Below are 57,671 nucleotides of genomic sequence, written 5' to 3'. Positions count from 1 at the left end.
GCCGCGGTCGTAGGGCTCGGTGCTCTGCGAGAGGACCTCGACAAGGATGCACGGGTTCGTGAGGACATCGCTCGTGCCAGGTTCCGTGTCCATGGGGCCGCACACCACGACCGAGTCCGCATAGACGTAGCGCTGCCCTTGCTCGGCCGAGATCCGCTGATCGGACGTCAGCACGTGGCCCCCCTTGCCGCGAACGGCCGCTCGAAGCTCCGCGATCATGGCGCCTGACAGCAAGTTATGCCGAGGGCTGCCACCCGCCATCGCGAACACGTCGCCGAGATGGTACTCGTGCTTCGCAGGCTGGCTCCGCTCCCACGCCAGGTACTCCGCGGCGCTCATGTTCCGCATCGTGGCGGGATCACCCATGGCGCCGAGCCTAGCGCGACCCCGCATGGGGAACCAGCCCGGGGAGGCTCGCATCACCCTGGGTCGCTGAGCTCATCGGCTCGGGCGAGGACGCGCGCGCGATGGCTGCACTCGCCCTGGTCACGAGAGCACGGCGCGTGGGCAGGGAGGACCGATGTCGGGACGGCCCCGCCCTACGGGACCACCTCGATCCACTCCGACGCTCGCACGGCGGTGTCGGACGTCGGATCCATCCAGAGAAGGCTCGCTCCGAGGACACCGGTCCGGCGGTTCCGGGCGAAGGTCACGGGCGGCGCCGGGCCTGCGTCGAAGTCTCGCAGCCGCTCGAGCGCCGCGATCAGCCCCTCCCGCGTCGCGTGGGCGCCGGCGCGCTTCAGCGCCTCGATCGCGATCTGCGCCGCGACGTAGGCGCTCGCCTGGATCCCGAGCGGCCCCTGCGCCACGCCGGCCCGGCGCAGGAAGGCCCGCAGCGCTTCCTCCGAGGCCCGCTCCCGCTCGCCCAGGGAGCCCGGGTACAGGAACAGCACGCGGCCGGCGAGGTCGCGGGACAGCGCCCCGGCGTGGCCGGCGATCGATCCCGCCGAGGCGTAGATCGGCACGGCCGATCCGGCGGCGTCCAGCGCGGCCCGAGCGCTCGCGAGCTCCGCGCCGGGGCCCCAGAAGAGCACCGCCTTCGCTCCATGCGCGCGCGCCGCATCGGCGACGTCGCGCGGCGAGAGGCGGCCTGGCTCGAAGGGCAGCGTCGAGAGCTGCGAGAGCTCGCGGTGGGCGGCCTCCTCGCGCGCGCCCGACGCCCAGGCCTCGCCAGCGCGGTCGCGCGTGTGCACGACCAGCGCGGCCGCAGCCGCGTTCGCCGGAGCACCGGCGAGGTGCTTGACCGCCACGCGGGCCAGCACGTCCGGCCCCGGCAGCACCTGGAACACCATGTCGTCGGCCCCTGCCGCGACATCCCGCGCGCGGCCAGGAGCGCCGCCGGCCAACCCGGGTGCGCCTGCCCCGCCTGCCCCGCTGGCCAACCCGGGTGCGCCCGTCAGCGCCAAGGGCCCCACGAGCGGCGCCCGCTCCTCCGAGAGGCGCGCCCGCAGCGCCGGATCCCCGCCGAAGGCGCTCCCCACCAGCGCCAGCACGCCGCGGTCCAGGAGGCGCGCCGTCGCCCCGGCCTCGCCCGCCGGCCCGGAGCTGTCCTCCACGCGCAGCTCGAGCCTCCGCCGGTAGAGGCCGCCTCGCGCGTTCACCTCGGCGAACGCCGCCGTCAGCACGTCGCGCGCGGCCGCGCCCACCGGCGCCTCCGGCCCGGTCAGCGGCAGCGCGGCGCCCAGCGCCACCGAGCCCGCCGTGACGCCAGGATCCAGATCCCGGCCGACACAACCCAGATAGTCAACAAGATCCGATAGATCCGCGTCCGCCAGGCGGTACCGCGGCATCACCGGGCTCAGCCGCTGCCCCGCGGGCCCTCGCCCCTCGCGGATCGCCGCCGCCAGCGCGGCGGCGGTCATCGCCCCGTCGCCTGTCCCCCTGCCCTGCCCTGCTCCCCCACCCCGCTCGCCGCTGGCCGCCAGGCGCCGCTCGGCCGCGAGCGGCGGCGCCGTGACGCCCCCCTCGGTCGTCCCCTCCCCGCTGGGGCCGTGGCAGCCCGCGCAGGCGGCCTCACGGCCGGAGAGCGCCGCGGCGCCGCCGGCGATCGCGCCCTCGACGGCCCGGCCGTCCTCGGTCGCGCCGCGCTGGTAGATGCGCTTGCCGCGCCGGGCGGCCGGCGAGAGCTCCTCGCACGACGCCGCCTCGCCCGCCGCAGGCGCGTGCGCCCGGGGCGCATGCTCGTCGCGGCCGAGCGCCCACGCCGCGAACGCGCAGATCCCCACCGGCACGGCGGCCAGGAGGCCGAGCCGCGCCATGCCAAGGCGACGGGCCCTCGGCCTAGCCACCGCCCGCGCTCCGCGCCGCTGCCCCTCGCGGCGGAAGGAACGCCCGGACCTCGTCCGCGAGGCGCCCCGGCGGCGCGATGCCCTCGACCCGCGTCCAGCGGCCCTCCGCCTCGCGCCCGATGAGCGTGATCGGCGTGTGCCGCTCCTTGATCGGCGCGCGCCCTCCGAGCGCGTCCAGCACGCGGTTCACGCGCTCGCGCCGCCCCGTCAGGAACGACCAGCCCTTCCGCCGGCCGAACTTCTCGGCGTACGCGTTCAGCCGCTCCGGCGTGTCCATCGCGGGGTCCAGCGAGATCGAGACGAGCCGCACGTCCCGGTCCAGCGCGTCGCCGAGCTGGGCCTGGAGCCGGCCGAAGATGGCCGTCATCGGCGAGCAGATCGTCGTGCAGGTCGTGAAGATGAAATTGACGGCGAGCACCCGGTCCTTCGCGAGCTCGCGGAGACGGACGGGCCGGCCGTCCTGATCCACGAGCTCCTCGTCCAGGACCTCGACGCCCGTCGCCGGCGAGGCGCGCACCTCCGCCGCGCCGTCCGCGGAGAGCCCAGGCGGCCCCGCGGCGGCGGCGGCGTTCGGAGGGTGCCCAGGCGGCCCCGCGGCAGCGGGGGCGGCGTGCTCGCCGGGAGGCGCGCCCCCGCGGCCGCACGAGGCCGCGGCGAGCGCGCCGGCCAGGACCAGCGCTTTCAATGAACCGAGCGACAGGAAACGCATTGTAGGCCTCACCGTGGGTCGTTGAGGTGCTGGACGGCGTGCGCGAGCGCCTCGGGCGCCTCGGTGGCGAACGCCTTCAACCACATGCCGGTCGACGTGTCGCCGACGAGCAGCGTCATCGTGTGCTCGTCGGGCCGCTTCACCTGGCCGCCGAGGCGCTTCAGCACCGTGGCGACGTTCTCGGGCGTGCCGGTCAGGAAGTACCAGCCCTCGCCCGCCTTGAACTTCGCGGCGTACTCCTTCAGCGCGGCCGGCGTGTCGTTCTCCGGGTCGACCGTGATCGTCAGCATCGTCACCGCCTGCCCGCGCGCCCGCAGCAGCGCCTGCACGCGCGCGAGGTTCGCCGTCATCGTGGGGCAGACGCCCTTGCACGAGGTGAAGGCGAAGTTGATGAGCACCTTCCGGCCCCGCAGCAGCCCGTCGTAGAAGCGGTGCGCGCGGCCGTGCTGGTCGACGAGCTCGGTGTTGGTGAAGTACCGCGCCGCGGCGGCGTCGTCCTCCCGGGAGACGCCGCCGATCTTCATCCGCTCCACGCGCGGCGCCTTGCCCTCCGCGGGCGTGAAGCGCGCTGCCGAGCAGATCGCGAGCGCGAGGGCCGCCGCGGCGAGCGCCGCCCCGGGCCTCATCGCGCACCTCCGCCCTGCGCGCCGGCGCCGCGCGGGGAGACCCGCAGCGGGACGGACGGGAGCGCGCCGACAGGCGCCCCGCGCCCCGGGACGGCGGCGAGGAAGCGGTACTGGCCCGGCGTGGGCGGGGTGAACGCGACGGAGAACGTGCCGTCCCCCTCGGCCCGCGGCGCGCCGCGGAAGCGGTACCCGGCCGGGAACCGGACGACCATCACCTCGATGTCTTCAGCGTCGAGCGGAGGGCCCCCTTCGCCGGCGGTCGCGCGGAAGCGCAGCGTCGCGGGCTCGCCCGCCGCGAGCCGCAGATCGGGCTCGAAGAGCGGCGCTATCGCGATGTCCTTCACGGGATCGCCCCCGCAGCCGGACGCGTCGGCCTCGCCGTCGCCCGGGGCGCAGCGCGCGGGCGCCACGGTCGCCTCGAGGCACACCCCCGTCCGCGGGCGGTCGAGGAGGAGCTCGACGTCGTAGAGCCCCCCCTCGCCGAGCCGCACCGTGGTCGCGTACACGCCCGGACGCACCTCCTTGAGCGACCTGTCCTCGACGAGGATCGATCGCGGCTCGCGGCCGTAGCTCGGCAAGGTGCCGATCGGGGCCATCATGCCCTCCACGTAGACGTAGAGCGCTTTGTCGGCCGGGCTCGCGACGAGGGCGCCGTTGCCCTCGGGCAGGGGCGCGATGGGCGTCGCGAGCGCGGCCGGCCCTGGCCGCGCCGCGGCGGCGAGAGGCGGGCCCTGGCCGACCGCGATGTCGACGAGCGGCGGGGCCGCGGGGCCGCCGAGGGCCGCCCTGTCGACGAGCGAGACCCGCGCGGCGCCCCGGTTGCGGATGTAGGCGAAGGCCCCGGTGAAGGTGACCGCGTCCGGCGCGGCCAGCCCGGTGAGCGTGTGCGCCACCGCGCCCGTCGCGCCGTCGAGGACGGCGACCTCGTTCGCGGCCGGGTTCAGCGCGAACGAGAACCGCCCGCGCGGGTCGAACTGGAGCGCGCCGAGCCCGGGCTTCAGGGCGACGCGCCCGGCGACGGCGCGCCGCGCGGCATCGAGGACGACGACCTCGCCGCGCGCGGCGTTCGCCGCGTGGACCACGCCCGCTTCATCGCTCGCCGCGATGGAGACGACCCCCTCGCCCACCGCGATCTCGCCGAGCGGCTCGAGCGTCTCGCCGTCCACCACGGCCACCGACTCGCCCTGCTGGCTCGTGATCCACGCGGCGCGGCCGCCGCCGGTGAAGGCGATCTCGTGGTGACCCGGGCCCACCGGGAGCGTCCTTAGGACGTCCGTCGAGCGGGCGTCGATCACGCTCACCGTCCCGTCGCCGTCGTTGCCCACCCAGACCGTGCGCCCGTCGGGGGCGACAACGACGCGCGACGGATCCTGGCCGACGGGGACGTTCGTCCGGACGAGCCCCCGCCGCGTGTCGACAACGGCGAGGCCCTGCCCGCCCCGGAGCGTGACGTAGAGGCTCTCCCGGTCGGGGTGCAGGACGAACGAGACGCCGCGGCCCGCGAGGCTGACCACGCTCCGGAGCTGCGTCCTGGCGAGGGCGACCTGCGGGTTGATGGCCGAGAGGGTGTTGTCCTGGTTCAGCGTCCAGAGGAGGTAGGCGTTCATGTCGACCTCGGGGCGCACGGACAGGAGGCCCGCGGTGAAGCTCTTGATCTTCCCCCGGCACGCCGCCTCGTCCGGCGCGGCGTCGACCGCGCCGCTGGCGAGGCTCGCCGCGGGCGCGCCGCCGGGGAAGCTCGCCGCGGCGGCGCCGTCCGCCCCGGCGCGGCGCGACATCCAGCCGAGCGGCGTGAGGCCACGGACCGGCGCGCCCGTGGACGCGTCGGTGATCGTGAACTCGGCCACGACGTCGGAGCCCGCCGCCGCCGCGGCCCGCGCCGCCCCGAGGCCGCTCCCCCCGCCCTGCTGGCCGCGGTCCAGCGGCCGCAGGGCGAACGCGATGGAGAGCCCATCGCGCTCGACCCGGCTCTCCTGCAGGGGAGCCGCCGGCTCCTCGGGCTGCGCCGGCGGCGCGAGCTGCGCCGGCTGCGCCGGCCGCTCGGCCCCCGGGTCCCCCGGGGCGGGGAGTGCCTCTCTCCGGCCGCAGCCGAGCGCCGTCGAGGCGCCGAGCCAGGCCAGCGAGAGCCAGAGTCCGCGCGCGCCCATCGAGGCGCCGTCCATCGAGATCCGTCGCATCACAGGCCCCTCCTCCCGCTCACGGCGTGACCCGCCAGATGCCCCAGAGTCCGCCGGTGAGCATGGCGTTCGACTGGTCCATGTAGAGGCGATCGCCGGGGACCTCGAACATGCCGCCCGACCTGAAGTAGGGAGTCACCGTCCACGCGGTCATGGGGCCGATGCCGCCGTGCGCGCTCACGGCGAAGCTCTTGCTGTTCCGGCCCTGGTACCGGGATCCCGAGCCCTCCGCCCACGGGTTGTACGCCCACTCCGTGTTCGAGAGCCCGAACGAGTGCTGGCGCCGGTGCCCCGAGGCCTGCAGCACGCGGAAGCGCACGCGGTCATAGCGCCCCGCCGTGAAGACGGGCGTCGCCGGATCGCCGCGCCCCGCCGAGCTGAAGACGCCGCTGACGTCGAGGCCCGGGCGGGTGCCGAGAGGCGCGTCCGGCCCCACGCCGAGCCGCGCCCAGATGGGCTCGGCGCGGTAGTTGAACGCCTTGTGGCCGGTGAAGTCGGGATCGGGAGGGCCAGAGACGTTCGCGAGGGTGGCGCCGCAGCCCAGGGCCGGGTTGAGGCAGCGGAAAGCCGCCTGATCCGACTGCAAGGGCACCTCGTCCTGGTAGAGGAGCACGAACTCGCGGAACCAGATCTCGGAGCCGTTCTCGTCCCGGTACTTCACCTGAGCGGCCGCGCGCGAGTCCCGGCTCGGGTACCAGACGGCGCCCTCCGGCTCGACGATCAGCGCGCCGATCCCGCCATGCATCGGGTGGTTCACCACGTCCGCCATGTCCTTGAGGTTCACGGGACCGAGCTCGACGGGCTGCCAGCGGACGTCGCCCCGCGCCGTCACGGAGATGTCGCCGGCATACCAGGTGTACGTCCGCTGCTCCCCGCGCTCGACCGTCTGATCGGGGTTCTGACCCACGTTCGCGCCGTCGCTCGCCGTCACGTCGTACCCCACGAGCTGCGCGTGCAGCGAGACGCGGTTCGACGGCTTCACCTGGTTGACGTTGAACCCGTCGACGATGGGAGCGTTGTAGTTCCAGTGAGGCGACTTCGGCAGCTCCTCGGGCAGGTCGTTGACGAGCGTGACCTCGACGCACTCGCCGGCCGCCGCGCGCAGGACGAGCGGCTCGGGCGGGCGCGCGCCCGAGCGCAGGGCGGCCAGATCCTCCTCGAGGACGAACAGGATGGCGTTGGGATCGTTGAGGCCGTAGGTCGGGTTGTACGTGAGGCGATCGCCCGGCAGGTTGCCCTGCGCGGTGATCGCGTGGACGACATACGCCCTCTTCGGCGCCTCGGGCGGGCACACCTCGACCTCCCGGCGCCTGCCCGTCGGCAGCGGCGCGCCCGAGAGCGGCAGGAGATCCGTCTGCCGCTCGCCGTGGACGCGCAGGATGCCCCACCGCCCCTCCCAGAGATCGTCCGTCGGCGCGCCCGCATAGAGGTAGTCCGCGCCGCCCGCCGCGTTCTTCCGGAAGAGGGGCGCCGCGTCGAGCGCGAGGTCGGCCTGCTCCGAGACGCCGATGGCCTGCCCGTTGGCGTAGCCGCTGTCGGGATCGGTCGGCTCGTTCAGCCACTTCTTCCCGTGCACGGTGAACACGTGCTGCTCCGCCTGGGCGCCCTGGGTGAGGCGGATCAGCGTGCGATCGCCCTCGTACGCGCGGAGCAGCGGCGTCGCGGGATCGCCGTGGACGCGCGAGCTGAAGACGTTGTGCATGGCGCCGGCGTCGCCGCTCTTCTGGACGACCGCGCGCGTGCTGCAGTTGCGCTCGGCGATCCGGAGCGGGATCGGCTCGTTCCTGTAATTGATGAGCCCGACGCCCGAGTCACGCCACGAGATCGCGTCGGGGGTGGAGGGCCCATGGGTGATGGCCACCGGCAGCGGCGCCGGCGCCTGCGACGACGGGTTCACCGGCCGGCCGCACTCGTCGTAGACGGGGCCGTAATCGGCGATGCTCAGGTTGAACTCGCGGAACGGGCTGCGGTGGTCGCCCGGGGGAAACAGGATGTCGGCGCGGTAGCTCGTCGGCCCGCCGTCGCTGCGATCGCCGAAGAGCGCTCCGGTCTCCGGATCGCGCCAGATCGAGCCGGCCGGCTCGACGATGAGGCCGCCGTAGAGCCCGTGCTGCTGGTGCGACGAGGCGGCGAAGTGATCGTGGGTGAAGGCCGTGCTCAGCGCGCGGTCCTGGCCGGCCTCGCTCAGGATCGGATCGGCAAACCAGCGCTGTGTCGTGGTCTGCGCCCCGAGCGACGGGGTGGTCATGCGCGGGTGGCGTGTCGGGTCCTCGAGCCGCACGCGCGCCCCGGGCTCGCCGCTCCTGACGCCGGCGGCGAGGGCCCCGCCGGCCGCGTTGGCCGCCTGGATGCGCGCCGCCACCTCCTCCATCGCGAGGGCCCCGTCCTCGTAGTTGAAGCCGTTCGCCCCGCCGTCCGAGGAGGTGACGTCGAACTTCACGAGGTGGATGTGCTGGCCGATGACGTCGGTGGGCGCGGCGGCCTGGAAGTCGTCCTCCGCGAGCACCGCCGGGATGAGGTTCGTCGCGTGGAACACGACGCACTCGCCGGACTGCGCGCGGATGAACAGCGGCTCCGGCGCCCTCGTGCCGTCGAGGGTGGCCTCGACGTCCTTCTCGAGGACGATCATGCGCGCCTGCGCGTCGTGCCAGCCGGCCCGGTTCACCGGGGCGTTGGTCTGGACGTAGGCCGCGCGGTAGGTGCGCACCGGCGCGCCTGGCGGACACGGGTCCGCGAAGGGGGCGCCCGCGGCCGGCGGCTGGCCGTTCACGAGGAAGAGCGCCGGCTCGCCGGCCGCCGTGAAGGCGGGGTAGCCCTTGACGGGGAAGCCGTAGCGCTCCGGCGCGCGCACGGCGCCCGGGAACGCGCCCGCGTGGAAGTTGGCGGCCGCCACCTCCGACGGGGTGCCGTCCTTCGGCAAGAGCTGCACGTCGGCCTTGGAGAGCTGCACGTCGAAGAAGCCGCGGCCGCCGGCCACCGCGCCCCCCGGCGGGACGTTCGCGATGTAGTGGCGCGGGAGCCCGCCGTCGTGCTCCATGTCGCGGGGCGGCTGCGACGGCCGGTGTCCCGCGACCGCGGCGACGTAGAACGGATAACCCGGAAAGGGGTCGCGCTCCTCGGTCTTCCCGTCGGCCATCCTGACCGACGTCCGCTCGTAGGTCGGCATCGGCGCCAGCGCGACGCCGGGGATCGGCACGACCGCGGGCGTGGGCGTCCCCGCCGCGAGCTCGCCGTCCGGGAGCGAGCGGTCCGGCGTGCCCGCCTCGAAGACGTCGTGTGTGCGCCAGAGCCCCCACATGCCCTGCGCGAAATGGGCATACAGGTGGCAGTGGAGGATGGCGTCTCCCACGGAGAGGTTGCGGTTGCCGCCTCCGCCATAGGTGATGTCATACGTGTAGGCGGCCCTCGGGCCGATGGTCTGCGAGTCGATGTACGCGCTCTTCTCGTTGCCCGGCGACCGCAGCCACTGGTGGCCGTGGAGGTGGAAGACGTGCGTCTCGCTGGGCCCGGCGTGGAGGTTCCTGACGCGGACGGGATCCCCGAGGTAACCGTGGGATACGTTCGAGGGGTCGTCCGGATAGAGCGCCTCCGTCGCGTTGCCGGCGTCGTCCCGATCGATGTTCAGCGCCGGGTCCCCGTTGACCCACGAGCTCAGGAAGAACTCCTCGAACTTGCACTCCTCGCAGCGCTTGCTCGGGCCGATCCTCTGCTTGTTGGCGAAGACGGCGCTGCCCAGGCTGGCGGCGCCGTAGTTGATGCCGAAGCCGGTGCGCACGCCGTTGTAGCGCGGGTCCGCCTGGTACTCCGCGATGGGCTGCACGACGCTCAGGATGTCGTGGAAGAGCACCGTGAACTCGCGGAAATAGCCCATGTTCTCGGAGGCGGGGGAGCCGGCCTCCGTCTCGTCGAAGCCCGCGATGACGGCGTTGACGTCGCCGTGCACGATCTCGCCGGCGTCGTCGATCATCTTCAGGATCGGCCGACCGGACGCGTCGACCGCGTCGTAGTCGATGCGCGGCGTGCCGTCCGGGTTCGAGGGGTTCAGGGAGGCGGCCGAGAGCTCGGCGGCCGTCACCTGCGAGCGGTACGCGACCGCGCCCGGCGGCTCGACGGTGACGGCGCCGTACAGCGTCTGGGAGATCCGCCGCCCCGGCCCGGGCTCCGAGCCGACCATGGCGCCGCCGCTGTGCATGAGGAACGTGCCCTCGCGGCCGGCGAAGAGCTCGTACTTGCGCGTCTCGCCCGGCGCGGCCAGCGAGCTCTCGTTGTTCCCGACGTCGCCCGCGAGCGCGTCGATGTTCCGGATCTGGAGCCCGACCACCTGGATCGAGGCGTCACGCGTCGACGCGGAGGTGCTCGGCAGCGGGCCTGTCGCGGGCGTTAGCCAGTTGGTGAACGAGATGGAGAGCCTGTCGCCGGCGTTGACCCGGAGGACGAGGGGCCTCGGGCGCTTGCCCGGCCGCAGCGTCGCGTTGCCAGGGCCGACGGGCTCCGACGGATCGGCGGCCACCACGTCCCGGCGGAGCGCGTACACCATGCCCCCGGGGTTGAACGCGCCGAGGCGGTCGTAGACGAACATCTGATCGATGGCCACGACGTCCGCGAACACCGTCCTTCCAGACGCGGGTGCATGGAAGTCGTAGCGCACCTCATCTTGACTCTCCAAGACGCTCTCCTCCTCCGGAGGAGGAGGCGCCTCGGAGCCAGAGCACCCAAGGACAGCCACACTCACCATGGCCCATCCGGACCGCCAGCGAAGCCTCATCAGCACGGGGATCTCCTTGCTCCGGGTGGAGCCGAGCAGGAGCGCTCGCGTCGAACGCTTTTCATATGAACGCCAGGCACGAGCACGCCGACGGATGCGCGCGACGCGCGGCCACCCGCCGACCGAAGCCTGGCAGTTGTAATAAAACTCTGTCTCCCAGCCCACCGCCGGTCAAGAATCTTCGCGATCAGGCGCCCGCCGAGGCGAGAGAACAGGCGCTGTTCCGAACAGACACGCGCGGGACATGCGCTGTCCCCGCGGCGGGCGAAGCGCTGCCTTCAGCAGCGGTTCCAGGCGTCAGAAGCCGACGCAGACGGGCTCGTCGATACGCAGCACGGATTCCTGGTTGAAGCGAACCTTGTATTCCTTGCGGATCGCGTCGATGGCGTCCGAGGCGACCTGGCCGCCGTCGTGGAGGAGCATGATCAGCCGGCTGTCCTCGCGGACGAGCTTCCCCGTCGTCGCGAGGTACTGGCCGTCGACATCGAACTGGGTGAGCCCGTCCTTGAAGCGCGGGGTGACCGCCGTGTCGACGAACTGCTGCCACTCCGCCTGCGTCACGGGGGGCAGCGCGAACCGGTCCAGGCCGAAGAAGAGCTCGGTCCGCGTCATCGGATCGCCGCGCCCGCAGGCGGCGCCGGCCCGGCCGGGCGAGGGGTGCGCGGCGTCCTGGCGGCCGCCGTGGCACGCAGTCGTCGCGAGAGGCGTCGCGAGAGGCGTCGCGAGGGGCGTCGCGAGGAGCACGGCGAGCAAGGCACGCGGGGGCGTTCGGCGGCGCATGGCGGCGGTCTCCGGGGTGAGGGCGTTCGGGCGCGAGGCGCGCGCCACCGTACCACGGCGCCACGCCGAGGGCGGGCGGACCGGCAGGCCGGTCCGGCGGTCCGACGTCGCGCCGCGGAGGCCGGCCGGAGGCCTAGGTGATGTTGTACGCGAGCAGCGCGATCCCCGCCGCGATCAGGACGATGCCGCCGATCTGAAGCGCCGTCAGCGTCTCGCGCAGGAAGTAGACGGAGAAGACCGAGATGAGCAGAAAGCCGCCCGACGACATGATCGGATAGGCGATCGACAGGTTGATGCGCTTGAGCGCCAGGACGTAGAACAGGATGTTCGACGCGAAGAGCACGAGCCCCAGCACGAGGTGGTAGTTCGTGACGAGCGCGAGGCACTTCTCGACGAGGGATAACCCCTCCATCGAGGGGACGCGCCGCGACGCCAGCTTCATCAGGATGTTCGCTGTCGCGTTGAAGACGAGGGCGATGATCAGGAAGAGGTAACCTTGAGCCATGACTGACGTGCGGCGAGCGCGCTCCGCGGGGGAGCTCGCCGTGCCCGGGGGGCACCTTCGCGGCGGGCAGCAGTAGCAGATCCGGGAGGATGGCGGGAACGACAAAGGGTGGGGCGAGGCCCTCGCGGCGCGGCCCCCCGGCGGCTCAGGCGGGCGGGGCGCCGCTCTCGTCGCCGAGGAAGGCCATCACGGAGGCCACGTCGTACGCGTTCTCCCAGTGCTCCGTGATCAGGCCCCCGCGGAAGCGCCAGACCCCGCAGAACGGCATCGCCAGGCTCGCGCCGCCGAGGTGGGCGCGCAGCACGCCGAACGCGGCGCCGAAGTGATCGTTGGCGAAGATGTGCTGCACGTCCATCAGCAGGGTGCCGCCGGTCATGCGGATCAGCTCGCGCTCGTGGGTGGCGGCGGCCGCCTTGCCGACGACGCGGCCGGCGGCCCTGTCGCGGCAGAGCTCCCGGTGCGCGGTGTGCAGGACCATGTCGTCGGCGACGAACTCCCCGATGCGCGACAGATCGGCGTAGAGGGCGCGCAGCTTCTGGACGTTCGGGTGGGCGGCGCCGGCTTGCTGCTGGGTGCTCACGGCGTCTCCTCCGTGTGGGCGGACCCCGATTCCGACGCCGATGGACGCCACGTCTTCGCGGCGGCGGCGGCGTCCTCGATGGTGGCCAGCTCGCCCTCGTCGAGCTTCATGTCCGCCGCGCGACAGTTCTCTTCCAGGTGCTTGATGGACGAGGTGCCGGGGATGGCGAGGATGGACGGCGACCTGTGCAGCAGCCAGGCGAGGGCCAGCTGGGCGGGCGTCGCGCCGCGCTCCTTGGCGAGCCCGGAGAGGACGCTGCCGGGCTTGGCGAGGTCGCCGTGTCCCATGGGGAACCACGGGATGAACGCCATGCCGTGCTGCTCGGCGTACCGCAGGGCCTTCTCCCCGGAGCGGTCCGCGACGTTGTACAGGTTCTCCACGGCGGCGATCTCGGTGATCTCGCGCGCCTTGGCGAGCTGCTCCACGGTGACCTCGGGCTGCCCGGAGAGGCCGATATGGTGGATCTTGCCCTGCTCCCGGAGCCGCGCGAGCTCGCCGAGCTGATCGGCCAGCGGTACGGCCGGGTCGATGCGGTGGAGCTGATAGAGCTCGATGCGCTCGAGCCCGAGGTTTCGCAGGCTCATCTCCACCTGCTGGCGGAGGTACGCCGGACGCCCGCACGGGACGATGTACGGGCGCCCCTGCACCGTCCAGTCCTCCGGTCCGGAGCGCAGCAGCCCGCCCTTGGTGGTGATCACGAGCCCCGCCGGGTACGGATGGAGGGCGCGGCGGATGATCTGCTCGTTGGTGTCCGGGCCGTAGGCGTCGGCGGTGTCGATGAAGTTGACCCCGAGGTCGACGGCGCGCCGCAGGAGCCGGACGGCCGCGTCCGGGTCGGCCGGCGGCCCCCAGTAGCCCGGGCCGGTCAGGTACATGGCGCCATAGCCCATGCGGCAGACGGGACGGTCGCCGCCGAGCATGAACTTCAGCGACGGAGTCTTGAGCGATGCGTTGGTCATCAGCCTTCCCTTCCTCTTCTCACACGATTTTCATGGCAGGAGCGACAGGGCCGCTGTCACGCGGCGGCGGACGAGCCCGCTCCGCCCCCGCTCTGGCCGTGATCGTTCACCCAGGAACCGACGGCCATCTCCGCCGTGATCCCCGGGCCGAACCCCGCGATCACGCCGCGCGCGCCGTCGGGCATCGGCCTGTCCGCGAACAGGCGTCCCAGAGAGTCGAGCACCACCGCGCTCGCGATGTTGCCGTATTCCGTCAGCGTGGCCCTGCTGTACCGGAACGACTCCTGGGGCACCTCCAGGTACCTGCACAGATCGTTGAGGATGCGCGGACCGCCCGCGTGGACGATGTAGAAGTCGAGGTTGCCCACGTCCCAGCCGTGGCTCGAGACGAGCCGGCGCATCACGGGGGCGAGGGGCTTCATCGTCCCGGGGACCCGCTTGTCGAGCCGGAAGTGAAACCCGGTGTCCTTGACGGCGTACGAGATCCACTCCTCGGTGTCCGGGATGAGATAAGCCTCGTTCCGCTCCAGCCGGATGCCGGTGCCTCCGCTGCCCCGGACGACGACCGCGCCCACCGCGTCCCCGAAGAGGCCGTCGGACAGGAGCGATCCGACGTCATCGTCCGTCGGCTGGTAACAGAGGGAGCAGAACTCGCAGGCCACGATGAGCACGTTGGCCTTCGCGTGCGCAGCGCAGAAGTCGTGCGCGCGGCTGATGGCCGCCGCCCCGGCCGCGCAGCCGAGCTGCGCCATGGGGATCTGCCGCGTGTCGTGGCGGAAGCCCATGGCGTTGATCAGATAGGCCGTCATCGACGGCATCATGAAGCCGGTGCACGAGACGAAGATGATGGCGTCGATGTCCCGCGCGGTGAGCTCGGCGTTCTCCAGCGCCTGCCGTATCACCGGCGGCACCCGGCGCTTGGCCTCCCGTTCGTAAATTCTATTTCGGATCTCGAAACCAGGGTGAGCGAGCGCCTGCTCCAGAGGCTGCACGATGTGGCGCTTCTGCACACCGGTGCCGTTGATGAGCCGCAGCACGAGCCTCAGCTGCGGGTTTCTCGCGTGCAGCCGCTCCGCCAGCTTCAGCGTGTCTTCCCGCGTGACGATGAACTCCGGAACCGCGACCTCCGGCCTGCACAGTGTGGCCATACTTCCCCCCTACACATGATGAACTCGGAACGTCCGGCGTCGGCCGAGCCGCAGCGAACGGCGCCATGGAGCGGCACACGGAAGCAAGGACGTCGCGTCGACTTACCGCGCCGGCGGCTCTACAAGCCCGGAATCCCCTCCGGACGCCCATGGCGCCGCAGCGTCGGGCCGCCAACGATTCCTTCGAGTACCGCAGGGATCATACATCGTCAATGGAAGGCGTGCGATTCCTAACAAGCCGTGTCCAACCAGCGAACATCCGACTCGCCATCCGTGCTCGACGTCGATTGTTCCTCATCCGCGCACGCGTGCGTCCGGGCTCCCCGGCGGAGCGCAGCGCGGGCGGCGGCGCCCCGTGCCCCGCGCTGCGAGCGCGCCAGACGCACTTGGGTCTGCCCCGGGCAAGCCATCTCTCGCGCTCGCTGCGGACGGCGCCCCCTGCGGGCGGAGCATTGGCGCGCACGTTCAGAGTTGCAGTCTCGCGGGAGCGCCCCCCCGGCGTCGACCGGCGGCGCGCGCGAACATGGGTGTTCGCGCGCGAACAACCGATGACGTGATGCCCTTCATCGGAGCCCTGCTATCGTGGGGTCAGGGGCCGATGTGGACCGCCTCCACACTCCCCCGGCAGGTGCCATTCCTGCTTTTGCCGTCAACTTCGTCCCGCGACGTAAATCCACCGATGCCCGCCGCGGCGACGAGCGGCGTGAGCTCGCGATGAACAGCGCCTCTCGCGCGGGAACGAAGGACGAAGGCGAGAAAACCGTTAAACGACGACGGGGATCCACCGTGAGCGCGCACAACACGACATCGCTGCATACGGACAGCACGACGAGCACGACGACGCCCGCATCGGCCGAAAACCACGAAAGCCACGCGATCGATAGGCCATCGCTCCGGAGCGCGGCGCCTCCGGAGCGCGAGCCGACGCTGCGCCGAGCGCCCGAGGACGGCCAGGGGCGAGGCCCCGACCCCCGGATGACCGCGAGCCTCTTCTCGACGTCGACATCGAAGACGCCGGGAGAGATCGACTCGGCCATGAAGATCCTGGCCAAGTCGGTCGCGCGGGAGCTGAGCAAGCATGGATATGGCCCTCGGGAGGCGATCGTCCTCTCGACGGAGCTCGTGCGGCTCATCTCTGCCGAGCTCGAGCACCGCAGGAAAATGCACCAGGCCCCGCCGCCGAGCGGCGCCGGCCACGAGCGCCTGTCGTAGGCGGGCCCACCCGCACCGCGAGCGAGCGCGGGACCGCGCGCGGGCGGATCGATCCCGGAGCGGGTCGATCCCTCGGCCCGGTCCCCTGCCGAGGTCTCCGAGGCCGGGGCGCGCCCCGGCCCGCCCGCGCCTTGTGGGATCACGGGCGCTCGGATAGGCTCCCGCCCGCTCAGCGCTCCGGCGCGAGGAGGATGGATCCGGATGATCCGGCGAGAAGGAGCCTGCCAAGTGCAATTGCCTGTTTCGGGTGTCGCAGAGATGAGCGCGAAGGGGCGCGCCGAGGTCCCCCGTCCCCGCGCTGTCCGGGCCGCTCTCGCCGGGCGCGGCCTGGCCGCGCTGGTCGCGTCTGCGCTCCTCGCCGGGTGCGGCTACACCGAGTTCGAATGGCAAGCTCAGCTCGACCGGTCCGAGCGCCTCCAGCGCGAGCTCGTGGCCAGCCAGGCGCGGGTCCGCCAGCTGGAGGAGCAGGGCCCGCGCGGCGGCGCCGCGGCCGAGGCAGGCTGGGCGAACGATCCGATCTCGGGCCTCGACGTCGGGCTGGGCGCGACGCCACCGCGCGGCGAGCCGGCCGGGGCCCGCCCGGCGCCAGAGCGCGACAGCGACGTCCTAAGGGCGTTCCTGCCGGTGGCCGCCGGAGACGTCACGGTCGCGCCGCGCGACGGCCGCGTGGTCATCTCGATCCCGAGCCGGGTCCTGTTCAAGGGGAACCGCGACGCGCTCTCCCCGGCGGGGGAGAAGGTGCTGAGGGACATCGCCGCGATCATCCGCGGCAACGAGCCGCTCAAGGGCCTCGGCTACCAGGTCGTCGGCCACACGGCGAGCGGCACGCCGGGCGTGGCGTGGCGCAACGGCTGGGACGTGACGGTCGCCCAGGCGCGCGCCGTGCTGCTCTTCCTCGCGCAGCCCAAGGAGGCCGGCGTGCCCCTCGCGCGGCTCAGCCTGGCGAGCTTCGCCGATCTGCCGCCTGCCGACGCGGGCGGCGGCGCCCCGGCGCAACCGCAGGAGCCGCGCGTGGAGATCGTGATCGAGGGGACAGCGAAGCTCCCGGAGGGCCCTGCTCGCCCGGCTGGCGCGGCACCGGCGGCACCGGCTGGCGCGGCACCGGCTGGCGCGGCACCGGCTGCACCGGCTGGCGCAGCACCGGCTGCACCGGCTGGTGCGGCCCCGGCTGGCGCGGCGCGCCCGGGAGCCGGCACGAAGGGCGGGGACGATACGTATCCGTGAACGCGGCGCGAGGGCTGCCGCGGCCATCCGGCCGCGGCGAGCTCGTCATGCGCCGCGCAGCGCGTCGATCCTTCTCCTGAGCGCCCCGGCATCGCCGAGCTCGCCCAGCAGCGCGCGCGCCGCCTCCGGCGCGGCGGCCGCCACGGCGTCGCGGACCTGCGCCCGCAGCCGCCGGCCGCTCGCGACGAGGTAGGCCGCCGCGAGCGCCGCGGCCACCTCCCCGTCGGCGCCTCCGCGCTGGAGGAGCGACGCGGCCAGCGCGCAGAGCGCCTCGACCGCCTTGGCGACCTGGGCGCCGTAGATGGGGTGGGCCGAGTCGACGCCCTGGTCGTGGCACGCCGCGAGGCACAGGGCCGTGCTGGAGAGCCGGCCGAGATCGGTCGAGTCGCCGCGCTCCCAGAGCCCGGACGCGAGTTGCTCCTCGAAGAGGCGTCCCAGGCCAGCTCCCTGGGGCTCGGTCCGACCGGGAGCGGCGCTCGGCGCGGGCGCAGGGGGCGCCCCCGGTCCAGCCCCGTGCTGCGGCCCCGCGGGTCCGCCGCCCCGCGCCGTGGCGCCCGCGCGCGCCGCGGCGCGCTCCGAGCCAGCCGCGGCGCTCGGCTGGAAGAGCTGCTTGGCGTGCGACTGCAGGCCGGGGGCGGCCGGCGCCGCGCTGCGCTCGCCGTCGGCCGCCCTCGGAACGTGCGCCAAGCCCCTGGCCATGTTCATGATCGGATTGTCCGTGAGCCGACCGCTCCCGCGCAACGACATCGCGGCAAACGCGGCGGCCGGCGCCACCGGGACGCGGCGGCTGGACATCCCCCACCCCGCCGGGGCGCTCACCGGCACGGGCCGCGCCTCGGGCTGCCCGTGAGCCCGCCGGTCGCCCGTCCGCCGCTCGATGACCACGAACGACGCGTGCTTCGAGGCGACCCGATGCCGGACCGCGAGGTCCACGATGCGCTTGCGCATCGCCTCGGCGCGCCTGATGGACAGCCCTCGCTGCGACTCCTCGAGGTCGCGTACGCGCGCGCCCGCCCACAGCGCCTCGAGCCCTGGCCGCGACGCCTCCGCCACGAGCTCGACCGGCACCTCGAGAAGGAAGCGCTCTCCGCGCAGGGTCCCGCGGAGCGAGAGGCGCCCCGTCCCCGGCTGCGCGTAGCGGCCGTAGAGCACCCACGGCTCCCCGTCGACGAGCGCGGGGCGCTCGGCCGGCGCGAGCTCGCCGACGTCGACCCCCTCGAAGCGCGCCTCGAGCCCCGTGACCCGGACGGCCGTCGCCCGCGCGAACTGCGCCGTCACCTTCTCGTCGATGCGCTCCCCCGGGTGGATGAACTCCGCGGTTCCCTGCGTTCTGCGCGCGAGATCGTTCACCAGCACATCGCTCACGTTCGTGCCGATGCCGAACGTGTAGATCCGCACCCCCTTGCCCAGCTCGACGACGCGATCGACGATCTGCGCCTCGTTGGCTACCTGACCGTCGGTCAGCATCACGACCACGCGGTCCCGCTCCGCGTCGCCGAGCATGCGCACGGCTGCGAGCAGCGGCTCCAGCATCACCGTGCCGCCGGACGCGACGAGGCTGTCGACGAACGCGTCCGCTACCTCGAGGGTCCTCTGCGTGAACGGGGCGAGCGACGGCTCGAGCGCCCGGAAATCGCTGGAGAACGCGATCACGCCGAACCGATCCCCCTCGGCGAGGTGGCGGAGGCACAGCCGGAGCGCGCGCTTCGCCTGGTCGAGCGACTCGCCCTGCATCGATCCCGACACGTCGACGACGAACACGACGTCGCGCCGGGAGGACGCCCGCTTCGCGTGGGCATGCGTGTCGAAGAGGTCCGGCACCACGGTGAGGGCGAAGGTCCCCTCCTGGCCTTGGGCCCTGTCGCACACAACGCCTGCCTGCACGCCCGGCGCGCCCGCCGCGAGCAGCACGATGTCCCGATCGAGCGCGGCCTTGTCGTTCCGGAGCGAGACCCGCTGGCGATACCCCTCCTCGCGGCGCACCGAGAGCGCGTGCGACGGGCTCTCGATCGCGACGTCGCGCCCGAGGTCGAAGACGATATCGACGGTGATCCCGTAGTCGACCCGCGCGATCCCGGGGGAGATGCGGTCGGCGTCGGGCACGTCGCCCGTGGGCTCGTGGACGCCGTGCGCGGTCCGGTCGCCCCCGGTCGCGCCGGGGATGTAGCGGGGCGCGACGAGGGTCGGGATCATGAGCCGCAGCGCCCCCTCGTCGGCGGTGAGCGCCTGCACGAACGTGACCTCGACGACCGTCTCCTCCCCGGGAAGGAGGTTGCCGACGCTCGCCGTGAACACGTTGCGGCGCTCCTCGTCGAGCAGCGCCGCGCCGTGGCCGGTGGCGATGGCCTCGTCGTAGGCCTGGAACGCCGCTTCGCGCTCCTTGACCTCCCCCTCGAGCCTGCGGCCGGCGCACTCCATGGCGAAGCCGGCGATGCTCGCCTCGCCCGGGAGCGGGAAGGTGTAGATCGCCTCGATCGGCCGGCGCTCCTCGTTCCGGTAGCGCTGCCGCACGACGAGCCGCGCCGCGCCGCCGAGGACCTCGCCCGAGAGGGAGACGCCGAGCAGCGGGACCGGGTGGCCTTCGGAGGTGCGAAGGCACGACATCGGCGACGGGTGCGAAGGATCGTGGGAGGGGTTCATCGCGAGCCTTTCGGGGCAAGGGTTGTGTAACGAGACTCGATATCGAGGGCGATGCGCCGCGAGCGCTCCGGGGCGTCGGTCCGCACGTGGAGCTCCACCCCGTCGGCGAGCTCGACCCGCTCCCAGCGCGCGCCGCGCGGCGCGGCGGCGGGCGGGGTCGAGGCGGGCGGCGCCGCGGCCTCCTCCGGGGCGGCGCAGCGCGCCTCCGGAGCGCGCGGCGGCGCCCCCGCGGCGATGCGCTCGATCTCGTCGAGGCCCGCGCCCGCGAGGCGCGCCTGGATCTCCTCGAGCGGCAAGTGCGCCTGCTGGAGGACCTTGATGGCGCGGAGCCGCGCCAGGTGCTCTCGCCCGTAGGAGGTGTCCTTCCCGCGGAACTCCGGCGCCGGCAGGAGGCCGCGCTGCACGTAGTACCGCACCGTGCGCGGCGCCACCCCCGCCTCGCCCGCGAGCTCGTCGAGCTTGTACGTCATCACGAGGAGCACCCTGCATCGAGACACTACAACTGTCAAGTATACAGCTTCAGTTCGCCTGCGCCCCTGCACCTTCAGCGGAAAATTGAACAGGGAGGCGGGGAGATGAAGGATTTCTCGCCTCGCCTCCCCGGCGCATCGTGGATTTTCTCGAATAAATTCGAGGAGATGCTTCAGAGCAGGTACTTGACCCCGAAGCCGAACTCGATGAACCCGAGCCCGGCCGGGTCCGAGACGACATCGTCCTTCTTGTTCCAGAGGAACTTGTAACGATAGCAGGCGCCGTCGCACCCCTCTTGATCCTTCTTCTTGAAGGGCGCCGCCAGGCGCAGGGAAGCGCCGGCGGAGACGACGAGGTGCTTCGAGAGGGCGGGCACGCCGACCATCACCTCGATCCGAGGGGTCACGGCGTTCAGGAGGACGCGGCCCGAATCCTCGTACTCGACCGCCTCCGAGCGCCGGAGCGCGAGCTCGCTCAGCGGGGCGAGGAGGTCGATGAAGGAGGGTTGGAGGGCGAGATAATAGGCATCCGTATAACGCACGACGCCGCGCAGGTTGATGGTGTTCGCGGACGGCACGATCCTCGGCGATCCGCCCTCGCCGTCGATGTAGCTCGGGCTCCACGACACGCGCAGCCCCATGTCGGGCCTGTAGAAGGCGTGACCCCACGGGCGATCCATTCCGCCCCCGGTGCCCAGCTCCCGGAGCACCTCGACGGACGCCTCCCGGAACGCGGCCCTGTCGGCGTCGGAAGGGTTCTTGTCGTCGACCGTCGCGAGGACGTAGACGATGACCGACTCGGCGAAGCGCCGGTAGATCTCGACCTGATCCCCCTCGCCTCCGGGCCGCGAGGAGAAGAACGTCCTGATCGCGCGGCTCGCTGCCTCCCCGTACTCGCCCTGGCCGGCGAGCCGGATCGCCGGCCAGAGGTCCGCCTGGAGGTCGCCGATCTTCGTCAGCGCCGAGGACTGTCGCTCGATCTGGGCGCAGACCTGGCCGATCAGGTCCTTGTCACAGAGATCGCGGAGCGCGCCGCCGGCGGCGCCGATGACGTTCACGAAGCTCACGAGTTCGAGGTTGTTCGCGCCGCCCCGCGTGCCGATGTTCCACTGGACCCGTAGGCGCTCGAGGTTGCTCAACCTGGAGCGCAGCTCCCGGGCACGAGCGGCTGCGTCTGCCTCGGCGGCGGCTGGCGCGGCGGGCGCGGCGGACAAGAGGACAGGGATGATCTCGTCGAGCTTCTTGCCACCGCGCAGGACGTCTCTCGTGACCAGGACCGCCTCATCCAGGAGTGTTCTCTTCACGGCGTCGTCCGTCACCTCGAGCGCCTTCACCGCGGTCGCCCCGACCACGACGGCGGCGGCCCTGATGAAGTGCTCCTCCGCCAGGGCGCCTTTCCTCTGGAGAATGGCGCGAACGGCGAACGCGAGCTCACAGGCGTAGCTGGTGCCTGACGCTGCGCTCGCGCCGCAATCCCGCTCGAGCGGCGACGGCGCGCCTGCGTCGGTGACGCCCGACGCGAGCTCCTCCTTGAGCACGGAGACACAGGTGTTCAACGACCGCGGATCGAGCTTGGTCCACGTCAGCTTGCTTGGCGCCGCGCGCTCGGCGCGAGCGTCGTCGGCGCTCGCGAACTTGTGCAGGAGCTCGATGCTCTGCGTCCCCTGCGGCCTTCTTATCTGGCCCTCGTTCGACGTGAGCCCGACGTAGACCATGTGCCCTGCGAAGCCTGCGGCCTCGTCCGTGACGCTCGTCCGGATCGCGCTGAACTGCCGCCGGAAGACCCGCTGGAGCGTGAGAGGGAAATAGGTGAGGATCGGGAACCCCCTCCTCAGGAGAAGCCTTAGCTCGTCGCGCCGCTTCTCGAGCGCGTCCTTCTCGGGGCCCGCCGCCGTGTCTTCGAGCTTGTCGACGATCCCTGCGTACTCTTGCAGGTGCTGATCCGCGCTCGCCAGGCGCGCCGTCTGACACACCAGGTTGGGTGCGACCGCCTCGGCGACCTCCCGCTGGATCAGATCCTCGATGATGTCCCTCACGTCCTCGTAGACCGCGTCAGCGATCTGCGCGCGCGCCGTTCCCGCGAAGCCGGTCACCGCCATCGCAGCGGCCGCGCACGAGGTCGCGATCTTCCGGTGATGTCTCGCCATGGCACTCTCCCGGCTGTCGCTCGATGGACGGCCAGCTCGATCCGAACTCCTCCGGACGGGGAGCCCCAAGAACAAAAAAAAACACCGTGCATGAGAATTCAACCAGGCAAATCGCAATGCACTCCATGCGCAGGCTTCGTGATGCTGCCGCGCGCCCCTCCATTGACGGCCACGCGACGCCGGTAGTAGGTAGCGCCGGCGTTCGATGGCGGGCCAACGCCCCGCGGCGCGAGCGTGCGGTCATCATGGAAGAGTCGCCGGCCAAGCTTCCAGCCTTCTCTTACCTGACGGCCGAGAACGCGGCGCTCTACCGCGCCATCATGCGCTCGTTCGTCGAGGCGCGGGAGCGCTTCGTGCTGCACCTCCGGCCGGCCGACGTCCTCCGCGCCGTCCGGGAGGTCGGCCTCGACCCGGCCGCCGTGGACGCGGCGCTCCAGAAGCTCTGCGAATGGGGGAACCTGCAATCCCACCTGGACACGGCGGATGTCGCGACCGTCGAGGAGTTCTACCGGCCGCGCTTCCTGTACCAGCTCACCCCGCAGGGAGAGGCGGTGGAGCGCGCGGTGGGCGCCTATTTCGAGGCGCTCGCGCAGCGCGGCGAGCTGAAGGCCGCGGCGCTCGACGACATCCGCACCTTGCTGGAGAGCGTCGCGCAGATGCTCTCCCGGCCGGAGCTCGACGACAGCGCGGTCCACCTCGCGCTCTCGGCGCTGCGCGCGCGCTTCGGCGAGCTCACCACGCAGGCGCAGGCGTTCATGGGCAGCCTCCAGCGCAGCATCGACCTGCACGCGGCCGGCGTGGCGAGCTTCCTCGCGTACAAGCAGCGCCTCATCGACTACCTCGAGCGCTTCGTCGGCCAGCTCGTCATCGCCACGGCGGACATCGCGGAGCTCCTCGGCCGCGTCGACGGCGCTGCGGCGCAGCGGCTCGCGGACAGCGCCGGCAGGCGCGAGGTCGCCGACGCGCTCGACGGCGAGGAGGCCGACCAGCGGGCCGCGGCCGCGCGGTGGGAGGCGCGGATCGAGGGCGTCCGCGGCTGGTTCATCGGCCGGCCGGGCGCGCCGTCGCAGGCGGAGGAGCTCAGGGCCCGCGCCCGCGCCGCCATCCCCGCCCTGCTCTCCGCCGTCGCGAGCCTGCACGACCGCCGCTTCACCCGCAGCGACCGCGCCGCCGACCTCCGCACCCTCGCCCGGTGGTTCGCCGAGGCCCCGAGCGACGCGGACGCCCACCGCGTCTGGCGCGCCGCGTTCGCCCTCGCCTCGACCCGGCACCTCTTCGTCAACGAGGAGGCGATGGCCGAGCGCGAGGCCGCGCCGGTCCCCGCCAGCCGCTCGTGGCTCGACGCGCCGCCGCTCCGCATCTCGCCGCGCCTCCGCGCCACCGGCCGGCACGCGCGGCCCGGCCGCCCGAGCGACGTGATCGACCGATCCCGCGAGAAGGCGCTGCTGCTCGCGCACGAGGACGAGGACGAGCGCGCCATCGCCGACGCGCGCGACCGGCTCGCCACGGGCCGGCCGACGCGCCTGTCCGAGCTCGGCCGGCTCGATCCGCTGGCCTTCGAGATGCTCCTCGACTGGCTGGGCGAGGCGCTCGCCGCGGGCGGCGGCGAGACCACCTCGGCCGACGGGGCGATCGCCATCTCCCTGGTCCCCACGAACGACGGCCAGGTCGCGACGGTGGAGACGCCATCGGGCACCTTCCGCGGACCGGATCACCTCCTGACGCTCCGCTCGCTCGCCCCGGACGAGGCGCCCCGGTCCCGGCATCGCGCGCCCGCCTCCGAGGACGCGGCCCCGTCCTGGCACCGCACGCCCGCCCCGCCGGGACCTTCGCCCGCGGAGCGCCCATGACGCGCGCCCTCGAGGCCCAGGAGCGCCACGAGCGGCAGAGGGCGCTGCGGGCCCTCCTGCGCCACCCCCTCCTGCCGGCCGCAGGCGCGCACGCCGCGTCGTTCCTGCTCGTGCGACGGCACGCCGCCGCGCTCCGCGCCTGGCTCGCCCGCTACCCCCGCTGGTCGCTGCTCGTCGAGCCCGAGCAGGCGCGCCTGCGCAAGACGCCGGCCGACCTCGCCGACGGCACGCGGCCGGCGCTCGACCCGCACCACGGCACCCCGTTCACGCGCCGCCGCTACGTGCTGCTCTGCCTGGCCCTGCTCGCGCTGGAGGGCGAGGACCGCCAGACCACGCTCGGGCGGCTCGCCGAGCGCATGGTGGGGTATTTCGCCGACGACCCGGCGCTCACCCGCGCCGGCGCCTTCGAGCTCGACGTGCAGGACCAGCGGCGCGATCTCGTCCACGTCGTCCGCCTCCTCCTCGATCTGCGCGTGCTCACGCGCGTCGCCGGCGAGGAGCAGGGCTTCATCGCCGATCAGCGCCGCGACGTGCTCTACAGCGTGAGCCGGCCCGCCGTCGCCGCCATGTTGAACGTACGCCGCGGGCCCTCGACGCTGGAGGCGACCGACGCCGCGGACCTCGCCGCGCGGCTCGCCGGCATCGTCGAGGAGCTCGCCCCGGAGACGGACGACGCCCGCAACCAGGCGCTGCGGGCCCGGCTCTTCCGGAGGCTCCTCGACGATCCGGTCGTCTACTACGAGGACCTCGCCCCGGAGGAGCGCGCGTACCTCACGACCCAGCGGCCCTTCGTCGTCGACGAGATCGAGCGGGCGACAGGGCTCGTCGCCGAGGCGCGGCGCGAGGGGCTGGCGATGGTCGATCCCGACGAGGAGCTCAGCGATCTCGCGATGCCGGAAGAGGGCACCGAGGGGCACCTGACGCTGCTCGTGGCGGAGTGGCTCGCGGGCCGCGCGCGCGACGGCAGGCTCGTCGGCCGGGCCGCGGTCGAGCAGCGCGTGGCGGAGCTCGTCGCCGAGCACCGCGGGCGCTGGAGGAAGGCGGCGCTCGGCGCGGGCGCCGAGGTGGAGCTCGCCGACAGGGCGCTCGATCGGCTCTCCGCGCTCCGCCTGCTGCGCTGGACGCCCGCGGGGGTCGCGCCGCTCCCCGCCATCGCCCGGTACGCCGTCGTCGCCCCCTCGGGACCGGCGGGCGCGCCGCGCTCCGAAGCCCTGTTGGCCGGCCTGAGCGCTCCGGCCGGCCGGGCCGACGGCGCGCCGCGCGCGAGGACGCCAAGGAAGACGCGATGACCCTGCCTTCCCCCGTGACCCGACGCTGGCAGCCGCTCCGCAGCGGGCTGCTCAACCTCTACCGCTACGACAGCGAGGAGTTCGTCTTCGAGGGCGGCCGGCTGCTCCTTCGCGGCAACAACGGCAGCGGCAAGTCGCGCGTGCTCGCGCTGCAGCTGCCGTTCCTGCTCGACGGCGAGGTGAGCCCCCACCGCCTGGAGCCGGACGCCGACCCGGCGAAGCGCGTCGAGTGGAACCTGCTCCTCGGCCGCTACGAGGAGCGGCGCGGCTACACCTGGCTCGAGCTCGGCCGGCGCGACGACGACGGGGCCGAGCACTACCTGACGCTCGGCTGCGGGCTGCACGCGGTCGAGGGCCGCGGGCTCGCGGGCAAGTGGCTCTTCGTCACCTCGAAGCGCGTCGGGCGCGATCTGTTCCTGCAGAGCGCCGGCGCCGCGATCGGGAGGGAGCGGCTGGAGGCGGAGCTCGGCGGGAGCGGCGAGGTGTTCACGAGCGCCGCGGCCTACCGCGCCGCCGTCGATCGCCGGCTCTTCCAGCTCGGCGATCGGTACGGCGCGCTGCTCGACCTCCTGATCCAGCTGCGGCAGCCGCAGCTGTCGCGAAAGCTCGACGAGGCGCAGCTCTCCAGGGCGCTCTCGACGGCGCTGCCGCCCGTGCCGCCCGCGGTCGTGGCCGACCTGGCCGAGTCCTTCAGGAGCCTCGAGGCGGATCGCGCGGCGCTCGACGGCTTCGCCGCGGCGAGCGCGGCGTCGTCGGCGTTCCTCGACGAGTACCGGCGCTACGTGAGGGTCGCCGCGCGGCGGCGCGCGGCCGCGGTGCGGAGCGGGCACGCCACGTACGAGGCCGTGATGCGGGAGCTGCGGGCGGCGGAGGCGGGCCTCGACGAGGCCAGGGCCGCCGGAGAGCAGGCGGCCGCGCGCGAAGAGGAGGCCGAGCGCGCGGCGCGCGGCGCGGCGCGCGAGGTCGAGACCCTGAGCCGGCGCCCCGAGATGGACCAGGCGCGCGCCCTCGACGAGGCGCGGGGGGCGGCGCAGGCCGCGGCGAGCGACGCGAGGGAGGCGGAGCTCGAGCACCGCCGGGCCGTCGAGCAGGCCGAGCGGCGCGGCAGCGAGCGCGAGGAGGCCGCCGCGAGCGCGCGCGCCGAGCGCGACGCGCTCGCGGCGACGGTCGCCGCGGCGGAGGGCGCCGGCGCGGAGGTCGGCCTGCCCCCGCCGGCGCTGCCCGGCGGCTGGGAGGCCGATCCGGGCGGCCGCGCGCTCCCGGGCGCGCAGGCGCGCTTCGACGCGGCCGTGGCCGAGCGCCGCCGGGGCGTCGCGCACCTGCGCAAGCTCGACGGCGAGCTCGCGTCGGCGCGCGCCGCGCGGGAGCGCGCCGACGCGGCGCTGGAGGGCGCGGCCGCGCGGCTCGAGCGCGCGCGGGAGCGGGCGGCCGCGGCGCTCGGGCACCGGGAGGCGGAGGCCGACGCGCTCGTCGGCGCGTGGCGCGCGTGGGCGCGCGGGCTCTCGGAGCTCCCGATCGGAGGCACGGACGTCGAGGACGTGGCCGACGCTGTCGCGGCGTGGGCCGAGCACGGCGACGGCGAGAGCCCCGCGGCGCTGGCGGCGCAGCGCGCGCTCGCCGACGCCCAGGGGCGGCTCGCCGCGGCGCGGGCCGAGGCCGATCGCGCCCTCGCCGTGGCGGAGGAGGCGCGGCGCGCGCTCGAGGAGGAGCGGGCCGCCCTCGAGCGCGGCGCGCACCGTGGCCCGGAGCCGCCGCCGTCGCGCGCGCCGGGCGCTCGCGAGGGGCGCCCTGGAGCGCCGCTGTGGCAGCTGTGCGACTTCGATCCCGGGCTCGACGCGGCCGGCCGGGCGGGCCTGGAGGCCGCGCTCGCGGCCGCGGGGCTGCTCGACGCCTGGGTGACGCCCGGAGGCGAGCTCCTGGCCGAGGGGGTGCTCGACACGGCGCTCTCGGCCGCCGGGGAGCAGGCGCTCCCGCGCGAGCAGCAGCTCGGCCGCTGGCTGCGCGCGTCGCCTGCGCTCGCGGCCGAGGGAGCGGCCGGCGCGCCGCCGGTGCCGCCGGACGTGGTGCGGGCCGTGCTGGCGCGCATCGGCGCCGGCCGCGGCGCGGGCCGGATCTGGGCCGACGTCTCGGGCAGCTTCGCGCTCGGCCCGCTGCACGGGGCCTCTGCCAAGGCCGAGGCGGAGCACGTCGGCCACGCGTCGCGCGAGGCGGCGCGGAAGCGGCGGCTCGCGGCGATCGAGGAGGCGCTCCGCGAGGCGGCGGCGGCGCGCTCGGCCGCCCTGACCGCGCGGGCCGAGCTCGATCGCCGCGCGCGCGTCGCCCGCGAGGAGGCGGCCAGCGCGCCGTCTTCCGCGGCGCTGCGGCGCGCGCTGGCCGCGGAGCAGGCGGCGGAGGCGGCCGTCGTCGACGCCCGCGCCGCGCTCGCGGAGGAGGAGGAGCGCGCGCTCTCGCGGCGGCAGCGCGAGGCGCAGGCGCTCGCGGAGCGGGACCGTGCCGCGGCGGACCTCGGGCTCGCGGCGTGGGTCGGGGCGCTCGACCGGCACGACGCCGCGCTCGCGGCGCTGGTCCACGCCGCGGCGGCGATGTGGCCGACGGCGCGCGGCGCCGCGGCGGCGCTCCGCCGCGCGCAGAAGGCCGAGGAGGAGGCGCGGCTCGCCGAGGGGCGCGCCGTCTCCCGCGCCGAGGCGCGCCAGCGGGCCGCCTCCCGCCTCCACGAAGCCGAGGTGCACCGGGACACGCTGGAGCGGACGACGGGGGCGCTGGTCGACGAGATCCTGCGCCAGCTCGCCGAGGCGCGGGAGCGGCGCGAGGCGCGCGACGCGGAGCACCGCGCGGCGCAGCGCGCGCACGGCGACGCGCGGGTGGCCGAGGCGCGCGCGCAGGCGAAGATCGAGCCGCTCCGCGACGGGCTCGAGCGCGCGGCGCGCGAGCGGGCGGGGCACGTCGATGCGCTCGCGGCGATGGCGCGGGCGCGGCTCCTGTCCGTGCTGGAGATGGCGGACGCCGAGCCCGGGAGCGAGGGGGCCGCCGCGTGGTCGCCGACGCGGGCGGTGGAGGTGGCGCGGCGGATCGAGGCGTCGAGCGGCGACGTCGAGCACGACGACAGGGCGTGGGAGCGGCTGCAGCGGGGCATCTTCCGGCACGTCGAGGCGCTGCGGGACGCGCTCCTGCCGCACGGCTACGGGCCGCAGACGACGAGCGAGGACGGCCTCGTCGCGGTGACGGTGCCGTTCCAGGACCGGACGTGGGCCGTGCACGACCTCCAGGCGATGCTGGCCGACGAGGTGGCGCACCGCCGGACGGTGCTCGACGCGCGCGAGCGCGAGGTGCTGGAGAACCACCTCATCGGCGAGGTGGCGAGCCACCTGCACGATCTGCTGCACCGGTGCGAGGCCATGGTGCGCGACATGAACCAGGAGCTCGCCGCGCGGCCGACGAGCACCGGGATGAGGCTCCGCTTCTCGTGGGCGCCGCTCGTGGACGGCCCGCCCGGGCTCCTCGAGGCCCGGCATCGGCTGCTGCGGGCGGGCGGCACCTGGTCGCCGGGCGACCGCGCGCTGCTCGCGCGGTTCCTGAAGGAGCGCATCGAGGAGGTGCGCTCTCGCGGCGAGGCGGCGAGCTGGCAGGAGCAGCTCTCGACGGCGCTCGATTACCGAGGGTGGCACGCGTTCGCGGTGGAGCGCCACCAGGACGGCGCGTGGAAGCGGCTGACGAGGCGCACCTACGGGACGGGGTCCGGCGGCGAGAAGGCGCTGGCGCTGACGATCCCGCAGTTCGCCGCGGCGGCCGCGCACTACCGCAGCGCGCACCCGCACGCCCCCCGGCTCATCCTGCTGGACGAGGCGTTCGTGGGCATCGACCCCGACATGCGGGCGAAGTGCATGGGGCTCCTCGCCGCGTTCGACCTCGATTTCGTGATGACGAGCGAGCGCGAGTGGGGGTGTTACGCGACGCTGCCCGGCCTGTCGATCCACCAGCTCACGGTGAGGCCCGGCATCGACGCGGTCGGCGTGACCCGGTGGGTGTGGAACGGGCGGGAGCGGGTGCGCTCGGCCGCCGCGGCGGCGCCGCCGGAGCCGCCGCCCGACGGCGTGACGGGGCCGCTGTTCGGCGGCGGGCTCTCGTGAGCGGCGGCGGCTCCTGGTGAGCGCACGCGATCGGCTCGTCGTGAGCGGCGGCGGCTCCTCGTGAGCGGCGATCGGCTCCTCGTGACCGGCGATCGGCTGCGGGCGGTGCTCGGCGCCCGGGAGCTCGGGTGGATCGTGGACAAGGCACGCCGGCGGCTGGAGCGCGGCGAGCCCGTGCGGGGCGCCGTGGTGCAGCGCCGCGACCCGACGGCCGCGGAGCGCGCTGCGGTCGAGCGTTTGTTCGGCCGGGTGACCCACGGCGGCGCGCTGCGGGTCTCGCTGGACGAGCTGGCGCAGCTCCTCCGGGACGCGGAGCTCTGCGCGGGCGTGGAGGCGGCGGTCGAGGCGCTGACGGGGCCGTTCGTGGACCGTCGCGCCGAGGCGGCGCGGCTCGAGGCGGGCTGGCAGGCGGTCTTCGACGAGGCCGCGGCGTCGGGCGATGGCCGGCCCGAGGTCGGCGTGTGGCTCGATGATCTTCGCGCGTCCGGCCTCGTGCGGCGGCTCTCGTGCGGCGACGTCGAGGCGGCGCGGGATCTGCTCCGGCAGGCCGTGTCGGTGGTGCGCCGCCTGCCGGCCGAGGGCCTGCCGCTCGCGGAGCTCGCGGCGGCGGTGACCGGGGACAGCCATGCGCTCGACGCCGGCGCGCCGCTCGGCGCGCTGGTGCTCCGGTTCGCGGCGGCGCTCTCCGGGGTGACCCGCTGGGAGCGCGCGGCGGAGCGGCGGGAGGCGTGGGACCGCGCGGGCGTGCTGCTGGACGATCTCAGCGCCCCGGTGCTGGTGCTCAACCTGGGAGCGGCTCCGGACAGCCTGGCCGGGCGGGTGCTGGCGATGCATGCGGCGGCGGGGGAGCCCTGCCGGCTCTCGGTCCGGCAGCTGTGGCGCGCGCCGCCGCGCCTCGAGGTGTCGGGGCGCGAGGTGTTCGTCTGCGAGAACCCGGCGGTCCTCTCGGCGGCGGCCGACCGCCTCGGGCCGCGCGGGGCGCCGCTCGTCTGCGTGGAGGGGCAGGTCCGGACCGCGGCGCGGCTGCTCCTGGAGCGGCTCCGCGGCGCCGGCGCAACGCTGCGGTACCACGGCGACTTCGACTGGGGCGGCCTCCGCATCGGCAATGTGGTGATCGGGAGGCACGGCGCGCTGCCCTGGCGGTATGGGGCCGCGGACTACCGCGCCGCGCCCAAGGGGTCGGAGCTCGCCGGGGCGCCCGTGGCCGCGGCCTGGGACGACGAGCTCTGCGCGGCCATGTGCGACGAGGGGCGCGCGGTGCACGAGGAGGGGGTGGTGGAGGCGCTGATCGAGGATCTACGGCAGGGAGAAGGAGAAGGCGCGGGCTGAGAGGGGGAGCGCGTCCGTTCTGCCTGGCGTGCACGGTCAGTTCGCGTCTCCGGCGGGGGAGGACTGTGCCAGGCGGCCCTGACCTGTGCCAAGTGAGGGGGGTCCGGCACCGGCACAACCGCAATGCATTGCGACACACCGGGGTCCGGACCCCCTCGAAGCGCTCTTCGGAGCGATTTTTCGCCGGGATTTGTGCCAGATGGCGCCTGAATTTGCGCAATTCTGTGCCAGATACCCCCTGAAAACGCTCGCTTTTGTGCCAGATGGGGGGTCCGGGACCCTCCGGACCGCTATCCACTGCGTTCGCGCGGGGTCCGGGACCCTCCAGACCGCTATCCACTGCGTTCGCGCGGGGTCCGGGACCCTCCGGACCGCAATCCACTGCGTTCGCGCGGGGTCCGGGACCCCTAGAGCGACAAACGGATTGAAACCACGAGAGAAAGCAGGAATTTCACAGGGAGGCGGGGAGGCGGGGAGCGAGAGACGGCAAGAGCGAGAGATTCATTTTTTTCTTCCTCCCCGACTCCTTGCCTCCCTGTGAAATTCTCCAGGTTTCAACGTGATCGGCATTCTAGGGATAGCTATCCACTGCGTTCACGCGGGGTCGCGACCCCTAGAATAGCGATCACGTTGTTCAACCGAGAATAAACCGCCAAGACGCCATAAGACGCCATAAGAACAACAAGCATCATGGCGTCTCATGGCGTCTCATGGCGTCTCATGGCGTCTCATGGCGTCTCATGGCACCCTGGCGATTCCAAATTCTGCGCTTTTCAGGCAGCTTCAACCCCCTTATCGCTCTACAGCGCTTTCCGCCCGCTTCTCCTACATGGAGCGCAGAGCGGCGGTCACCCGCACAGGAGACGGGCCCAGATCGGCGTTTTCGGCGCGCAAGCGCACTCCAGTGCGCTGAGCACCGAAAACGTCGAGGTGGGCCCGTATCCGAAGCGGGTGACCGCCGCTCTCTACAGCTTCCCGAGCGACGCGCGCACGTGCCCGATGAACACCTTGATCTTCGGTATCTCCGACAGCGCCCCCGGCACGCTGAGCCGCACCGGCCGCTCCTGCCCCACCACGTCGGGCAGGACCGGCACGAGCACGTCCGGCCCCACGTCGGGATCGGGCACGAGCGCGTCGGGGACGAGGCCGATGCCCAGGCCGGAGATGCAGCAGTGCCGGATGAAGTGGATGTCCGTCGCGATGAGGGCCGGCTCCACGGTGAAGGGCGCGCCCCGCCGTGTCCGCCAGGTGCGCGCGTCCTCGCCCGGGGCCTGCCACGCGAACAGCTCGTGGTGCTTCAGATCGTCGATCGTCTGTGGCGTGCCGCGCCGCTCGAGGTACGCGCGGCTGGCGATGAGCCACTCGCGGACGCGCAGGACGACGTGCGATATCCAGTGTCCGCCCGGCGCGTCCTCGCCGAAGTGCACCGCGATGTCGATGTCCGTGAGCGCCTCCCCCAGCGGATCGTTGCTGAAGCGGCAGTGGACGTGGAGCCTCGGATACGCGCCGCGAATGGCGGCGAAGAGCGGCGTCAGCACGTGCGGCGGCAACCCCACGGGCAGGATGACCCGCAGCGTGCCCGTGGGCGCGTCGCCCACCTCCCGGATCGAGGCCAGGAGCGCGGCGGCCTCCTGCACCATGCCGCGCCCCTTCCGGGCGAGCACCTGCCCGGCCTCGGTCGGCACGACGCCGCTCCGCACGCTCTCCAGCAGGAGGACGCCGGCGCGCGCCTCCAGCGACGCGACCTGACGCCGCAGCGTCGTGCGCGACGAGCCGAGCGCGCGGGCCGCGCCCAGGAAGGAGCCGGCCTCGACCACGGCGAGGAAGGCGCGAAGCTCTTCGAGGTCCATACACCCTGCCACTGTCCGCATTCTAGCCAGGGGTGACCGTCTTCGGCCATCCACATGCCGCGCCGCTCGATAGCGTCGCGAAAGGAGGAGACAAGTCGATGGCACGAGACGATTCGCACGCGCTCACGCGCACAGGCTCGCTCGCGGCGCTGGCCCTCTCCCTCGCGGCGCTCGCAGGCTGCGGCGGAGGCGAGGAGACGAGCACGACGAGCACGACGAGCACGACGAGCACGACGTCCACGTACGAGGACCCCCCCGAGCTCCAGCCGGGCGCGGATGGAGCGTACGAGCTGCGTTTCGGCCCGAGCGAGGTCGAGATCGACGGGCGGCGGTTCTGTCTCCGCGCGTACAACGGAATGACCAGCGGCCCCACGATCCGCATTCCGAAGGGCGAGGACCGCAGGGTCCACGTGACCCTGCATAACGACTTCACGAAGAGCGACTTCCGCGAGATCGCGAGCATGATGGGCCATGGCAACAGGTCGTGCCACGACTTCAACCTGACGAACTTGCACGGCCACGGCCTGCACGTGCAGCCCAACTTCGCGACGGACGATCCCGCGGACCCGTGCGAGGGGGACGGCTGCGCGCCCGAGGGGCGGTATTTCGGCGACCACGTGCTGCACGAGGTGGGGCCGGGCGAGAGCGCCCGGTACCGCTGGGACCTGGACGAGGACGGGATCCACCACGAGGGCACGGACTGGTACCACCCTCACATCCACGGCTCCACGGCCATCCAGGTCATGGATGGGGCCGCCGGGGCGCTCGTCATCGAGGGCGCGCTCGACGAGCTGCCCGGCATCGCCAGGGCCAGAGAGCGGGTGATGGTCATGACCCAGGTGGCCATCGATCACGAGAACTCGGTGCCCTTGAAGGAGGGAGAGACCTGCACCGAGGACAACCTGTCGGTGACCGACTTCCTCGCTGTCGAGTCGCTCCGGGCCACGCTGATCAACGGCAAGCTCAGGCCGCGGCTCACGACGCCGCCCGGGCAGGTGGAGCGCTGGCGCATGGTGTACGCGGGCAGCCCGGACGAGATGGGGATGAAGCTCCACGTCGCGAAGGACGCTTCGTGCTCGGATTTCGACAAGGCGCCCATCGAGACGACGCAGATCGCGCGCGACGGGCTGACGCTCCCTCAGTTCTACAGGAGCGACACGGTGTGGGTCTCCCCCGGGTACCGCGCCGACGTGATGGTGAAGATGCCTGAAGGCAAGCAGACGCTCTGCCTCGTCGGGCGCCGGCCGAACGATCTCCTGGGGAGCGTGATCGCGATCGTCGACGTGGATCCGAGCGCGGGCGAGCCCACCGAGGTGAACCTGCCCGCGGAGGCGGACGTGGCCGCGCTCGCGCCGCCCACCTCGTGGACCGGCACGGTCGACGGCGAGCCGATGGAGGTGAGCTGCGATTCGGTCGAGACAGTGCACCAGAAGGTGGTGCTCCTCGTACCCACGCCAGGGAGCAAGCCGCCCGATCTCAGCAGCGATGTGGCGCTCATGTCCTGTGACCCGGGAGACCACCCGCACGAGGTCGATCCGGACGCGCCGGTGTGCATCTGCCCGGATCCGAACATCAGCTGCCGCAAGTTCGACGAGCGGCGCGCCCGCGGCTACCGGAGCGATCGGGTCATGACCGCCGGGAGCTCGGAGCGGTGGGAGATCCGCGCGTTCGACGGGCACCCCTTCCATATCCACATCAACCCGTTCCTCGTATGCCCCAACAAATCGAACAAGGAGCCCAACTTCGCCCACTGGCGAGACACGATGTGGGTCCAGGTCGAGGACGGGCCGCGCGACGTGATCATGAACCCCCGGAGGTTCACGGGCCAGTTCGTGGCGCACTGCCACAAGCTGAACCACGAGGACGAAGGGATGATGGAGCTCGTGGAGATCTGCGACCCGGGAGATGAGGAGTGCCTGTGTCAGGGGACGGACGAGAGCGGCGCGTGCATCTCCCAGGCAGGGTGTCAGCCGGACGATCTCGCGTGCCAGTTCGCGAAGACGGCGACGGACGCGTACCCGGCGCCGCCGCCGCCGGACCTGGAGCTGTGCGGGCCGTGAGCTCCCCTCGCGGTCGCTGACTCGCCGGGTGGCATTCACGTTGCCTGACGCCGCGGGCGAGGGGGGAGCACGATGGAAATCGACGGAGGCAGGCGGCCAGAGGTCGTTGTGATCACGGGGGCGTCGGCGGGCGTCGGGCGCGCCACGGTGAGGCGGTTCGCGCGCGAAGGCGCGCGCATCGGCCTCGTCGCGCGCGGGCTCGACGGGCTCGAGGGGGCGCGTCGCGAGGCAGAGGACGCCGGGGCGAGCGCGCTCGTCCTGCCGACCGACGTCGCCGATTTCGCGCAGGTCGAGGCCGCGGCCGCGGCCGTCGAGGAGCGCTTCGGCCCGATCGACGCCTGGATCAACGTCGCGATGACGTCGGTCTTCTCGCCGGTGAAGGAGACGCTACCGGAGGAGTACGAGCGCGTCATGAAGGTCAACTACCTCGGCTATGTGCACGGGACGCTCGCGGCGCTCGCGCGGATGCTCCCCCGCGATCACGGCACGATCGTCCAGGCGAGCTCCGCGCTCGCTCACCGGAGCATCCCGCTCCAGTCGGCCTACTGCGCGTCCAAGCACGCGATCGTGGGCTTCACCGAGTCGCTGCGCAGCGAGCTGTTCCACGACAAGAGCCGCGTGCGCGTGAGCATGGTGCACCTGCCGGCGATGAACACGCCGCAGTTCCTCTGGTCGAAGTCGCGCCTCCCCCGCAAGCCACAGCCGGTGCCGCCGATCTTTCAGCCCGAGGTGGCCGCCGAGGCGCTCTACTGGGCCGCGCACCACGACCGCCGCGACGTCATGGTCGGCCTCCCGACGGTCAAGGCGATCTGGGGGAACCGCGTGATCCCCGGGCTGCTCGATCGATGGCTCGCCCGGGTCGGGTACACGCGGCAGCTGACCGACGAGCCCGCCGATCCCGATCGCGTCGATGACCTGTGGGCGCCTGTGCCGGGCGATTTCGGCGCGCACGGCCCGTTCGACCGGCGCTCGAAGCCCTCGAGCCCGGAGCTCTGGCTCGACCTGCATCGCGGGTCGCTCGGCGCCTTCGCGCTGTGCGCGGCGGCCGTGGTCGGGTTCGGCGCGCGCAGGGCCGCCGCGCGGCGCGCGAGCCCATGGCGGCGCCTCCTCGCGTGAGCGAAGCGCCGCCCTGCCTGCCCGCGCCCTGCCCGCGCTCGCGCGGATAGCGCACGCTCGCACGCGCAGCCGCGGCACGCAGCGCGCGGCGCGGCGAGGCGGCACGTTTGTCGCACGGCGCGCTGGGTCGAGCTCACGTACGAGCTCGCAGCGAGGGAATCATGGCCCAGACCGTCGGCGAGTTCCTGCTGAGGCGCCTCGTCACGTGGGGTGTCCGGCGCGTCTATGCCTATCCGGGCGACGGCATCAACGGGATCGTCGGGGCGTTCCACCGCGTTCCGGACCTCCGGTTCATCCAGGTGCGGCACGAGGAGATGGCCGCGTTCATGGCGTGCGCCCACGCGAAGTTCACAGGCGAGGTCGGCGTGTGCCTGGCGACCTCGGGGCCCGGCGCGATCCACCTCCTGAACGGGCTCTACGACGCGAAGCTCGACCATCAGCCGGTCGTGGCCATCGTCGGCCAGCAGGACCGCGCCGCGCTCGGCGGGCACTACCAGCAGGAGGTCGACCTCGTGACGCTCTTCAAGGACGTCGCGCACGAGTACGTGCAGATGGCGTCCTCTCCCGCGCAGATGCGCCACCTCATCGACCGCGCGATGCGCATCGCCAAGGCGGAGCGCACCGTGACGTGCGTCATCGTCCCGAAGGACGTCCAGGAGCTCGACGCCGTCGAGCAGCCCCCGCACGCGCACGGCACCGTGCACTCCGGCATCGGCTACGCCTCGCCGCGCGTGGTGCCGAAGGAGGAGGATCTGCGGCGCGCGGCCGACGTGCTCAACGCCGGCAAGCGGGTCGCGATGCTGGTCGGCCAGGGCGCGCTCGGGGCCGCACCGGAGATCGTGCGCGCCGCCGAGATCCTCGGGTGCGGGGTCGCGAAGGCGCTGCTCGGCAAGGCGGCGCTCCCCGACGACCTGCCCTGGGTCACCGGCGCGATCGGCCTGCTCGGCACCAAGCCGAGCTGGGAGATGATGGCCAACTGCGACACGCTCTTCATGGTCGGCTCGAACTTCCCCTACCCGGAGTTCCTGCCGGAGGAGGGGAAGGCGCGCGGCGTCCAGATCGACATCGACGGCCGGATGCTCGGCCTGCGCTACCCGATGGAGGTCAACCTGATCGGCGACAGCGCCGAGACGCTGCGGGCGCTCCTCCCCTACCTCAAGCTCAAGACGGACCGCTCGTGGCGGCGCAAGCTCGAGGAAAGCGTCGCCGACTGGTGGAAGGTGCTCGAGGCGCGGGCGATGAACGACGCCGATCCGCTGAACCCGCAGCGCGTCTACTGGGAGCTGTCGCCGCGGCTGCCCGACGACTGCATCCTGACCGCCGACTCCGGCTCCTCGGCGAACTGGTACGCGCGCGACATCAAGGTCCGGACGGGGATGATGGCCTCGCTCTCGGGCACGCTGGCGACGATGGGACCCGCGATGCCGTACGCGGTCGCGGCGAAGTTCGCCTTCCCCGACCGCCCGGTCGTCGCGATGGTCGGCGACGGCGCGATGCAGATGAACGGCATCAACGCGCTCATCACCGTCTCGAAGTACTGGCGCGAGTGGAAGGACCCGCGCCTCGTCGTGCTGGTGCTCAACAACCGCGACCTGAACCAGGTCACCTGGGAGCTGCGCGCCATGAGCGGCGATCCCAAGTTCGAGGCGTCCCAGACGCTGCCGGACTTCCCGTACGCGGCCTACGCCGAGGCGCTCGGGCTGGCCGGCGTGCGGATCGACCGCCCGGACCAGGTCGCGCGCACCTGGGACGAGGCCTTCCGGGTCGACCGGCCGGTGGTCGTGGAGGCGATCACCGACCCGGAGGTCCCGCCGCTGCCGCCGCACATCACGCTGAAGCAGGCCACGATGCTCACGTCGGCGCTGCTCCGGGGCGACCCGGGCGGGCGCGGGATCGTCCGCCAGGCGTACCGCGACATGATCGAGAGCTGGATCCCGCACCGGGGTTGACGATGGCCGACGAGGAGCAGCGCGCGTCGGTCCCGATCGAGCGGCTCGAGGTGGCCGCGTACACCGTCCCGGCCGACCGCCCGGAGTCGGACGGCACGCTCGCGTGGCGCGAGACGACGCTGGTCGTCGTGCACGCGTCGGCCGGGGGCGAGCGCGGGCTCGGCTACACGTACGCCGACGTCGCGACGGCGCGGCTCGTGGCCGACCGGCTCGCCGGCGTCGTGCGCGGGCGCGACGCGATGGCGGTCCCCGGCGCGTGGGCCGCGATGGTGAGCAGCGTCCGCAACCTCGGCCGGCCGGGGATCGCGCAGATGGCGATCGCCGCCGTCGACGCGGCGCTGTGGGACCTGAAGGCCCGCCTGCTCGCGCTCCCGCTCGCGACGCTGCTCGGCATGGCGCGCGACCGCGCGCCCATCTACGGCAGCGGCGGGTTCACCTCGTACACCGAGGCCGAGCTCGCGGAGCAGCTCGGCGGCTGGGTCTCCGCGGGGATCCCGCGCGTGAAGATGAAGGTGGGGCGCGACCCCGACGCGGATCTCGCGCGCGTTCGCGCCGCGCGACGCGCCATCGGCCAGGACGCCGCGCTGTTCGTCGACGCCAACGGCGCCTACTCGCGCAAGCAGGCGCTCGCCTTCGCCGAGCGGTTCGCCGGCGAGGGCGTGCGCTGGTTCGAGGAGCCCGTGACCTCGGACGATCTCGACGGGCTGCGGCTCCTGCGCGACCGGGCGCCCGCCGGCATGGACATCGCGGCGGGCGAGTACGGCTACGACCTCGTCTATTTCCGCCGCATGCTGGACGCCGGCGCCGTCGACGTCCTGCAGGCGGACGCGAGCCGCTGCGGCATCACCGGCTTCCTCGCCGCGGCGGCGCTGTGCGAGGCGCGCTCGCTCGACCTGTCGTGCCACTGCGCCCCCTCGCTGCACCTGCACCCGGCGTGCGCGGTGCAGCGGCTCGCGCACATCGAGTTCTTTCACGACCACGTCCGCATCGAGCGGATGCTCTTCGAGGGCGCGGCGGCGCCCGCGGGCGGCGCGCTCGCCCCGGACCTCGGCCGCTCCGGCATGGGGATCTCGCTCCGGCGCGCCGACGCCGAGCGCTTCGCGGTGTGAGGAGAGATCATGCAGCACGTCGAACAGGAACAGAGGCAGGAGCGAGAAAAGGCGCCGGCGGAGGGCAGGCCGGCCGAGGCCGTCCAGCGCGAGATCGATCGCGGCGTGATCCGCTTCCCCGGCGAGCGGCGCGTGCGGCTCGCGCCCGCGGCCGGCCCCGAGGTGGAGGCGCTCGCGGACGAGCTCTCGCGCACGGTCGAGGGGGAGGTGCGCTTCACCGCCGGCGACCGGGCGCTCTACGCGACCGACGGGTCGAACTACCGGCAGCTGCCCATCGGCGTCGTCGTGCCGCGCCACAAGAACGACGTGATCGCCGCCGTCGCCGCGTGCCACCGGCACGGCGCGCCCATCCTCGCGCGCGGGGGCGGCACGAGCCTCGCCGGGCAGACGTGCAACGTCGCGGTCGTGCTCGACTTCTCGAAGTACATGCGCGCTGTCCTCGCGCTCGACCCGGTGACCAAGCGCGCCCGGGTCCTGCCGGGCACGGTGCTCGACACCCTGCGCAACGCGGCGAACGAGTTCGATCTCACGTTCGCGCCGGATCCATCGACCCACGAGTACTGCACGCTCGGCGGGATGATCGGCAACAACTCCTGCGGCACGCACTCGGTCCTCGGCGGGCGCACGGCCGACAACGTGCACGAGCTCGAGGTGCTGACCTACGACGGCCTGCGGCTGCGCGTGGGGCCGACGAGCGAGGAGGAGCTCGACGCCATCGTCCGCGAGGGCGGGCAGCGCGGGCGCATCTACGCCGAGCTACGCGCCATCCGCGACCGGTACGCCGATCTCATCCGCGCCCGCTACCCGCGGATCCCGCGCCGCGTGTCGGGCTACAACCTCGACGAGCTCTTGCCGGAGAACGGCTTCCACGTGGCGCGCGCCCTGGTCGGCACCGAGGGCACGTGCGTCACCGTGCTCGAGGCCACCCTGCGCCTCGTCGACTGGCCCAGGTTCCGGTCGCTCCTCGTGATCGGCTACCCGGACGTGTTCTCCGCGGGCGATCACGTCCCCGAGGTCATGCGCTTCCACCCGATCGCGCTCGAGGGGATCGACGACCGCCTCATCACGGACATGCACAAGAAGGGGCTGCACGAGCGCTACCTGCGCTACCTCCCGGAGGGCCGCGGCTTCCTGCTGGCCGAGTTCGGGGGCGACACCCGGGAGGAGGCCGACGCGCGGGCGCGCGACGCCATGCAGGCCCTCGCGCGCGGGGCGAACCCGCCGTCGATGAAGCTGTACGACGACCCCGACCAGGAGCAGGCGCTCTGGGAGGTGCGCAAATCCGGCCTCGGCGCGACCGCGCGCGTCCCGGGCGAGCCCGACACGTGGCCCGGCTGGGAGGACTCGGCCGTGCACCCGGACAACCTGGGCGGGTACCTCCGCGACCTGCGCGCGCTGTTCGATCGCCACGGCTACCAGCCCGCGCTCTACGGCCACTTCGGGCAGGCCTGCGTGCACTGCCGCGTGGACTTCGACGTGACGACGCCCGAGGGCATCCGCAACTGGACCCGCTTCCTCGACGAGGCGACCGATCTCGTGGTCCGCTACGGCGGCTCGTTCTCCGGGGAGCACGGCGACGGCCAGGCGCGCGCGCAGTTCCTGCCGAAGATGTACGGCGAGGAGCTCATCGAGGCGTTCCGCCGCTTCAAGGCGGCGTGGGATCCTTCCTTCCGCATGAACCCCGGCAAGGTCGTCGACCCGTACCGCGTCGACGAGAACCTCCGCCTCGGCGCCGACTTCCGCCCCGCCGCCGTGGAGACGCACTTCCGTTTCCCTGACGACGACGGCGATTTCACGCGCGCGACCCTGCGCTGCGTGGGCGTGGGCAAGTGCCGGCGCCACGACGGCGGCACGATGTGCCCGAGCTACATGGTGACGCACGAAGAGGAGCACACGACGCGCGGGCGGGCGCGCCTGCTCTTCGAGATGCTGGAGGGGAGCGAGCTCCGGGGCTTCCGCGACGACTCGGTGAAGGAGTCGCTCGACCTGTGCCTGGCTTGCAAGGGGTGCAAGGGCGAGTGCCCGGTCCACGTCGACATGGCCACCTACAAGGCGGAGTTCCTGTCCCATTACTACGCGCGGCGGCTGCGGCCGCGCGCCGCCTACACGATGGGGCTCATCCACTGGTGGGCCCGCCTCGGGCAGCTCGTGCCGGGGCTCGCGAACCTCGTGACGCAGACGCCCGCGCTCGCGGCGGTGGCGAAGAAGATCGCGGGCATCGCCCCCGAGCGGAGCATCCCGCCGTTCGCGCGGACGTCGTTCAGACAGTGGTTCCAGGGGCGGCCGCGGCGCAACGCCGGCGGACCGCAGGTCGTGCTCTGGCCGGACACGTTCAACGACCACTTCTTCCCGGAGACGGCGATCGCCGCGACCGAGGTGCTCGAGTGGGCGGGCTACGAGGTGATCGTCCCGGAGCGCCAGGTCTGCTGCGGCCGGCCCCTCTACGACTTCGGCTTCCTGAAGACGGCCAAGCGCCTGCTGCGGGACGTGATGAGCGCGCTGCGCGACCCGATCGAGCGGGGCGTGCCGGTGGTCGGCCTCGAGCCGAGCTGCGTCTCGGTCTTCCGCGACGAGCTCCACGGGCTCTTCCCCGACGACGCCCTGGCGACGAAGCTCCGGCAGCAGACGCACATGTTCGGCGACTTCCTGAAGGGGGCGGCGGGGGGCGATCCAGACCGTCCGCCGCCCGGCGGGCGCGGGCTTCCGCGCCTCGATCGGCGCGCTGTGGTGCACGGCCACTGCCATCACAAGGCGATCCTGGGGATGGACGCCGAGCGCGACGTGCTCCACGGCATGGGCCTCGACATCGAGCTCCTGGACTCGGGCTGTTGCGGCATGGCAGGCGCGTTCGGCTTCGAGGAGGGCGCCAAGTACGACGTCTCGATCCGGTGCGGCGAGCGCGTGCTCCTGCCCGCGGTCCGGTCGGCGCCGGCGGACGCGCTGATCGTGGCCGACGGCTTCAGCTGCCGCGAGCAGATCAAGCAGACGACCGACAGGCAGGCGCTGCACCTCGCCCAGGTCGTGCGCATGGCGGCGCTGCACGGCCCCGAGGGGCCGGCGGGCGACTACCCCGAGCGCGCCTACCTGCCCGCGCCCGCGGACGTCTACGTGACGCCGCGGACGACGGTGGCGGCGCTCGCCGCGGCGCCGGCGGGCGCGGCGCTCCTCTGGGCGGGCGGCCGCCGGCTCGCGGCCGAGCGGCGGCGGGCGCGGCGGCGCGAGCGCTGGCTCCCGGCGGCGGGCGTCGCGGCCGCGGCGCTCGCGGCGGTGGGGCTGCTCGGGCGGCTCGCGCGGCGCCGCGGAGCGCGATCGCCGGCGCCGCGATGATGGGGGGGCCTCGGGCGCGCGCGGGTCGAGGAACGCCCGCGCGCCAGGCGCAGGCGGCCGGGCCGGCCTGCGCTGCCCTGTCACGACCGCGCTCGCGCGCTCCTCATCGCCCTCCACCCCTCCGGGAGCGAGAGCGCGAGGACGACCATGTTGGCGGTCAGGGCGACGAGGCAGTACGCGCACCAGGCCCTCTCCCGTCTCCGCATCTGGACGAAGAGCCACCCGGACACGGCCGCTTCGACGGCCGCCTTCGCCGCCACGGCGACGGGGATCCCGGGCGTGTCCCTGGCGCGCTCTGCGCCTCCCCAGCCGGCCAGCGCCAGGTTGGAGGCGAAGCTGGTGAGCGAGAGCGGCGCGTCCGGCAGCGTGAGCCCGAACGCGATATCGGAGCTCGTCACCTTGTCCGAGTCGAACCCTGGGAGCGGAGGATCGGGCAGGTGCTCGATGATCCCGAGCTGAAACAGCGAGACGACCGCCATGCTGGCGCCGCCCGCGAGGGACGCGACGGCGATGAGGCGGCGCCGGGCGAGATCGCTCGATCGGCCGCGCCGGAGCGCGGCGCGAAGCGCGCCGGCACCGGGCAGGCGCGACGCTCGCCGCCTCGCCCGCCGAGCACTGCCCGATGCGCCCTGGTCTTTCCTCATGATGTCACCCCCTCTCGAGCGCGCGCCTGCATGCGCCCGGCCCCGAGCGCCTGCACTGAAGGGCCGCACCACACGCCCAGCGCCAAGACGACTCGATTCGACGATCTACGACGATCGCGAGCAATTGCAACGGAATTGCAAGCCATCGCAAAAGGGGGATGGGATGGGAGCTCATGAGTCGACTCGCCATGCTGAACCGGGGAGCGAACGCCGGCCGCGGTCGGACGCCGGGACGGGCGAGCGTTCGCCGAGCGAACGGCAGGAGCGCAAGAAGAACGTGCTCACCCAGGGCACCTCCTCGATGGCGCAGGGCATCGCGGATGCGATCGTCCTGAAGCAGGGCGGCGTCTTCCTGGTCACCGAGCAGGGCGGCACGATCCCCCTGCATGGCGAGCATGGCTTTGGCCTCTACTACCATGATTGCCGGTTCCTGAACGGCTATACCGTCGAGCTCGACGACGCCCGGCCCGAGGTGCTCGCCTCGACCGCGGAGGCAGACCATGCAGGCGTCTTCCGGCTCGCGAACCCCCGGATGCTGATGCGCGAAGGGCACATCGTGTCCGAGCACGACGTCGGCCTCCGGTGGGAGCGGGTCATCGACGGCGATGCGACCGCTGTCTACGAGGACATCACGGTTCACAACTATGCTCGCTCGGCGGTCGACCTCGAGGTGAAGCTGACGTTCCGCGCCGAGTTCGAGGACGTCTACGCGGTCCGCGGCCTCATGCCCGAGGCGCTGGGGAAGCACCACGCCCCCACGGCGAACGACGAGGAGCTGCGCTTTTCGTACGATGGCGCCGACGGCCTGCAGCGCGCCGTGACCATCCGCTGGGGCTGCCGGCCGGACGCGATCGACGGCACCTCCGCGCTCTTCCGTGTCCGGCTGCCGCCCGGGCACAGCCAGCCGATCTCCCTCGTGATCTCGCTCTCGGAGTCCTCCGGCGCGGCGCCCGCCCATCGGCCCGCGCCCTCGTGCTCGGGGGCGGACGTCGCCGCGGCGAAGCGGCGGGGAGACGAGCATCTCGCCGCGCAGGCGCAGGAGAGGGCCCACGTCGAGACCGACAGCCTGCTCGTCAATCGCGTCCTCGCGCGGTCGTTCGCCGACCTGCTCCTCCTGCGGACGCCGCTCGATAGCGACATGTTCTTCGCCGCCGGCGTGCCGTGGTACACGGCCCTCTTCGGCCGCGACAGCCTGATCACGGCGCTCGAGGTGCTGCCTTACCAGCAGACCGTCGCCGTCGATACGCTGCGGCTGCTCGCGCGGTTCCAGGCGCGCGAGCGGGATCCGTGGCGCGACGAGCAGCCGGGCAAGATCCTGCACGAGCTCCGGGTCGGCGAGCTCGCGCGGGTCGGCGAGATCCCCGAGACACCGTATTACGGGAGCGTCGACACGACCGCCCTGTTCCTGATCCTCGTGGCGCGGCACGCGGCGTGGACAGGTCGACTCGACGTCTTCCACGAGCTCAGGGAGAACGTCGACGCGGCGCTCGGGTGGCTGTCGAGCCCCGAGGCTCACCCGGAGATCAACGGCTACCTGGCTTACGACTCGACCTCGAAATCGGGTCTCGTCAACCAGGGATGGAAGGACTCCGGCGACGCGATCGTCAATGAAGAGGGGCAGATCGCGAAGCCGCCGATCGCGCTCGTCGAGGTGCAGGCGTATGTGTACCTCGCCAAGTCGGGGCTTTCCGATCTGTTCGAGCGCGCGGGCGAGGCGGAGACGGCCGCGCGGCTGCGGCGCGAGGCCGCGGACCTGAAGGAGCGCTTCGAGCGGGATTTCTGGCTCCCGGAGCGAGGGGTGTACGCGCTGGCGCTCGTGGACGGCGGCCACCGCGCCGCGGTGTGCTCGTCCAACGCCGGACACGCGCTGTGGGCGGGCATCGCCGAGCCGTCCAGGGCGCGGACGTGCGCGGAGCGCCTGCTGTCGGAGAGCATGTATTCGGGCTGGGGCATCCGCACGCTCGCGGCGGACGAGAAGGCCTACAATCCGATGTCCTATCACCGCGGGACCGTGTGGCCCCACGACAACGCGCTGATCGCCGCCGGGCTCTGCCGCTACGGCCTCGCCAGCGAGGCGCGCACCGTGTTCGGCGGCATCGTGAGGGCCGCCATGCATTATCGAATGTACCGGCTGCCGGAGCTCTTCTGCGGCTTCCCGCGCGGCGAGCACGGCGCGCCGGTCCGCTACCCCGTCGCCTGTCACCCGCAGGCGTGGGCCGCCGGGGCCGTCCCGTACATGCTCGCCTCGCTCCTCGGGATCGAGCCCGACGGCTTCGAGCGGCGCCTGCGCGTCGTTCGCCCGGTCCTGCCCCGGCTCGTTCGCCGCGCCACGCTGCGCGGGCTGGCCGTGGCGGACGGCCGCGTCGATCTGGAGTTCCGGAGGAAGCGGGGCGACGCGGTCGAGGTCGACGTGCTGCGGGTCGAGGGCGACGTCGACGTCGTGGTCGAGCAGCGCTGAGCCGGGGTCAGACCGCCGGCGGCTCGGTCTGGCGTTGCCACGCGCGGTGCATGGCGATCGCCTTGACGAACGCCGGCGCCGCCGCGGACACCGCGTCGTCCGGCAGGACGAGCAGGCCCGGGTCGGCCCCCGCGGCGGCCGCCGCGGCCCTCACGCCGGCGGCCTCGGCGAGCGGCGCGGCCGACGCTGGCACGAGCAGCGGCTTGCAGTGGCGGTACTGGAGCTGGACGAACTCGACCGCCAGCCCGTCGCGCGCCAGCGCCGCCGCGCCCTTGCCGGGCAGCAGCGCCGCGGCGTCGAAGAGGACGCTCGGGGCCGCCTCGATCGTGACCTCGACCGGCAGCTCGTCGCCCTCGGCGGTGCGCACCACCCCGAGGCGCGCGCCGACGTAGCGGGGCACCGCGCCCGCCAGCAGCAGCGCCTCGTAGAGCGCGCCCGCCTCCGCCCCGCTCACGCCGTCGGCGACGACAAGCGCGACGCGGCGGCCGAGGATGCGGCCGTCGCCCGGCCGGGCGAACAGCGACAGCGCCGGCGACACCGCGACCTCGGGGTCCTTGACGGGCGGCGCCACCATCGAGAGCGGCTCGGGGAGCGGCATGCCGAGGTCGGCCGCGACGCGCGCGGCCAGCCCCTCGTCGACGTTCCGCAGCATCCGGACCATGCGCTCGCGGATGGCCTGCGTCTGCACGCGTGTCAGCTCGAAGCGGAAGGCGCGCGCGATGTGCTCGCGCTCGACGGGCGCCTGGCTCGCCCAGAAGAGGCGCGCCTGCGTGTAATGGTCGGCGAACTTCTCGGGCTTCGCGCGCAGCTTGCTCGGCTCGGTCGCGGCCTGCTGGGCCAGGAGCCGCTCGGCGACCGAGGCGAAGCCGCGCGCGCCGGCCTGGAAGGGACAGCCGCCGGCGAGCGAGTTGGGCTCATAGTTCACGCGGCCGCGGTTGATCGCCTGGCGGTGGAACCCGTCCCGCTGGTTGTTGTGCACCTCGGCGACAGGCGCGTTGATCGGGATCTCGTGGAAGTTCGGCCCGCCGAGGCGCGTGAGCTGCGTGTCGAGGTACGAGAAGTTGCGCCCCTGGAGCAGCGGGTCGTTCGTGAAGTCGATGCCGGGCACGATGTGCTGCGTGCAGAACGCGATCTGCTCCGTCTCGGCGAAGAAGTTGTCGGGGTTGCGGTTCAGGACGAGCCGGCCGACGGTGCGCAGGGGCGCGAGCTCCTCCGGCACGATCTTGGTCGCGTCGAGCACGTCGAAGCTCCACCGCTCGGCCTCGGCCTCCGTGAACGTCTGGATCTGCAAGAGGTACTCGGGGAACGCGCCGCCCTCGATGGCCTCCCAGAGATCGCGACGGTGGAAGTCGGGGTCGGCGCCCGCGATCTTCACCGCCTCGTCCCAGTCGAGCGAGTGCGTGCCGAGCACGGGTGTCCAGTGGAACTTCACGAGCGTCGCCTCGCCGGCCGCGTTGACGAGCCGGAAGGTGTGCACGCCGAAGCCCTGCATCGTCCGGAAGCTGCGCGGGATCGCGCGGTCGCTCATCTGCCACATGACGATGTGCATCGACTCGGGCATGAGCGAGATGAAGTCCCAGAAGGTGTCGTGCGCGCTCGATGCCTGCGGCATCTGGTGGTGCGGCTCGGGTTTGACGGCGTGCACCACGTCCGGGAACTTCATCGCGTCCTGGATGAAGAACACGGGGATGTTGTTGCCGACCAGATCCCAGTTGCCCTCTTCGGTGTAGAACTTCACGGCGAAGCCGCGCACGTCGCGCACCGTATCGGCGCTGCCGCGCTCGCCCGCCACGGTCGAGAAGCGCACGAAGACAGGCGTCCGCTTGCCGACCTTGGCGAAGGGCGCGGCCTTGGTGAGCGCGGTGATGTCCTCGGTGCACTCGAAATAGCCGTGCGCGCCCGAGCCGCGCGCGTGCACGACGCGCTCGGGGATGCGCTCGTGGTCGAAGTGCGTGATCTTCTCGCGCAGGATGAAGTCCTCGAGCAGCGTGGGGCCGCGCAGCCCCGCGCGCAGCGAGTTCTGGTTGTCCCCGACGGGCACGCCCTGGTTCGTCGTCAGCGCCCGACCGAGCGAGTCGACCCGATGCTTCTGCAGAGGCCCCTGGTTCGGGTTTTCGCCCGGCGCCGCCTTGGCGCCGTTCTTCTCGGACTCGTTGCTCTCGGTGATCGTGCTCGCGGTCGCGTCGAGGTTCTCGGGCTTCGCCGTGGCACCTTGCGGCGGCTGTGGCATTTTGCCGCGTAGCGCGTACTCCGCGCCTTTGTTCACGTTCTCGGGGATCGCAGCGACGAGCGCTTCCGTGGCGTCGACCTTCGCGTCGAGGCGGTCGGCTGCCGCCACGTGGCGCACCCGGGCGTCCTCGCTGCTCGTCCCGCTGCCGAGCGCGGTCGCCGCGCGCTCGAGGAGGCTGCGTTTCGTCCGTGCCGCCCGCGGCTTCGCCGACGGGCCGCCCATCGATTGCTTCGCGCTGCCCGCGCCCTTCTCGGTCGGCGCCGGCTCTCTGGACGACGGCTTCGCGGGGTCTTTGCGATCGGTCATGACATGTCCTCCGGGAAGCCGGTGTTCCAGCAAAGGACGCACCAGCACGCGAGCTTCAGGCAAGCGCGGGCGACCGACGCGCGGCCGAGCCCGTTGAGGCGCATCGGTCGGCCCGCCGCGTCCGCGTCTTGGCAGGGCGGCAGCCGGGCGATCGGACGGCCTCCCTCTCGGCCCTTGCACGGCTCTGGTCCATTGCAGTAGAATGGACCTCCTGAGACGGAGTCTGAGAGCGGAGATAGTGGAGCGAGCCGGTGTGGATAGGCCGGCGGACAAGACGACGACCAATCGAAGGCAAGCGAACGGCATCTTTTAGCGACGTCGAAAGCCGAGGGTTACGTAGTTCGATCGGTTCACCTTGTGCTAGGCGCACGCGTCATAGCAAGAGTCACTGCACCGGACGCGAACGACAGGACTTTTGGTCAAAGCCGAAGCGGAGAGTTTAGTAGCAACCGCACCAGAAAAGCGCCCGCGAGGTTTACGTGCCAGCCTGGCCTCGGAAAGCGGGTGAGCAGCAAGCTCGGAGCCGGTGCTGGCCAATCACGGCTCCGAGCTTTTTTTTTCAGCTCGCCCCGCAAACGAGCTCGGTGAGGGCGAAGCAGGCGATTTCGCCCCCTCTCACCGGTCTTCACGCTACCTGACGTTGCGCAAGCGCTCGTCGATAGCGTCCCTGATGACGGGAAAGCGCTCGTCTCTAGACCCCCTGATGCCGAACACGAGCTCGTGAACCGCGGTGCTGTTCGTCGGGGAGAGGCCGGGGAGCCAGCGCGGGACGACGGTCACACGCAACGGCACGACCTGCCTGCCAGGGAGCAGCGCTGCCAGACCGCTCCGCGCCTCGCTCGAGAGCGTCCACTCCCAGCGGCCACTTTCGCCCCTCGCGAAGTTCCCCATGACGTAGACGACGGGCGCGAGCCCTTTGACGTTCGAGCCCAGGCTTTCCTGCGGCAGCTCGGCATAGACGCGCACGCCCGAATGCAGCGATATGTCGTCGCCCCCCGGGGGAATGAGATCTTTCCGGAAAACCAGCGCGGCCAGCTGCGCCAGCTCGACGATGGTCCGCGGCTCGACCGGCTTGAGCGAGCCGTCGACCGTGCTGCGCCAGTCGAGCCCGACGAAGGGGTCGAACGCGTTCGTGCTCGCGGCGAGCGCTTCGACACGTACGGCCAGCGCGTCGATCGCGGCCTGCACGCGCCAGTTTTGCGCTCCTTGGAGCTGGGCGGCGAGCCACGGCACCAGAGGCTCCCACGTGATCTCGCGCGCCACGTCCAGCTGCGCGAGGAACAGGGCTGTCTGCGCGGTGGGGTTGTTGGCCCCGTCGAGCAGGCGCGCCTCGACGCGCTGGGTGGGGAGCGAGAGGAGCTCGCCGAGCTGCCACTGCACCTGCGCGACGCCGCTCGAGTCCGTCCGCGTCCGCACCGTGTGGTAGACGTTGCCGTTGGGCCACCTCTCGCCGGACACGAAATGGGGGCTCGAGTCATGGACGTTGCCCCCCTGGGCCTCGTTGAGCGGCGTCCCGTCGAAGATGCGGTTGAGCACCGAGAACTCGACCACGGCGTTCTGAACGGGCCGCTGGCCGTCGTCGACGCGAACGCGGAGCGCGACCTCGAGGGTCTCACCCGGTCGGCCGCTTTGCCCGTTGCCCCCGGTCATGTGCAGGTTGAAGTGATCGAGCGTCTGCGCGACGAACGTGACCGCGGCGCCCACAGGTGTACCGGCCGGACCGATGCGCGCGACCTCCACCGTCTGGGCCTGCGCCGGCTCCCACGTGGTCTCCGCGAGCCGCGGGCTCGGACCTGCGCCGAGCCGGAAGTACACGCGCGCCTCGCCGTTGCTGTCGGTCACGACATCGATCTGCGTGACCGGCGATGGCGCCGTCGGGGCGGCCGTGCTGATCCTGCCCGCGCCCGTGACGACACGGAATCGCAGCGTGGCATTGGGCACGGGCGCGCTACCGCGGGTGAGCACCGCGGTGAGCGGCGCCGGCAGCCACTCGCCGCTGCGGCCGTGCTGGCCGTCCCCACCCTCGATATCGAGGCTCCAGATCGAGGTCAGCGGCGGGAACAGCTTGCGGCAGTCGCCGCGGAATGACCAGGTGCCGCCGCTGCGATCGAGCAGGGCGAGCCCCACGCGGTGGCGCGCCGGCCCCTTGGACTTCACCACCGCGAAGTCCGGCGCCGTGAACGGCCAGTCGAGCTGCTGGCCCGTGCCCGGGAGCACGGCGGTGCGCGCCGGGATCAGCCAGGTGTCGCCGGTGCGGTAACGAGCACCGGTGTCGAAGCGCACCTGGAGCCCGTCCTCGATCGCGACGAAGCTGCCGCTGATCGCGACCACTTCGGCGCCGTCCCAGCGGCGGACCACCACCCGGCTCCCGCCGAGCACGGCCTGGAGCGCGGCGACCGTGGCGCCGCCGAGCAATGTGAGCTGCAGGGCGTCGGACCTCACGTCGTCCACACGGGCCAGGATGCCGGGCTCGCCGCGCAGCACGGCCGCCTCGTTGCGGATCTCGACGGAGCAGCCGATGTCGAAGCCAGCGGCGCCGCCGGGGCCGAGCCGATCGACCTGCAGAACGACCGGCGATAAGGAGGTGAGCGCCACGGCCGAGGCGACGATCGCGCCGTTGTCCCGGCTCCACTTGAACGTCGGGGTCTGCGAGATGAGCGAGCCGTCCGCGGCGATGTTCCCGGCGTGGATCTCGATCCGGTAGAGCTGGTTTTCCAGGCCGCGAAAGGCCGCGGCCTCGGACACGACGCAGGGCCCGCTCACCGTGCCCGGCTCGAGGCGCGGCTGGAGCGTGCCATTGTAGAGCTGGGCCAGGACCTCCAGCGCCGCAGCGGCCGACGCGCAGGTGCCCGTGTTGACGTCGCCCACCCGCAGCCACCGGACCTGCCACACCGCTTGTTCGCGCAGCGTCGTGTCCGGGCCGCCGAGGGCAACCTCGCGGATGGACGGCTCCTCGACGGCGGTGAGCGGTCGCTCCCACACCTCGAGGTACGCGAGCCATGCGCCGTCCTGCGCGGGCAGCGGGTTCGCGCCCGGGAGGAACGGCTGCGCGGCGCCGAGCTGGAACGCCGTGCGGTTTCGCACGCGGATGCCGTTCACGAGGTAGAGCCCAGCGCCGAGCTGGGGAACGCCGGCGCCGGTCAGCGTGACGGCGAAGCCCGCGTCGTCGGCCGGCGCCCCCGAGCCGCCCACGAGGCAGGCGCGGCCTTCGCGTGTGTCGTGGAGCTGGAGGTCGACCTGCTCGTTGTGGTCGGCGTCCAGCGTCACGCGCCCCTGCTGGGCGCGGACTGCCGTGAAGTTGTCGTCGGGGTCGAACGTGGAGCGGGTCAGATCGCCGTTCATGGCTGTGGCCTCACACGAGGAAGAAAATGCCCGGCTCCAGGCCGAAGCGAAGGAACTGAGGGAGAGCGTTGCGGAGGTTGGCGAGGCGGATCCCGTGCTGCAGGTGGTTCCACGAGCCGGGCTCGCCGCCGTCCTCCGCGGCGCCCCGGAGCTCGGGCGGGGCCTCCGGAGCGAGCAGCAAGAAGCCGGGCGCCATCGGGTCGGCGCTGACGAAGCGCGGGCGGACGCGGAGGGGGACCAGCGCGGCCGCGGCCGCGCCTCCGACCTGGAGGGCTTCTTCCAGGGCGAGGTCGGGCTGGCACCGGAACCGCCGCGGCGTCCGGCTGTCGAGCGGCACGTAGCAGAAGCGCAGGCAGCCCTCCTGGTGCTGCTCCACCGTCACCGCACCGGCGAAGATCGAGCTCGATGCGCCGAGCGCGCCGAGCTCGCAACCGCCGAGCACGGTGGACCCATCCGCTGTCATCGCGGTCTCGGGCGCGTGCACCTGGCCCACCACCGCGGTGTCGATCAGGTGGATCCCGCCGATCGCGCCGGCCGCCTCGATGCCGCCGACGATCGCGCGGGACGCGTGAACCTCCAGCGCGGCGTTGTCGGCGTCGGCGGTGACCACGTCGATCGCGCTCGCGCCGAGCACCGTGGCCGACACGAGGCGCAGCCCCTGGAGCGAGCCAGCCAGGGCGACCACGCGGCCGGTCACGACGAGGCCGCTGACGAGGAGCTCGCCGCGGTTCGCGGCGGCGGTGCCGGCGCCGTGGACGCGGAGATCGCCGACCACGACCGGCCGCACCGAGTCCGCCGCGAGCTGCCCCTTCTGGCGCCCAGGCGGAGCGCCGTCCGGCGGATCGGGCCAGGTCGCCCCGAGGATGCCGAGCACGGCGCCGGACGGCATCTCGACGGCGGTGGCCGGGGCCGCGTGCGTGCGGCTGTCCCCGACGAGGATCAGGCCCAGCGCGCGGCTCCGGGCCTCGTCGCTCGGGAGACCGGCGACGAAGCTATTCCAGCGCTGGATCGCCTCGTCGAGCGTGGCGACGATGTCCGTGCCGGTGCGGTCGCGCAGCACGAGGATCTGGAAGGCGACCGTGCGGCTCTCGGGCGTCCCGGTCCAGCGCCCGAGCCACTCCTGCACGAGCGCGCCGCGATCCCAGGGTCCGGCGCCGAGGTCGCCGGAGGTCGCGATGAAGTGCCCGGTCGTGACCTCGACGCCGCTCAAGCCGGCCGTGAAATCGGCGCCGAGCACGAAGCGGCCGATCTGCGGATCGACCTCGACACGATCGTGGGCGGGCGCGGCGGGCACCGACGCGATCGCCGACAGGTCGCAGATGTCGACCTTGTCCGGGGCCACCCTCCGGACGACGGCGGCATTGCTCCCGTCGCGGCCGTGGACCTCGATCCAGAACGGCCAGACCATGTCCGCCCCCAGGGCGCGCGCCTGCGCCCAGAGCCGCCGCCTGGACAGCGCGAGAGGCACCGAGGCCTCGGTCGCGATCGCCGTGGGATCGGCCTCGGTCTCGAGCGCGGCGTAGAGCGGTCGATCTTCGCCGAGGGGGCTGAATCGGTAGGCCGCCTGGCCGGCGAGCGACATGGGCGCCGCGGTCACGCCCGCGAGCGGCCAGATGCGCGTGCGCCACAGGAACAACCCGACGTTGGGCAGGTTGTGCGTGCCGCGACCCGACGCGATCCGGCGCACCTCGACGGAGCGCGTCGCCTCCTCGAAGGGGCCGCCGAGGCGCTCCAGCGCGATCGTGCTCCGGATGTCCAGCGTCGCGGGGCGCCCGGTCGGGTGGTTGATCGACTCGTCCCACGTCATGCGGGTGAAGAACTCGACGACGCGCGCCGGGTAGTTCGTGAGATCGCGGGCGAGCAGCTCCAGCATCGCCGCGGTGCCCTTGCGCCTCCGGTAGCCGATCGTGTTGGCCACGAAGGCCCTTCGGCTGAACGCGATCGCGCGCACGTCGCGCGCGACCGGGAGGCCGAGCGCGTCGCCGATGTAAGGGACCAGCGACTCCTCGGCGGTCTCGATGAACGCGTTGTCCCAGGCGGTCTCGATGTCGGCCTGGACCGCCTGGAGCTGCTCGTCGACGATGGCGAGCAGCGCGCGCAGCGGACCGCCGAGCTCGGCGTCGCGGCGGCGGTAGACCGCGGGGAGCTGCGCGTAGAGGGTCTCGCGGACGCTCATGACTCGGACATCCTCCTCAGGACGACGTCGGAGGCGGCCGTGGACACGAGCAGGAGCTCCGCGATCTGCCGCGTGCCGCCGCTGGTCTGGGGCCCGAGCGCTTCGAGGAGAAGGTCGGGAGGGGCCGCCTGCGTCGGATCGTCGACGCGGTATATCCTGTCGAGATCCACGGCGCGCACGCCCTCCACCGACGCGAGGACGCGGAGGACCTCGGCGGGCGTCACGCCCTGCCCGAACGCGCGGCTCGCGAAGTCGAAGCGCGACAGCAGCGCGGCGCGCGCCGCCGCGTCGACGTCCTCCCAGCGATAGGCGGGCTCGATCAGGAGCCGGGCGTCCACGCCGAACCACCTCGCGCCGTAGCTGTCGATCACGACGCGGTGCATGGGGTCCTGGTAGTTGCGCAGCGAGCGCTCCAGATCGACGACCACGGGATCGGTCGGGGCCAGGGGCTTGCCGCTCGCGCTCGCGACGGTGAGGTGGACCAGGCGGCGCTGCCCGGCCCAGATGCCGACCGCGAGCGCCTTGCCGATGCCGGCGAACGTCCGCGCGTAGTCCTCGTAGTCCTGGATCGAGACCAGGCGATCGAGCGTGAGCACGGTGGTCGGCGCGTTCCGCCGGATCTCGTCCGGAGCCTCGGGATCCGCGCCGCCCGAGAACGCGGTCGGGTTCATGGCGCCGTCGATCCCCGCCGGCTTGCGCGTGAGCAAGGAGGCGCGCCCCTGCTCGACCTCCCCCGAGAGGCCGAGCCCCGTGCGGTACGAGGCGACGACGTTCTCCACGCCGCCGGGGAGGCGCGCGCCCGTGATCCCATCGCCGAACTCCACCACGGTCGTCCCGTCCGACGCGTGGCGGAGCGCGTACACGAGCGCGTCCGGCGCCTGGCCGTACAGGTACGGCGCGCGGGTCCACGCCACGCCGCCGACGCGCACGGTGAGCGCCGGCTCCGCGCCGCTCGGATCCGCAGGCGAGGACACGTGCGTGAGCGGCTTGCCCCTGAGCAGGAAGCGCTGGAGCGGCTGCGCCGCGTTGCCGCTGCCCAGCACCTCGCTCGGCGCCGTCTGACCGTGCGTGGCCCGCGCCACGTTGGCGTTCAGCACCACGTCGTCCCGCAGGTACGAGGCGGCGAGCGGCGGGTCCAGCGTGAGCGTCGTCACGCCGCCCGTCGTGCTCGCGGCGACGATCTTCACGACCTCGCCGCGCGGGCTGCCGGTCGAGGCGTCTCGGCCGTACACGGCGAGCATTCTCCCCTCGAGCCCCGCGAACGCGCCGTTCAGCGTGACCGTCGAGCCCGTGACCGGGCTCGTGTCGGGCTCACCGACCCGAACGAACGTGTCGGGCTCGCACCACACCGCGGTCGCGCGGCGCTCGAACTCGCCGAGGCGCTCGCCCTCGAGCTTGAGCCGCGTGACCTTCGCCGTGAGCGTGAAATCCACGCGCGCCCTCGGGCCTGCCCGGACCACGCGATACGCCTCGACGTTGTACGGGTCGGCGAGCACCACCCAGCTCCCGGGCAGGACGCCCGTGTACTCGCGGTCGAGGTCGACGAAGCCGTTTGCCACGATCGGCTCCTCGGACAGCGCGAACTTGGGCCACTCCGTCACAGGCCATGGCGCGCCCGTGTCGGGCCTCGTGCGGCTGAGCAGGCGCGTACGGCCGTCCACGCCCGGGCTGGGCACGCCGGCCATGGTGCCGCCCGCGCTCCACCACGCCGTGAGCTGCGTCTGGTCCGACTGGGTCTTCCAGTCCGGCGCGTTGTACCCGAAGAGGGAGGCGCGGTTGCGGAAGATCAACACCGCGAGCACCTGCTCGGGAGGAGGTGTCCTCGCGTCCCCGAGATTGCGCTCGAACACGAGCTTCGTCTGGTCGTGCGCGGTGTCGACCTCGGTCGAGGTGATGCGCCGGAATTCCCACCGCTCGCTCCCCGGGGTCGCGTTCCGATCGGCGCCGTAGAGCAGCACGCCGTCCCCGCGTTGCGCGCGCGTGGCCACGCCCGAGACCCAGACCCAGCGGTCCTCCCTGGTGAGCGGCGCGAGCGGCTTCCGCTTCGTGACGGGCAGCGCGTTGTGCGCCGCGAGCGCCTCGATGGCCTCGCTCGTCTCGAAGATCGGCGGCGGCGCGTTGCCTTCGGGGAGGGCCATCACCGCAGTGCCAGCCGGCACGATCACGGGCCCGGTCGAGAGCGACGACGCCGTGAACGAGAGGTAGCCCGACGCAGCCACGCCCGGGCTGGGCTCGTACCCGAGCGCGCGCGCGATCTGCACCAGCGACACGCGCTCCATCGCGGTGCCGATGAACACCTCGTTGAGGTGGCGTTCCTGATAGAACGTCAGCACGTCGAGCGCGCACGCGGTGGCGTCGAGGAGCGCGATGGTCGGCTCGGACGCGTCGCGCGCGGTGAGCGCCTGGAGAGGCCGCGCGCCGTCCCCTCGATCGGGCGGCACGGTCTGGAGCGGCAACCTGGCCACCATCGCCGCGCGGAACGTCGCCCACGTGCCGGTGCGGTAGCGCAGGGTCGGCTGCCCGGGCGGGTTGTCGCGCTCGGGCTTCGTCGGCTCGCAGCATCCGGTCGCGCTCATGCTCCGCCCTCCACGTTGAAGTGGATCCGACCGCGCTCGGGCGCGCTCGGGTTCGACTCGCACTGGATGATCTCGAGCGCCCCCACGCGGAGCACGCCGGAGGCGAGCTCGTCGTGCCCGGCGGTCGACCAGCGGCGGAAATGGTTCGCCGGGTTCTCGGGTCGCGCGTCGACCCACCGCACGCCCGGCACGGCCATCGCCGTCGCGACGATCTGGCTCAGGTACACGCTCTGCCCGAAGGTGAAGTTGTCCGGATGAAAGAAGGCGCGCGTGCCGTCGGGCAAGAGGCCCGTGCCGAACGCCCGCTGCAGCGCGCTCGCCACGGCCTCGGGCCAGGCATCGCGCTCGACGCAGATCGCGAGCACGATATCGAGCGGTACGTACTCGGGCCCTCGGACCTCCAGGGCGTACCCGGCCATCCGATACCGCTCGAGGAACGCGGTGATCTCCGCCACGAACTCGGCGTTGACCGGACGGCCCTCGACGCGATCGATGTGCACGCGCACCGTGTGCCACGACCCCGTCCACACGATCCGCGCGACCGCGCGCTGCACCTCGCGGTGTCGGCTCGCGACCTCGGCCCAGTCGGCCAGGGTCACCGCGCGCTCCTGCGTCCGGAACGCGTACGGCGCAGACTTCCGCACCACGTCCAGCGGCTCCGGATCGACGCCGCCCACGGCCGGCAGCGGGTTGCGCACCGCCACGAGCTCCGAGGCCGGGAGCTTCGTCGACAGGAGGTGGGCGATGGCGCCGGCGCCGACATTGCCGAGCACGCCGTTCCCCGTGCGGTACTGCGCCTTGAACGCGGCGTCAGCGCCGGGCCTCCGGCCCGTGGTGTCATCGCCGAAGCGGATCCACGCGCGGCCGCTCGACTCCATCTCCACCCAGAACTCCGCGGCGGAGCGATCCGAGGCCAGGAGGTCGCGCTGGGGTGTCCAGGTCACGCTGTCGTCCCCGAGCAGCGTCGCGGCGGGCAGCGCCTGCTGCGGCGCCTGGCGCACGACCTGGCTCGCGGACCACGTCGTGGTTTGCCAGGCGGGCGCGGTGGTATCGTCCCAGATCGGCGGCGCGGTCGCGAAGGTCAGGCCCGTGCGGCCGAGCGACGCCCCCAGCCGGCCGCGGCCGCCCCACGGCGTCACCGCCAGGTCCTCGGTGAACGGCCGGCCATGATCCACGAGCGTGAGGTTGCCGCGCGCGACAGCGAGCGGACGCCCGTCTTGCAGCACCGGAAGATCGAACGGCAGCGCGTCCTCGGCGAGCCACTCCACGTCGAGCACGTCCTTCGCGAGGAGCGGATCCGTCGTCTGCTTCGGCTCCTTCGAGAGCCGGACGACGTGGCGCAGGGCAGGGTCCGCGTCCTCCGCCGCCCGGGTAGCGGCGCTCGCTGTCGCCTCCAGGAGCAGGAGATCGCCCTTCTTGAGCTTCAGCGCACGGCCGGTGTCCAGGAGCGTGCAGCGGGTCGTGCCCCGGGGCAGGCACAGGTCGCCCTCGCCCCAGGCGTAGATCGCGATCTCGTTGTGCGCCTCAAGGAGCCTCCCGAGCGGCAGGAGCGCGCGGAACACCTGCGACTCCGGCGGCAGCGTCGTCGTCTCGAGCGTGTCCGGCGGCAGGAGGGCGCTCGCGCCGAGGAGGCGTGTGAGGAAGAGATCGCCGGCCGCGACCACATCCGCGCGGTCCACCCCCGCGCTCGCGACGAGGTGCAC

Annotated in this window: 33 protein-coding genes (2 of these 33 running past the window's edge); 12 read left to right on the top strand and 21 right to left on the bottom strand. The window is 73.0% G+C overall.

Annotated features, from left to right (window positions below; genetic code table 11):
* The 11 genes from WMF27_RS10780 to WMF27_RS10730 all read right to left on the bottom strand — a co-directional run.
* Nucleotides 1–366, bottom strand: the 5' portion of a protein-coding gene (locus tag WMF27_RS10780; protein ID WP_437768947.1) for a Uma2 family endonuclease. The gene continues 213 nt to the left of window position 1, outside the view; only the first 366 of its 579 coding nucleotides appear in the window; it begins with the start codon at nucleotides 364–366; its stop codon lies off the left edge, out of view.
* A gap of 173 nt (nucleotides 367–539) precedes the next feature.
* The gene (locus WMF27_RS10775; RefSeq protein ID WP_437768948.1) at nucleotides 540–2,288 is read right to left on the bottom strand and encodes an ABC transporter substrate-binding protein; all 1,749 of its coding nucleotides are present in this window, start codon (nucleotides 2,286–2,288) and stop codon (nucleotides 540–542) included.
* The gene (locus WMF27_RS10770; RefSeq protein WP_437768949.1) at nucleotides 2,281–2,997 is read right to left on the bottom strand and encodes an SCO family protein; all 717 of its coding nucleotides are present in this window, start codon (nucleotides 2,995–2,997) and stop codon (nucleotides 2,281–2,283) included. Before WMF27_RS10770 ends, WMF27_RS10775 begins: the two co-directional genes overlap by 8 nt.
* An 8-nt stretch (nucleotides 2,998–3,005) precedes the next feature.
* Nucleotides 3,006–3,623: an SCO family protein gene (locus WMF27_RS10765; RefSeq protein ID WP_437768950.1), complete on the bottom strand. Its 618-nt coding sequence runs from the start codon at nucleotides 3,621–3,623 to the stop codon at nucleotides 3,006–3,008.
* Nucleotides 3,620–5,800 carry a YncE family protein gene (locus WMF27_RS10760; protein ID WP_437944128.1) on the bottom strand — a complete coding sequence of 727 codons (2,181 nt, stop codon included), beginning with the start codon at nucleotides 5,798–5,800 and terminating at the stop codon, nucleotides 3,620–3,622. Before WMF27_RS10760 ends, WMF27_RS10765 begins: the two co-directional genes overlap by 4 nt.
* A gap of 19 nt (nucleotides 5,801–5,819) precedes the next feature.
* A complete protein-coding gene (locus WMF27_RS10755) occupies nucleotides 5,820–10,466 on the bottom strand; it encodes a copper oxidase (protein WP_437768951.1) in 4,647 nt (1,548 codons plus the stop codon).
* Nucleotides 10,467–10,862: 396 nt separating this feature from the next.
* Complete coding sequence (locus WMF27_RS10750) at nucleotides 10,863–11,345, bottom strand: DUF3574 domain-containing protein (RefSeq protein WP_437768952.1); 483 nt, start codon at nucleotides 11,343–11,345, stop codon at nucleotides 10,863–10,865.
* A gap of 133 nt (nucleotides 11,346–11,478) precedes the next feature.
* Nucleotides 11,479–11,850 carry a DMT family transporter gene (locus WMF27_RS10745; RefSeq protein ID WP_437768953.1) on the bottom strand — a complete coding sequence of 124 codons (372 nt, stop codon included), beginning with the start codon at nucleotides 11,848–11,850 and terminating at the stop codon, nucleotides 11,479–11,481.
* Nucleotides 11,851–11,995: 145 nt separating this feature from the next.
* Nucleotides 11,996–12,382: a nuclear transport factor 2 family protein gene (locus WMF27_RS10740; RefSeq protein WP_437769869.1), complete on the bottom strand. Its 387-nt coding sequence runs from the start codon at nucleotides 12,380–12,382 to the stop codon at nucleotides 11,996–11,998.
* A gap of 44 nt (nucleotides 12,383–12,426) precedes the next feature.
* Nucleotides 12,427–13,389: an aldo/keto reductase gene (locus WMF27_RS10735; RefSeq protein WP_437944127.1), complete on the bottom strand. Its 963-nt coding sequence runs from the start codon at nucleotides 13,387–13,389 to the stop codon at nucleotides 12,427–12,429.
* A gap of 56 nt (nucleotides 13,390–13,445) precedes the next feature.
* Nucleotides 13,446–14,537, bottom strand: a complete 1,092-nt coding sequence (locus tag WMF27_RS10730) for a type III polyketide synthase (RefSeq protein ID WP_437768955.1) — start codon at nucleotides 14,535–14,537, stop codon at nucleotides 13,446–13,448.
* 600 nt (nucleotides 14,538–15,137) lie between these two features.
* Between WMF27_RS10730 and WMF27_RS10725 the strand changes: the two genes are divergently transcribed.
* Entirely contained in the window at nucleotides 15,138–15,749 is a 612-nt protein-coding gene (locus WMF27_RS10725) for a hypothetical protein (RefSeq protein WP_437768956.1), read from the top strand.
* Nucleotides 15,750–16,007: 258 nt separating this feature from the next.
* Nucleotides 16,008–16,973 (top strand): OmpA/MotB family protein, encoded by a 966-nt coding sequence (locus WMF27_RS10720; protein WP_437768957.1) that lies wholly within the window; start codon nucleotides 16,008–16,010, stop codon nucleotides 16,971–16,973.
* Nucleotides 16,974–17,018: 45 nt separating this feature from the next.
* On the opposite strand, the gene WMF27_RS10715 is transcribed toward WMF27_RS10720, so the two are convergent.
* The 3 genes from WMF27_RS10715 to WMF27_RS10705 all read right to left on the bottom strand — a co-directional run bounded on the left by WMF27_RS10715 (nucleotide 17,019) and on the right by WMF27_RS10705 (nucleotide 22,230).
* Nucleotides 17,019–19,613: a VIT domain-containing protein gene (locus WMF27_RS10715; RefSeq protein ID WP_437768958.1), complete on the bottom strand. Its 2,595-nt coding sequence runs from the start codon at nucleotides 19,611–19,613 to the stop codon at nucleotides 17,019–17,021.
* Nucleotides 19,610–20,083 carry a helix-turn-helix domain-containing protein gene (locus WMF27_RS10710; protein ID WP_437769870.1) on the bottom strand — a complete coding sequence of 158 codons (474 nt, stop codon included), beginning with the start codon at nucleotides 20,081–20,083 and terminating at the stop codon, nucleotides 19,610–19,612. Before WMF27_RS10710 ends, WMF27_RS10715 begins: the two co-directional genes overlap by 4 nt.
* 173 nt (nucleotides 20,084–20,256) lie before the next feature.
* On the bottom strand, nucleotides 20,257–22,230 hold the full coding sequence (locus tag WMF27_RS10705; protein ID WP_437768959.1) for a hypothetical protein: 1,974 nt from the start codon (nucleotides 22,228–22,230) through the stop codon (nucleotides 20,257–20,259).
* Nucleotides 22,231–22,475: 245 nt separating this feature from the next.
* On the opposite strand from WMF27_RS10705, the gene WMF27_RS10700 reads away from it, so the two are divergent.
* From WMF27_RS10700 to WMF27_RS10685, 4 genes are read left to right on the top strand one after another with little or no spacing between them, the layout of a single operon-like run.
* On the top strand, nucleotides 22,476–24,080 hold the full coding sequence (locus WMF27_RS10700; protein ID WP_437768960.1) for a TIGR02677 family protein: 1,605 nt from the start codon (nucleotides 22,476–22,478) through the stop codon (nucleotides 24,078–24,080).
* Nucleotides 24,077–25,369 carry a TIGR02678 family protein gene (locus WMF27_RS10695; protein WP_437768961.1) on the top strand — a complete coding sequence of 431 codons (1,293 nt, stop codon included), beginning with the start codon at nucleotides 24,077–24,079 and terminating at the stop codon, nucleotides 25,367–25,369. Before WMF27_RS10700 ends, WMF27_RS10695 begins: the two co-directional genes overlap by 4 nt.
* The gene (locus WMF27_RS10690) at nucleotides 25,366–29,496 is read left to right on the top strand and encodes a TIGR02680 family protein (protein ID WP_437768962.1); all 4,131 of its coding nucleotides are present in this window, start codon (nucleotides 25,366–25,368) and stop codon (nucleotides 29,494–29,496) included. Before WMF27_RS10695 ends, WMF27_RS10690 begins: the two co-directional genes overlap by 4 nt.
* Nucleotides 29,497–29,556: 60 nt before the next feature.
* Nucleotides 29,557–30,825, top strand: a complete 1,269-nt coding sequence (locus WMF27_RS10685; protein ID WP_437768963.1) for a TIGR02679 family protein — start codon at nucleotides 29,557–29,559, stop codon at nucleotides 30,823–30,825.
* A gap of 965 nt (nucleotides 30,826–31,790) precedes the next feature.
* Here WMF27_RS10685 and WMF27_RS10680 read toward each other — a convergent pair.
* Nucleotides 31,791–32,675 (bottom strand): LysR family transcriptional regulator, encoded by an 885-nt coding sequence (locus WMF27_RS10680; RefSeq protein WP_437768964.1) that lies wholly within the window; start codon nucleotides 32,673–32,675, stop codon nucleotides 31,791–31,793.
* A 98-nt stretch (nucleotides 32,676–32,773) separates the two neighbouring features.
* Here WMF27_RS10680 and WMF27_RS10675 point away from each other — a divergent pair, with 98 nt between their 5' ends.
* From WMF27_RS10675 to WMF27_RS10655, 5 genes are all read left to right on the top strand, one after another.
* Nucleotides 32,774–34,735, top strand: coding sequence for a multicopper oxidase family protein (locus WMF27_RS10675; RefSeq protein ID WP_437768965.1), 1,962 nt, complete (start codon nucleotides 32,774–32,776; stop codon nucleotides 34,733–34,735).
* 72 nt (nucleotides 34,736–34,807) lie between these two features.
* Nucleotides 34,808–35,851 (top strand): SDR family oxidoreductase, encoded by a 1,044-nt coding sequence (locus WMF27_RS10670; RefSeq protein ID WP_437768966.1) that lies wholly within the window; start codon nucleotides 34,808–34,810, stop codon nucleotides 35,849–35,851.
* A 161-nt stretch (nucleotides 35,852–36,012) separates the two neighbouring features.
* A complete protein-coding gene (locus tag WMF27_RS10665; RefSeq protein WP_437768967.1) occupies nucleotides 36,013–37,800 on the top strand; it encodes a thiamine pyrophosphate-requiring protein in 1,788 nt (595 codons plus the stop codon).
* Between the two features lie 2 nt (nucleotides 37,801–37,802).
* A complete protein-coding gene (locus WMF27_RS10660) occupies nucleotides 37,803–38,909 on the top strand; it encodes an enolase C-terminal domain-like protein (RefSeq protein WP_437768968.1) in 1,107 nt (368 codons plus the stop codon).
* 9 nt (nucleotides 38,910–38,918) lie between these two features.
* The gene (locus WMF27_RS10655; protein ID WP_437768969.1) at nucleotides 38,919–42,236 is read left to right on the top strand and encodes an FAD-binding and (Fe-S)-binding domain-containing protein; all 3,318 of its coding nucleotides are present in this window, start codon (nucleotides 38,919–38,921) and stop codon (nucleotides 42,234–42,236) included.
* A gap of 80 nt (nucleotides 42,237–42,316) precedes the next feature.
* On the opposite strand, the gene WMF27_RS10650 is transcribed toward WMF27_RS10655, so the two are convergent.
* Nucleotides 42,317–42,880 carry a vitamin K epoxide reductase family protein gene (locus tag WMF27_RS10650; RefSeq protein ID WP_437768970.1) on the bottom strand — a complete coding sequence of 188 codons (564 nt, stop codon included), beginning with the start codon at nucleotides 42,878–42,880 and terminating at the stop codon, nucleotides 42,317–42,319.
* Between the two features lie 277 nt (nucleotides 42,881–43,157).
* Between WMF27_RS10650 and WMF27_RS10645 the strand changes: the two genes are divergently transcribed.
* Nucleotides 43,158–45,338, top strand: a complete 2,181-nt coding sequence (locus WMF27_RS10645; RefSeq protein ID WP_437768971.1) for an amylo-alpha-1,6-glucosidase — start codon at nucleotides 43,158–43,160, stop codon at nucleotides 45,336–45,338.
* A gap of 7 nt (nucleotides 45,339–45,345) precedes the next feature.
* On the opposite strand, the gene WMF27_RS10640 is transcribed toward WMF27_RS10645, so the two are convergent.
* The 5 genes from WMF27_RS10640 to WMF27_RS10620 all read right to left on the bottom strand — a co-directional run.
* Nucleotides 45,346–47,874, bottom strand: coding sequence for a catalase (locus WMF27_RS10640; RefSeq protein ID WP_437768972.1), 2,529 nt, complete (start codon nucleotides 47,872–47,874; stop codon nucleotides 45,346–45,348).
* 630 nt (nucleotides 47,875–48,504) lie between these two features.
* Nucleotides 48,505–51,216: a DUF6519 domain-containing protein gene (locus WMF27_RS10635; protein ID WP_437768973.1), complete on the bottom strand. Its 2,712-nt coding sequence runs from the start codon at nucleotides 51,214–51,216 to the stop codon at nucleotides 48,505–48,507.
* A 10-nt stretch (nucleotides 51,217–51,226) separates the two neighbouring features.
* A complete protein-coding gene (locus tag WMF27_RS10630) occupies nucleotides 51,227–53,392 on the bottom strand; it encodes a phage tail protein (RefSeq protein WP_437768974.1) in 2,166 nt (721 codons plus the stop codon).
* Nucleotides 53,389–55,968 (bottom strand): putative baseplate assembly protein, encoded by a 2,580-nt coding sequence (locus WMF27_RS10625; protein ID WP_437768975.1) that lies wholly within the window; start codon nucleotides 55,966–55,968, stop codon nucleotides 53,389–53,391. The genes WMF27_RS10630 and WMF27_RS10625 overlap by 4 nt, the downstream gene beginning before the upstream one ends.
* Nucleotides 55,965–57,671: the 3' portion of a putative baseplate assembly protein gene (locus tag WMF27_RS10620; protein ID WP_437768976.1), read on the bottom strand. The gene runs 1,275 nt beyond the window's last position; only the last 1,707 of its 2,982 coding nucleotides appear in the window; its start codon lies off the right edge, out of view — the gene reads right to left on this strand; it ends in the stop codon at nucleotides 55,965–55,967. Before WMF27_RS10620 ends, WMF27_RS10625 begins: the two co-directional genes overlap by 4 nt.

It is taken from the genome of Sorangium sp. So ce281, assembly GCF_051527395.1.
Taxonomy (GTDB): domain Bacteria; phylum Myxococcota_A; class Polyangia; order Polyangiales; family Polyangiaceae; genus Sorangium; species Sorangium cellulosum_B.
This window is presented reverse-complemented; position numbering and strand designations above follow the sequence as displayed.

What these genes read in the sequence shown, in the direction of transcription:
- WMF27_RS10770 (WP_437768949.1), bottom strand. Translation starts at nt 2,997, where the DNA reads ATGCGTTTCCTGTCGCTCGGTTCATTGAAAGCGCTGGTCCTGGCCGGC.
- WMF27_RS10765 (WP_437768950.1), bottom strand. Translation starts at nt 3,623, where the DNA reads ATGAGGCCCGGGGCGGCGCTCGCCGCGGCGGCCCTCGCGCTCGCGATC.
- WMF27_RS10760 (WP_437944128.1), bottom strand. Translation starts at nt 5,800, where the DNA reads ATGCGACGGATCTCGATGGACGGCGCCTCGATGGGCGCGCGCGGACTC.
- WMF27_RS10750 (WP_437768952.1), bottom strand. Translation starts at nt 11,345, where the DNA reads ATGCGCCGCCGAACGCCCCCGCGTGCCTTGCTCGCCGTGCTCCTCGCG.
- WMF27_RS10745 (WP_437768953.1), bottom strand. Translation starts at nt 11,850, where the DNA reads ATGGCTCAAGGTTACCTCTTCCTGATCATCGCCCTCGTCTTCAACGCG.
- WMF27_RS10735 (WP_437944127.1), bottom strand. Translation starts at nt 13,389, where the DNA reads ATGACCAACGCATCGCTCAAGACTCCGTCGCTGAAGTTCATGCTCGGC.
- WMF27_RS10730 (WP_437768955.1), bottom strand. Translation starts at nt 14,537, where the DNA reads ATGGCCACACTGTGCAGGCCGGAGGTCGCGGTTCCGGAGTTCATCGTC.
- WMF27_RS10720 (WP_437768957.1), top strand. Translation starts at nt 16,008, where the DNA reads ATGAGCGCGAAGGGGCGCGCCGAGGTCCCCCGTCCCCGCGCTGTCCGG.
- WMF27_RS10715 (WP_437768958.1), bottom strand. Translation starts at nt 19,613, where the DNA reads ATGAACCCCTCCCACGATCCTTCGCACCCGTCGCCGATGTCGTGCCTT.
- WMF27_RS10710 (WP_437769870.1), bottom strand. Translation starts at nt 20,083, where the DNA reads ATGACGTACAAGCTCGACGAGCTCGCGGGCGAGGCGGGGGTGGCGCCG.
- WMF27_RS10705 (WP_437768959.1), bottom strand. Translation starts at nt 22,230, where the DNA reads ATGGCGAGACATCACCGGAAGATCGCGACCTCGTGCGCGGCCGCTGCG.
- WMF27_RS10700 (WP_437768960.1), top strand. Translation starts at nt 22,476, where the DNA reads ATGGAAGAGTCGCCGGCCAAGCTTCCAGCCTTCTCTTACCTGACGGCC.
- WMF27_RS10695 (WP_437768961.1), top strand. Translation starts at nt 24,077, where the DNA reads ATGACGCGCGCCCTCGAGGCCCAGGAGCGCCACGAGCGGCAGAGGGCG.
- WMF27_RS10690 (WP_437768962.1), top strand. Translation starts at nt 25,366, where the DNA reads ATGACCCTGCCTTCCCCCGTGACCCGACGCTGGCAGCCGCTCCGCAGC.
- WMF27_RS10680 (WP_437768964.1), bottom strand. Translation starts at nt 32,675, where the DNA reads ATGGACCTCGAAGAGCTTCGCGCCTTCCTCGCCGTGGTCGAGGCCGGC.
- WMF27_RS10675 (WP_437768965.1), top strand. Translation starts at nt 32,774, where the DNA reads ATGGCACGAGACGATTCGCACGCGCTCACGCGCACAGGCTCGCTCGCG.
- WMF27_RS10670 (WP_437768966.1), top strand. Translation starts at nt 34,808, where the DNA reads ATGGAAATCGACGGAGGCAGGCGGCCAGAGGTCGTTGTGATCACGGGG.
- WMF27_RS10665 (WP_437768967.1), top strand. Translation starts at nt 36,013, where the DNA reads ATGGCCCAGACCGTCGGCGAGTTCCTGCTGAGGCGCCTCGTCACGTGG.
- WMF27_RS10660 (WP_437768968.1), top strand. Translation starts at nt 37,803, where the DNA reads ATGGCCGACGAGGAGCAGCGCGCGTCGGTCCCGATCGAGCGGCTCGAG.
- WMF27_RS10655 (WP_437768969.1), top strand. Translation starts at nt 38,919, where the DNA reads ATGCAGCACGTCGAACAGGAACAGAGGCAGGAGCGAGAAAAGGCGCCG.
- WMF27_RS10650 (WP_437768970.1), bottom strand. Translation starts at nt 42,880, where the DNA reads ATGAGGAAAGACCAGGGCGCATCGGGCAGTGCTCGGCGGGCGAGGCGG.
- WMF27_RS10640 (WP_437768972.1), bottom strand. Translation starts at nt 47,874, where the DNA reads ATGACCGATCGCAAAGACCCCGCGAAGCCGTCGTCCAGAGAGCCGGCG.
- WMF27_RS10635 (WP_437768973.1), bottom strand. Translation starts at nt 51,216, where the DNA reads ATGAACGGCGATCTGACCCGCTCCACGTTCGACCCCGACGACAACTTC.
- WMF27_RS10630 (WP_437768974.1), bottom strand. Translation starts at nt 53,392, where the DNA reads ATGAGCGTCCGCGAGACCCTCTACGCGCAGCTCCCCGCGGTCTACCGC.
- WMF27_RS10625 (WP_437768975.1), bottom strand. Translation starts at nt 55,968, where the DNA reads ATGAGCGCGACCGGATGCTGCGAGCCGACGAAGCCCGAGCGCGACAAC.